The organism is Streptomyces sp. NPDC088553, assembly GCF_044752965.1.
Classification (GTDB): domain Bacteria; phylum Actinomycetota; class Actinomycetes; order Streptomycetales; family Streptomycetaceae; genus Streptomyces.
In genome coordinates this window covers 113,576-167,950 of sequence record NZ_JBIVMG010000007.1, presented here as the reverse complement: position 1 = coordinate 167,950, position 54,375 = coordinate 113,576, and the positions used below count along the sequence as shown (strand labels likewise).

Annotated in this window: 58 protein-coding genes, 1 tRNA gene and 1 pseudogene (2 of these 60 only partly in view); 28 read left to right on the top strand and 32 right to left on the bottom strand. The window is 72.6% G+C overall.

From position 1 onward, the window contains the following. The 4 genes from ACIP8Z_RS24625 to ACIP8Z_RS24610 all read right to left on the bottom strand — a co-directional run. Positions 1-655 carry the beginning of an ABC transporter substrate-binding protein gene (locus ACIP8Z_RS24625; RefSeq protein ID WP_402086875.1) on the bottom strand. The gene continues 1,076 nt to the left of window position 1, outside the view, so the window shows 655 of its 1,731 coding nt (coding positions 1-655); its start codon is at positions 653-655; its stop codon lies beyond the left edge, outside the window. Between the two features lie 199 nt (positions 656-854). Beyond that, the gene (locus ACIP8Z_RS24620) at positions 855-950 is read right to left on the bottom strand and encodes an Ms4533A family Cys-rich leader peptide (protein WP_319309988.1); all 96 of its coding nucleotides are present in this window, start codon (positions 948-950) and stop codon (positions 855-857) included. 101 nt (positions 951-1,051) lie between these two features. Next, positions 1,052-2,437 (bottom strand): DUF3152 domain-containing protein, encoded by a 1,386-nt coding sequence (locus ACIP8Z_RS24615; protein ID WP_402086872.1) that lies wholly within the window; start codon positions 2,435-2,437, stop codon positions 1,052-1,054. Between the two features lie 8 nt (positions 2,438-2,445). Then, on the bottom strand, positions 2,446-3,414 hold the full coding sequence (locus ACIP8Z_RS24610; protein WP_402086869.1) for an alpha/beta fold hydrolase: 969 nt from the start codon (positions 3,412-3,414) through the stop codon (positions 2,446-2,448). A gap of 141 nt (positions 3,415-3,555) precedes the next feature. On the opposite strand from ACIP8Z_RS24610, the gene ACIP8Z_RS24605 reads away from it, so the two are divergent. The 4 genes from ACIP8Z_RS24605 to ACIP8Z_RS24590 all read left to right on the top strand — a co-directional run bounded on the left by ACIP8Z_RS24605 (position 3,556) and on the right by ACIP8Z_RS24590 (position 5,438). After that, positions 3,556-3,771 carry a hypothetical protein gene (locus ACIP8Z_RS24605; protein WP_402086866.1) on the top strand — a complete coding sequence of 72 codons (216 nt, stop codon included), beginning with the start codon at positions 3,556-3,558 and terminating at the stop codon, positions 3,769-3,771. Between the two features lie 163 nt (positions 3,772-3,934). Beyond that, a complete protein-coding gene (locus ACIP8Z_RS24600) occupies positions 3,935-4,594 on the top strand; it encodes a TetR/AcrR family transcriptional regulator (protein WP_030320731.1) in 660 nt (219 codons plus the stop codon). Positions 4,595-4,720: 126 nt separating this feature from the next. Beyond that, complete coding sequence (locus ACIP8Z_RS24595; protein WP_030207540.1) at positions 4,721-4,948, top strand: DUF3107 domain-containing protein; 228 nt, start codon at positions 4,721-4,723, stop codon at positions 4,946-4,948. 217 nt (positions 4,949-5,165) lie between these two features. Next, a complete protein-coding gene (locus ACIP8Z_RS24590; RefSeq protein ID WP_402086863.1) occupies positions 5,166-5,438 on the top strand; it encodes a hypothetical protein in 273 nt (90 codons plus the stop codon). 86 nt (positions 5,439-5,524) lie between these two features. On the opposite strand, the gene ACIP8Z_RS24585 is transcribed toward ACIP8Z_RS24590, so the two are convergent. Next, positions 5,525-6,247: a ferritin-like fold-containing protein gene (locus ACIP8Z_RS24585; protein WP_055599553.1), complete on the bottom strand. Its 723-nt coding sequence runs from the start codon at positions 6,245-6,247 to the stop codon at positions 5,525-5,527. Between the two features lie 482 nt (positions 6,248-6,729). Here ACIP8Z_RS24585 and ACIP8Z_RS24580 point away from each other — a divergent pair, with 482 nt between their 5' ends. Together ACIP8Z_RS24580 and ACIP8Z_RS24575 are read left to right on the top strand one after the other, a co-directional pair. Next, on the top strand, positions 6,730-9,384 hold the full coding sequence (locus ACIP8Z_RS24580) for a DEAD/DEAH box helicase (RefSeq protein ID WP_402086861.1): 2,655 nt from the start codon (positions 6,730-6,732) through the stop codon (positions 9,382-9,384). Positions 9,385-9,524: 140 nt separating this feature from the next. Continuing rightward, the gene (locus ACIP8Z_RS24575; protein WP_402086858.1) at positions 9,525-10,415 is read left to right on the top strand and encodes an alpha/beta fold hydrolase; all 891 of its coding nucleotides are present in this window, start codon (positions 9,525-9,527) and stop codon (positions 10,413-10,415) included. 21 nt (positions 10,416-10,436) lie between these two features. On the opposite strand, the gene ACIP8Z_RS24570 is transcribed toward ACIP8Z_RS24575, so the two are convergent. Then, positions 10,437-11,366: an NYN domain-containing protein gene (locus ACIP8Z_RS24570; RefSeq protein ID WP_402086856.1), complete on the bottom strand. Its 930-nt coding sequence runs from the start codon at positions 11,364-11,366 to the stop codon at positions 10,437-10,439. A 175-nt stretch (positions 11,367-11,541) separates the two neighbouring features. On the opposite strand from ACIP8Z_RS24570, the gene ACIP8Z_RS24565 reads away from it, so the two are divergent. Beyond that, positions 11,542-11,694 (top strand): hypothetical protein, encoded by a 153-nt coding sequence (locus ACIP8Z_RS24565; RefSeq protein ID WP_086024648.1) that lies wholly within the window; start codon positions 11,542-11,544, stop codon positions 11,692-11,694. A 104-nt stretch (positions 11,695-11,798) separates the two neighbouring features. Here ACIP8Z_RS24565 and ACIP8Z_RS24560 read toward each other — a convergent pair whose 3' ends face one another. The 3 genes from ACIP8Z_RS24560 to ACIP8Z_RS24550 all read right to left on the bottom strand — a co-directional run bounded on the left by ACIP8Z_RS24560 (position 11,799) and on the right by ACIP8Z_RS24550 (position 14,292). Continuing rightward, a complete protein-coding gene (locus ACIP8Z_RS24560; protein ID WP_402086853.1) occupies positions 11,799-12,404 on the bottom strand; it encodes a MarC family protein in 606 nt (201 codons plus the stop codon). 280 nt (positions 12,405-12,684) lie between these two features. Next, the gene (locus tag ACIP8Z_RS24555) at positions 12,685-13,548 is read right to left on the bottom strand and encodes a PHP domain-containing protein (RefSeq protein WP_402086851.1); all 864 of its coding nucleotides are present in this window, start codon (positions 13,546-13,548) and stop codon (positions 12,685-12,687) included. Positions 13,549-13,653: 105 nt separating this feature from the next. Beyond that, the gene (locus ACIP8Z_RS24550; RefSeq protein ID WP_319309998.1) at positions 13,654-14,292 is read right to left on the bottom strand and encodes a DUF6758 family protein; all 639 of its coding nucleotides are present in this window, start codon (positions 14,290-14,292) and stop codon (positions 13,654-13,656) included. A gap of 179 nt (positions 14,293-14,471) precedes the next feature. Here ACIP8Z_RS24550 and ACIP8Z_RS24545 point away from each other — a divergent pair, with 179 nt between their 5' ends. After that, on the top strand, positions 14,472-15,701 hold the full coding sequence (locus tag ACIP8Z_RS24545) for an MFS transporter (protein ID WP_402086848.1): 1,230 nt from the start codon (positions 14,472-14,474) through the stop codon (positions 15,699-15,701). Positions 15,702-15,811: 110 nt separating this feature from the next. Further along, complete coding sequence (locus tag ACIP8Z_RS24540) at positions 15,812-16,054, top strand: hypothetical protein (protein WP_402086846.1); 243 nt, start codon at positions 15,812-15,814, stop codon at positions 16,052-16,054. A gap of 74 nt (positions 16,055-16,128) precedes the next feature. On the opposite strand, the gene ACIP8Z_RS24535 is transcribed toward ACIP8Z_RS24540, so the two are convergent. Next, complete coding sequence (locus tag ACIP8Z_RS24535) at positions 16,129-16,713, bottom strand: suppressor of fused domain protein (protein WP_402086843.1); 585 nt, start codon at positions 16,711-16,713, stop codon at positions 16,129-16,131. 427 nt (positions 16,714-17,140) lie between these two features. On the opposite strand from ACIP8Z_RS24535, the gene ACIP8Z_RS24530 reads away from it, so the two are divergent. Further along, the gene (locus ACIP8Z_RS24530) at positions 17,141-18,268 is read left to right on the top strand and encodes a magnesium and cobalt transport protein CorA (protein WP_319310001.1); all 1,128 of its coding nucleotides are present in this window, start codon (positions 17,141-17,143) and stop codon (positions 18,266-18,268) included. A gap of 25 nt (positions 18,269-18,293) precedes the next feature. After that, the gene (locus tag ACIP8Z_RS24525; protein WP_402086841.1) at positions 18,294-18,803 is read left to right on the top strand and encodes a hypothetical protein; all 510 of its coding nucleotides are present in this window, start codon (positions 18,294-18,296) and stop codon (positions 18,801-18,803) included. A 62-nt stretch (positions 18,804-18,865) separates the two neighbouring features. Here ACIP8Z_RS24525 and ACIP8Z_RS24520 read toward each other — a convergent pair whose 3' ends face one another. Further along, complete coding sequence (locus tag ACIP8Z_RS24520) at positions 18,866-19,624, bottom strand: hypothetical protein (protein ID WP_402086838.1); 759 nt, start codon at positions 19,622-19,624, stop codon at positions 18,866-18,868. Between the two features lie 271 nt (positions 19,625-19,895). On the opposite strand from ACIP8Z_RS24520, the gene ACIP8Z_RS24515 reads away from it, so the two are divergent. From ACIP8Z_RS24515 to ACIP8Z_RS24505, 3 genes are read left to right on the top strand one after another with little or no spacing between them, the layout of a single operon-like run. Beyond that, positions 19,896-21,179 (top strand): magnesium transporter MgtE N-terminal domain-containing protein, encoded by a 1,284-nt coding sequence (locus ACIP8Z_RS24515; RefSeq protein ID WP_319310004.1) that lies wholly within the window; start codon positions 19,896-19,898, stop codon positions 21,177-21,179. After that, positions 21,169-21,750 carry a DUF1003 domain-containing protein gene (locus ACIP8Z_RS24510; RefSeq protein ID WP_402086835.1) on the top strand — a complete coding sequence of 194 codons (582 nt, stop codon included), beginning with the start codon at positions 21,169-21,171 and terminating at the stop codon, positions 21,748-21,750. Before ACIP8Z_RS24515 ends, ACIP8Z_RS24510 begins: the two co-directional genes overlap by 11 nt. 44 nt (positions 21,751-21,794) lie before the next feature. After that, positions 21,795-22,928, top strand: coding sequence for an Mrp/NBP35 family ATP-binding protein (locus ACIP8Z_RS24505; RefSeq protein WP_402086833.1), 1,134 nt, complete (start codon positions 21,795-21,797; stop codon positions 22,926-22,928). Between the two features lie 55 nt (positions 22,929-22,983). On the opposite strand, the gene ACIP8Z_RS24500 is transcribed toward ACIP8Z_RS24505, so the two are convergent. From ACIP8Z_RS24500 to sigE, 5 genes are all read right to left on the bottom strand, one after another. After that, the gene (locus ACIP8Z_RS24500; RefSeq protein ID WP_402086830.1) at positions 22,984-23,610 is read right to left on the bottom strand and encodes a hypothetical protein; all 627 of its coding nucleotides are present in this window, start codon (positions 23,608-23,610) and stop codon (positions 22,984-22,986) included. 74 nt (positions 23,611-23,684) lie between these two features. Continuing rightward, the gene (locus ACIP8Z_RS24495; protein WP_319310008.1) at positions 23,685-24,161 is read right to left on the bottom strand and encodes a sec-independent translocase; all 477 of its coding nucleotides are present in this window, start codon (positions 24,159-24,161) and stop codon (positions 23,685-23,687) included. Positions 24,162-24,252: 91 nt separating this feature from the next. Continuing rightward, entirely contained in the window at positions 24,253-26,103 is a 1,851-nt protein-coding gene (locus ACIP8Z_RS24490) for a S1C family serine protease (RefSeq protein WP_402086827.1), read from the bottom strand. Between the two features lie 78 nt (positions 26,104-26,181). Further along, positions 26,182-27,132, bottom strand: coding sequence for a zf-HC2 domain-containing protein (locus ACIP8Z_RS24485; RefSeq protein WP_402086824.1), 951 nt, complete (start codon positions 27,130-27,132; stop codon positions 26,182-26,184). Further along, positions 27,129-27,887 (bottom strand): RNA polymerase sigma factor SigE, encoded by a 759-nt coding sequence (sigE, locus tag ACIP8Z_RS24480; protein WP_073912007.1) that lies wholly within the window; start codon positions 27,885-27,887, stop codon positions 27,129-27,131. The genes ACIP8Z_RS24485 and sigE overlap by 4 nt, the downstream gene beginning before the upstream one ends. 141 nt (positions 27,888-28,028) lie before the next feature. Between sigE and ACIP8Z_RS24475 the strand changes: the two genes are divergently transcribed. Continuing rightward, positions 28,029-28,694, top strand: coding sequence for an O-methyltransferase (locus ACIP8Z_RS24475; protein WP_079042285.1), 666 nt, complete (start codon positions 28,029-28,031; stop codon positions 28,692-28,694). Between the two features lie 147 nt (positions 28,695-28,841). Here the strand turns inward: ACIP8Z_RS24475 and ACIP8Z_RS24470 are convergent, their stop codons facing one another. Then, complete coding sequence (locus tag ACIP8Z_RS24470; protein WP_009997451.1) at positions 28,842-29,009, bottom strand: DUF3117 domain-containing protein; 168 nt, start codon at positions 29,007-29,009, stop codon at positions 28,842-28,844. Between the two features lie 312 nt (positions 29,010-29,321). Here ACIP8Z_RS24470 and ACIP8Z_RS24465 point away from each other — a divergent pair, with 312 nt between their 5' ends. The 3 genes from ACIP8Z_RS24465 (at position 29,322) to ACIP8Z_RS24455 (ending at position 32,723) form a co-directional block, all read left to right on the top strand. Further along, positions 29,322-30,125, top strand: coding sequence for an enoyl-CoA hydratase/isomerase family protein (locus ACIP8Z_RS24465; protein ID WP_389038687.1), 804 nt, complete (start codon positions 29,322-29,324; stop codon positions 30,123-30,125). Positions 30,126-30,208: 83 nt separating this feature from the next. Beyond that, the gene (locus tag ACIP8Z_RS24460) at positions 30,209-31,459 is read left to right on the top strand and encodes an FG-GAP-like repeat-containing protein (RefSeq protein ID WP_402086820.1); all 1,251 of its coding nucleotides are present in this window, start codon (positions 30,209-30,211) and stop codon (positions 31,457-31,459) included. A 31-nt stretch (positions 31,460-31,490) separates the two neighbouring features. Continuing rightward, positions 31,491-32,723 (top strand): FG-GAP-like repeat-containing protein, encoded by a 1,233-nt coding sequence (locus ACIP8Z_RS24455; RefSeq protein WP_402086817.1) that lies wholly within the window; start codon positions 31,491-31,493, stop codon positions 32,721-32,723. 23 nt (positions 32,724-32,746) lie between these two features. Here the strand turns inward: ACIP8Z_RS24455 and ACIP8Z_RS24450 are convergent, their stop codons facing one another. Next, the gene (locus ACIP8Z_RS24450; protein WP_402086814.1) at positions 32,747-33,334 is read right to left on the bottom strand and encodes a DNA-3-methyladenine glycosylase I; all 588 of its coding nucleotides are present in this window, start codon (positions 33,332-33,334) and stop codon (positions 32,747-32,749) included. A gap of 14 nt (positions 33,335-33,348) precedes the next feature. Beyond that, positions 33,349-33,657 (bottom strand): annotated as a pseudogene (locus ACIP8Z_RS24445) (hypothetical protein); the annotation flags it as partial. Positions 33,658-33,760: 103 nt separating this feature from the next. Between ACIP8Z_RS24445 and folP the strand changes: the two are divergent. Continuing rightward, positions 33,761-34,621, top strand: coding sequence for a dihydropteroate synthase (gene folP / locus ACIP8Z_RS24440; RefSeq protein WP_402086812.1), 861 nt, complete (start codon positions 33,761-33,763; stop codon positions 34,619-34,621). 136 nt (positions 34,622-34,757) lie between these two features. On the opposite strand, the gene ACIP8Z_RS24435 is transcribed toward folP, so the two are convergent. Beyond that, positions 34,758-35,507: a TIGR00730 family Rossman fold protein gene (locus ACIP8Z_RS24435; protein ID WP_402086809.1), complete on the bottom strand. Its 750-nt coding sequence runs from the start codon at positions 35,505-35,507 to the stop codon at positions 34,758-34,760. 107 nt (positions 35,508-35,614) lie between these two features. Continuing rightward, positions 35,615-36,709 (bottom strand): succinyl-diaminopimelate desuccinylase, encoded by a 1,095-nt coding sequence (gene dapE / locus ACIP8Z_RS24430; RefSeq protein WP_402086806.1) that lies wholly within the window; start codon positions 36,707-36,709, stop codon positions 35,615-35,617. Between the two features lie 29 nt (positions 36,710-36,738). Between dapE and ACIP8Z_RS24425 the strand changes: the two genes are divergently transcribed. Next, positions 36,739-37,752, top strand: coding sequence for a hypothetical protein (locus ACIP8Z_RS24425; protein ID WP_402086804.1), 1,014 nt, complete (start codon positions 36,739-36,741; stop codon positions 37,750-37,752). 312 nt (positions 37,753-38,064) lie between these two features. Continuing rightward, complete coding sequence (locus ACIP8Z_RS24420) at positions 38,065-38,526, top strand: ATP-binding protein (protein ID WP_402086802.1); 462 nt, start codon at positions 38,065-38,067, stop codon at positions 38,524-38,526. Positions 38,527-38,659: 133 nt separating this feature from the next. Here ACIP8Z_RS24420 and dapC read toward each other — a convergent pair whose 3' ends face one another. Together dapC and fdxA are read right to left on the bottom strand one after the other, a co-directional pair. After that, the gene (gene dapC / locus ACIP8Z_RS24415; RefSeq protein ID WP_402086799.1) at positions 38,660-39,778 is read right to left on the bottom strand and encodes a succinyldiaminopimelate transaminase; all 1,119 of its coding nucleotides are present in this window, start codon (positions 39,776-39,778) and stop codon (positions 38,660-38,662) included. Positions 39,779-39,886: 108 nt separating this feature from the next. Beyond that, positions 39,887-40,207 carry a ferredoxin gene (gene fdxA, locus ACIP8Z_RS24410; protein ID WP_015035968.1) on the bottom strand — a complete coding sequence of 107 codons (321 nt, stop codon included), beginning with the start codon at positions 40,205-40,207 and terminating at the stop codon, positions 39,887-39,889. Positions 40,208-40,319: 112 nt separating this feature from the next. On the opposite strand from fdxA, the gene ACIP8Z_RS24405 reads away from it, so the two are divergent. From ACIP8Z_RS24405 to ACIP8Z_RS24390, 4 genes are all read left to right on the top strand, one after another. After that, positions 40,320-41,321: a GNAT family N-acetyltransferase gene (locus tag ACIP8Z_RS24405; RefSeq protein ID WP_402086796.1), complete on the top strand. Its 1,002-nt coding sequence runs from the start codon at positions 40,320-40,322 to the stop codon at positions 41,319-41,321. Positions 41,322-41,328: 7 nt separating this feature from the next. Continuing rightward, positions 41,329-42,240, top strand: a complete 912-nt coding sequence (locus ACIP8Z_RS24400; RefSeq protein WP_402086794.1) for a tetratricopeptide repeat protein — start codon at positions 41,329-41,331, stop codon at positions 42,238-42,240. A 102-nt stretch (positions 42,241-42,342) separates the two neighbouring features. Beyond that, positions 42,343-43,986, top strand: coding sequence for a serine/threonine-protein kinase (locus ACIP8Z_RS24395; protein ID WP_402086791.1), 1,644 nt, complete (start codon positions 42,343-42,345; stop codon positions 43,984-43,986). After that, positions 43,986-45,572, top strand: coding sequence for a serine/threonine-protein kinase (locus ACIP8Z_RS24390; RefSeq protein ID WP_402086788.1), 1,587 nt, complete (start codon positions 43,986-43,988; stop codon positions 45,570-45,572). The genes ACIP8Z_RS24395 and ACIP8Z_RS24390 overlap by 1 nt, the downstream gene beginning before the upstream one ends. Before the next feature lie 116 nt (positions 45,573-45,688). Here the strand turns inward: ACIP8Z_RS24390 and ACIP8Z_RS24385 are convergent. From ACIP8Z_RS24385 to ACIP8Z_RS24375, 3 genes are all read right to left on the bottom strand, one after another. Then, positions 45,689-45,763: transfer RNA gene (locus ACIP8Z_RS24385), tRNA-Ala, on the bottom strand. Beyond that, positions 45,752-46,132, bottom strand: coding sequence for a hypothetical protein (locus tag ACIP8Z_RS24380; RefSeq protein ID WP_402086785.1), 381 nt, complete (start codon positions 46,130-46,132; stop codon positions 45,752-45,754). Before ACIP8Z_RS24380 ends, ACIP8Z_RS24385 begins: the two co-directional genes overlap by 12 nt. Before the next feature lie 139 nt (positions 46,133-46,271). Next, the gene (locus ACIP8Z_RS24375) at positions 46,272-46,727 is read right to left on the bottom strand and encodes a hypothetical protein (RefSeq protein WP_402086782.1); all 456 of its coding nucleotides are present in this window, start codon (positions 46,725-46,727) and stop codon (positions 46,272-46,274) included. Between the two features lie 296 nt (positions 46,728-47,023). Here ACIP8Z_RS24375 and ACIP8Z_RS24370 point away from each other — a divergent pair, with 296 nt between their 5' ends. Next, positions 47,024-47,389, top strand: coding sequence for a DUF1304 domain-containing protein (locus ACIP8Z_RS24370; RefSeq protein WP_402086779.1), 366 nt, complete (start codon positions 47,024-47,026; stop codon positions 47,387-47,389). Here ACIP8Z_RS24370 and ACIP8Z_RS24365 read toward each other — a convergent pair. Then, entirely contained in the window at positions 47,383-47,508 is a 126-nt protein-coding gene (locus ACIP8Z_RS24365) for a DUF397 domain-containing protein (protein ID WP_402086776.1), read from the bottom strand. The genes ACIP8Z_RS24370 and ACIP8Z_RS24365 overlap by 7 nt on opposite strands. A gap of 98 nt (positions 47,509-47,606) precedes the next feature. Between ACIP8Z_RS24365 and ACIP8Z_RS24360 the strand changes: the two genes are divergently transcribed. Further along, positions 47,607-47,831: a hypothetical protein gene (locus ACIP8Z_RS24360; protein WP_402086773.1), complete on the top strand. Its 225-nt coding sequence runs from the start codon at positions 47,607-47,609 to the stop codon at positions 47,829-47,831. A 218-nt stretch (positions 47,832-48,049) separates the two neighbouring features. Here ACIP8Z_RS24360 and ACIP8Z_RS24355 read toward each other — a convergent pair whose 3' ends face one another. The 4 genes from ACIP8Z_RS24355 to ACIP8Z_RS24340 form a co-directional block, all read right to left on the bottom strand. Next, positions 48,050-50,281, bottom strand: a complete 2,232-nt coding sequence (locus ACIP8Z_RS24355; protein ID WP_402086770.1) for a hypothetical protein — start codon at positions 50,279-50,281, stop codon at positions 48,050-48,052. Between the two features lie 175 nt (positions 50,282-50,456). Next, entirely contained in the window at positions 50,457-50,882 is a 426-nt protein-coding gene (locus ACIP8Z_RS24350) for a DUF6113 family protein (protein WP_402086767.1), read from the bottom strand. Beyond that, positions 50,879-51,769, bottom strand: coding sequence for an N-acetyl-1-D-myo-inositol-2-amino-2-deoxy-alpha-D-glucopyranoside deacetylase (gene mshB, locus ACIP8Z_RS24345; RefSeq protein ID WP_402086765.1), 891 nt, complete (start codon positions 51,767-51,769; stop codon positions 50,879-50,881). The genes ACIP8Z_RS24350 and mshB overlap by 4 nt, the downstream gene beginning before the upstream one ends. Before the next feature lie 36 nt (positions 51,770-51,805). Then, positions 51,806-52,000 (bottom strand): hypothetical protein, encoded by a 195-nt coding sequence (locus ACIP8Z_RS24340; protein ID WP_187622349.1) that lies wholly within the window; start codon positions 51,998-52,000, stop codon positions 51,806-51,808. Between the two features lie 181 nt (positions 52,001-52,181). Between ACIP8Z_RS24340 and ACIP8Z_RS24335 the strand changes: the two genes are divergently transcribed. Further along, positions 52,182-54,371, top strand: coding sequence for a prolyl oligopeptidase family serine peptidase (locus tag ACIP8Z_RS24335; protein WP_402086762.1), 2,190 nt, complete (start codon positions 52,182-52,184; stop codon positions 54,369-54,371). A gap of 1 nt (position 54,372) precedes the next feature. Here ACIP8Z_RS24335 and ACIP8Z_RS24330 read toward each other — a convergent pair whose 3' ends face one another. Further along, positions 54,373-54,375: the end of a hypothetical protein gene (locus tag ACIP8Z_RS24330; protein WP_402086759.1), read on the bottom strand. Its footprint extends 936 nt past the window's final position; 3 of the gene's 939 nt are visible here — the last part of the coding sequence; its start codon lies off the right edge, out of view — the gene reads right to left on this strand; its stop codon occupies positions 54,373-54,375.

Here is a 54,375-nt window from a genome sequence, read left to right as displayed (position 1 = left end):
CGCCGGTGTCCTTGGCCTTCGGGACGGGGGTGAACTGGGTCTGGGTGGCGACGAAGGGGAACTCGCCCTCGGGCTTCTTCAGCTTGAAGACGATGGTCCGGGCGTCGGGGGTGACGATGGACGCGAGACCGTTCTTGTCCTTGTACGGACCCTGGTACGTGTCGCCGCCGACCAGCCAGTCGCGCAGGTACGGGGCGCCGCCGGAGAGTTCGGCGGCGAAGGAGCGCTCGATGCCGTACTTGATGTCGGCGCTGGTGATGGGCGTGCCGTCCTCGAACTTCAGGCCCTCCTTCAGCGTGTACGTCCACTCCGTGGCGTCCTTGTTGGGGCGACCGGTGTCGGTGGCGAGGTCGGGGACGACCTGGGTGCCGGCGGCGCCCGCCTCGCGGTTGCGGGTGGTGAGCGTACGGAAGACGAGGGAGGGGACGTTGCCGCCGCCGGAGGTGTAGAGGCGGGCGGGGTCGAAGTCGGTCTGGGCCTCGGCGTTGAGGACGGTGAGCGTGCCGCCCTTCTGCGGGGCCCCCGCGGCCTTGCCGGAGGTGCCGCCCTTGGCGCCGGTGTCCTCGGGTCCCGCGCAGGCGGCGACGCCCAGGGTCAGGACGAGACTGACGGCGGTCGCTGCCACGCGGCGCGAAACGACGGACGATTGACGCATCGGAGAAAACCTCTCGGAGAACTGCGGGTACGGGAAGGGGAATTCCACGCAGGCAGCGGCGAGCGGCGGCATCCGGAGGGAATGGCCGAGCACAGGAAATCAGAAGAGAAAAGCCGCGCCTGCGGGGGTGGAACACCCGGGCGCGGAAAGCCGTCGGTAATGCGGGAATGGCAAGGCCGACGGAGCGCTCGGGCTGGCGTCAGCTACAGAGAATGTCGGCGACGGAATGTCCGGCCACGCCGATGAGCGCCAGCTCGAAGGCGGCGCGATCGGAGACGACGTGACGGGGCGACATGCCGAGAAATATGAACGAACGCGCGAACGATGTCAACGCGGTTCGCACGATTCCTGAGACTCGCGTCTCAGGATGTGATCGCCGGAGGATCAGGGAGGATCTCAACTCCCGGGGTGCACCCAGGGGTTGGGACGGCACTTGATTCCGTCGATGTTCAGGGACTTCGTCTGCTGCTGCATCACGGGCGCGAGCGCGCCGGGAGTGGCGCAGTTCACATGGCCGTGCCCGAGCCGGTGCCCGACCTCGTGATTGATGAGCATCTGGCGATACGCGAACATCGCCTTCGGTCCGAAGGTCTCCGAGCCCTGCGCCCAGCGGTAGGCGTTGATCATCACGCGGTCCGTCTGCGCCGAGTCGCAGGACACGTTCTCGGCCAGGGTGTCGAGCCCGGACTTCTCGCACCAGACGCCGGTGGTGCCGGGGCTGGCGAGCGTGATGACGAACTGCGGCTCCCCGCTGGAAATGCGCTCGAAGGTCATCTCGCCGTTGCCGGCCCAACTGCGGCGGTCGTTGAGCGTCTTGAACACGGCTGTGGCGAAGAGGTTCTGGTCGAGGCCCAGGCCCTCCTCGACGTCGATCCGGTAGCGGATCAGATTCCCCTTGCCGGGGGCCTTCTGGAAGCCGGGCACGGCCGCGAACTTGCCGGAGCCCTTGAGCTTCGGGTCGATCGGGTACTGGAGGGCGATCAGCTGCTCGTACGTCGGCGGCAGCGCGGCGGTCGGGGCGGGCGCGGCCGGGCTCGACGGGGTGGCCCGCTCGTCGGAGCGGGAGGCGGAGGTGTCGTCCGAGGCCCGCTCGTCCGGCTGTCCGGCGGCGCGGGCGGCGCCCAGGGCCTCGTCCTTGTCGGCGACCTGTCCGGTGACGACGACGGCGAGGACGGTGGCGACGGCGGCGGCCGCGACCCCGGTGAGGGTGCGGCCGAGGCCGCCCCTGCCGGTCGGCTCGTCGGCCTCGGGGAGGGTCTCGCGGCGGGGGCCGGGGATGAACGGCGCCTGGGGAGCGGCCTGTTCGGCCTCCTCGATGCGGGGGGCGCCGTGCCGTGGGGCGTACGGCCGGGACGCGGAGCCCTCCTCGTGCTGCGGATGTCCGCCGCGTACGGAGCTCCCGTAGACGGGGACGCCGTGCGCGGGCGTCCCGAGGGCCGCGTGCGCGCCGGTGTCGTAGGCCGCGCCACCGTACCCGGGACCGCCGTACGCGGGAGTGCCGTGCGCCGGGGTCCCGTACATCGGGGTGCCGTGCGCCGGAGTTCCGCACATGGGGGTGCCGTGCGCCGGGGTCCCGTACATCGGGGTCCCGTGCGCCGGGGTCCCGGCCGGGTCCTGGCCCGCGCCGCCCGCGGTCCTGCGGCGGCGTCCCGTGCCGCCCTGCGGCGGGCGCGCCGCCTGCGGGCCCGGTGCTGCGGCCGCCGGCTGCGCCTGGGGGGCCGCCGCCTGTTGTCCGGTGTCGGCCACCGAGGGCGCGGAGCCCTTGCGACTGTGTCGTCCCACGCCCCGGATCAGCTCCCGCCGTGATCGGCGATCAGGTCCCGGGCGGCCTGCGCGACCGTCTCGGGGTACTCCATCATCGCCACGTGCCCCGCCTCGGGAAGGGTCAGCAGACGCGAGCCGCGGAACGCCGCGGCCGCCTTCCGGGCCATCCGGTACGAGACGAGCTGGTCGCGCCCACCGTAGACGAGGAGCGTCGGTGCGAGAACCCGTTCGGCCTGCCGCCAGAGTCCGTGCTGGCCGCCGAGCGTGTACGCGTCGACGATGCCGCGCGAGGAGCGGGCCATGGCGTCCCAGAAGTAGGGGAGCTCCAGGCGGCGCTCCATCTCCTCCACCGCGTGCCGCAGGCCCTCGTCCGTGACCCGGCCGGGGTCGCCGTAACAGAGCGAGAGGACACCGCGGACGCGCTGCTCGGCCGTCCAGTCCTTGGTGAGCTTCGCGAAGGCCGAGGCGACGCCGGGCACCGCGAGCAGCACCGTGGGCCAGGCCGTGCGCTGGGCGCGCAGCTCGGGCAGCGCCGGCGAGACGAGGGTGAGGGTGCGGACCAGGTCGGGGCGCGCCGCGGCGACGCGGGTGGCGACGGCGCCGCCCAGCGAGTTGCCGAAGAGGTGGACCGGTCCGCGGCCCCTGGAGTCGAGGAGCCGGATGACGGCGCGCGCGTGCCCGGTGACCGAGTAGTTGCCGTCGTCGGGCGGCGGAGAGTCGCCGAAGCCGGGCAGGTCGACCGCCTCGCCGTCGACGAGGTCCGCGAGCAGCGGCATCAGGGTGGACCAGTTCTGCGAGGAACCACCGAGGCCGTGGACGTACAGCGCGGGCGGCAGACCGGGCTCGACGCCCGGCCGGGCACGCACGGTGAGGGTGAGTCCGGGCAGCGAGACGGAGCGGAGCTCCTCGCCGTCGGCGACCCGTACGGCGCGCGCGGGGCGCGACGCGGAGGGCGCGGCGGCGGTCCGGGTTTCCGGCAGCTCGGTCGACGACATGGCCGCAATATTACGAGACGATCACGCACGAAGACGTGTGGGTGCCGTCACAGGTGCGTGTGCGGCGAGCCGCGTGTGCTCCTACGCTCGGAGAGAGGGCCATCGGAGACGACCGCGACCCGCAGCTCCGGAAGGAACCTCATGACTGTCGATCCGACCGAACCGGACACATTCACCGAGGAAGAGGACGAAGTGCTGGACGAGGAAGTCCCGGAGGCCGACGCTGCCGAGCAGCACACCGAACTGCAGCAACGCGAAGACGAACCGCTCACCCATGTCGAGCGCGACTCGGCGAACGAGGCGGACTCGTCCGAACAGGCACGGGTCGTCACTCTGGACGAGGACGACTACCGCTGAGCGGACGACTACCGCCGATTTGTTCGGTTTAATTTTGAATCGACTGTCGACCCGGACGTCCGGTCCGTGAAATTCTGCGTCCGCACCGCGCACAGCCGGGTTACCCAAAAGTACGATGGCGGCGCGCGCGACAGCGTGCATGGATCGATTTTTGGGAGGCCGCGTGAGCGCCATCGAGCAGACAGAGGCAGCACGCCCTCGGGGCACGCGCCTGCCGCGACGTGCCCGACGGAACCAGCTCCTCGGCGCCGCCCAGGAGGTCTTCGTCGCCCAGGGGTACCACTCGGCCGCGATGGACGACATCGCCGAGCGCGCCGGCGTCAGCAAGCCGGTGCTCTACCAGCACTTCCCCGGGAAGCTGGAGCTCTACCTGGCCCTGCTCGACCAGCACTGCGAGTCCCTCCTCCTGGCGGTGCGCACGGCCCTCGCCTCCACCACCGACAACAAGCTGCGCGTCGCGGCCACGATGGACGCCTACTTCGCGTACGTCGAGGACGAGGGCGGCGCCTTCCGGCTCGTCTTCGAGTCCGACCTGACCAACGAGCCCGCCGTACGCGAGCGCGTGGACCGGGTGAGCCTGCAGTGCGCCGAGGCGATCTCCGACGTCATCGCCGAGGACACCGGTCTCTCCAAGGACGAGTCGATGCTGCTCGCCGTGGGGCTCGGCGGCGTCTCCCAGGTCGTCGCCCGCTACTGGCTGTCGAGCGGGTCCGCCATCCCGCGCGACAAGGCGGTCGGACTGCTGACCTCGCTCGCCTGGCGCGGCATCGCCGGCTTCCCGCTGCACGCGGTGGACGGCCAGCTGAGCGCCGAGGGTCACTGAGCATTCCCGCGGGCTGTTCGCTCCTGGCGTGCGGCGGCTGAGCCGTACGCGTCCCCTCACCGGGCTAATGTGTGCAGCGTACGGCGCGGTATTCGCGCAACGCTGACCGTTCGGAGGGACATAGCCGTGGAGGTCAAGATCGGCGTGCAGCACGCACCCCGGGAGATCGTTCTGGAGAGCGGGCAGTCCGCCGAGGAGGTGGAGCGCGCCGTGGCCGACGCGCTGGCCGGCAAGGCGCAGCTGCTCAGCCTCTCGGACGAGAAGGGCCGCAAGATCCTCATCCCGGCCGAGAAGATCGCGTACGTGGAACTCGGCGAGCCCGCCGTGCGCCGCGTGGGCTTCGGCGCGCTCTGAGCCCAGGATCTACGGGAAGGGCCCGGTGGACCGTCACGGTCCACCGGGCCCTTCGTCGTGCGGGCGGGTCGTCATGCGGGCGGGCGTTCTCCCGCCGTGCCCTCGGATGTCCGAATGGCCACGTCAGGGCGTAGGGGAGGATTGCGTTCCGGAGCCCTGGGGTAGGAGGGATCTCGACCGCACCACCCGCCCCGCACCCCTCGCGAGGTGATTCGTAGTGTTCCTGGAAGCCCTCGGTTCCGCCCTGCTCGGCTTCGCCCTGGCCTGGGCCGCCGTGCACCGGCTGCCCGACCGCCTCCCCGTCCGGGTGATCGTCCTCGCCACCGGAGCGCTGGGCGGCGTCTTCGGCGCGCTCGTCACCCACGGCGCCCTCGGCCCCGGTCACTTCCTCGCCACCCTGATCGGCGCGGTGGCGGTGGCGGCGGTGCTGCTCTCGCTGCTGATCCGGCCGGCCTCGCGCAGGCGGCTGCGACGATCAGCGGCGGCGTGAACAGCGCCGCGCGCCCCCTTCCCGTACGACGGGAACGCCTTCGTACGGGAACTCCTCCTACGGGACCGTCTTCGTACGGGTGACGCTCAGGCGGCCAGACCGAGCGCGGCCATGCGCTTGGTGTGGGCCTCGGTGATCCGGGAGAACATCCGGCCGACCTCCGCGAGGTCGAAGCCGTCCGCGACACCTCCGACCAGCATGGTCGACAGCGCGTCGCGCTCGGCGACCACGCGCTGCGCCTGCGAGAGCGCCTCGCCCATCAGACGGCGCGCCCAGAGCGCGAGCCGGCCGCCGACGCGCGGGTCGGCGTCGATCGCGGCGCGGACCTTCTCCACGGCGAAGTTGCCGTGGCCGGTGTCGTCGAGCACGGAGACGACGAGCCCGCGCGTGTCGGAGTCGAGGCGGGCCGCGACCTCCCGGTAGAAGTCACTGGCGATCGAGTCGCCGACGTAGGCCTTGACCAGACCTTCCAGCCAGTCCGACGGCGCGGTCTGGCGGTGGAAGTCGTCGAGCGCCTTGGCGAAGGGCTCCATGGCCGCGGTCGGCTCGGCGTCGACGGCGGCGAGGCGGTCGCGCAGCCGCTCGAAGTGGTGGAACTCGGCGGAGGCCATCTTCGCCAGCTCCGCCTTGTCCGCGAGGGTCGGCGCCAGCTTGGCGTCCTCGGCGAGCCGTTCGAAGGCCGCGAGCTCTCCGTAGGCGAGGGCGCCGAGGAGGTCGATCACGGCGGCGCGGTACTGCGGCTCGGCGGAAGCCGTCGCCCAGTCCTTGGCTGCGATCCCGGTGGGTGTGGCGTTGTCAGGCGTCTCCATGGAGCGCACAATAGCCCGCTCGGGCACCGGGGGAAGGCGCTGGTCAGTCAGTGTGACCGTGCCCTCATCACCATTTCTCCCAACACACATGCGCGATTCCGGGGTACAGTGGTAAGGCGCCTGCTGAGTATGCGGACATGCTTTCGCACGTTCGGACGTATCCGGTGGGCCGACTCATGAATGAGGATGCCCGGTCGGTGGCCCGATCGGCTCCGGCCCGACAGCCCTTCCGGCGGACCCGCGGAAGGGTCACCTCAGCGGTTCGACGCTCGAGCGATGGCAGTGGTCCCGTGCCACCCGGCAGCGATCCCCCGATCGCGGCGGAAGTTCCCGGCACGGTACGACCCCCTTCGTTCGCCTCGCACCGCGTCCACAGAAGAGGCAGCACCCTGACTACGACTTTCCGAGACCTCGGAATCCTTCCCGAGACGGCCGAAGCCCTTGAGGCGGTCGGCATCGTCAACCCCTTCCCCATCCAGGAGATGACACTCCCGGTCGCCCTGACCGGCACCGATGTCATCGGCCAGGCCAAGACCGGCACCGGCAAGACCCTCGGTTTCGGTCTGCCGATCCTGGAGCGCGTCACCGTCCCCATGGACGTCGAGGCCGGCCGGGCCAAGCCCGAGCAGCTGACCGACGCCCCGCAGGCGCTCGTCGTCGTCCCCACCCGCGAGCTGTGCCAGCAGGTCACCAACGACCTGCTCACCGCCGGCAAGGTGCGCAACGTCCGCGTGCTCGCCATCTACGGCGGACGCGCGTACGAGCCCCAGGTCGAGGCCCTGAAGAAGGGCGTCGACGTCATCGTCGGCACCCCGGGCCGTCTGCTCGACCTGGCCGGCCAGCGCAAGCTCGACCTGTCCCACGTCAAGGTCCTCGTCCTGGACGAGGCCGACGAGATGCTCGACCTGGGCTTCCTGCCCGACGTCGAGAAGATCATCAACATGCTTCCGGCGAAGCGCCAGACCATGCTGTTCTCGGCGACCATGCCGGGCGCGGTCATCGGCCTGGCCCGCCGCTACATGTCGCAGCCGACGCACATCCGCGCCACCTCGCCCGACGGCGAGGGCGCGACCGTCGCCAACATCAAGCAGCACGTCTACCGCGCGCACAACATGGACAAGCCGGAGATGGTCTCCCGCATCCTGCAGGCCAACGGCCGCGGGCTCGCGATGATCTTCTGCCGCACCAAGCGCACGGCGGCCGACATCGCCGAGCAGCTGGAGCGTCGCGGCTTCGCCTCCGGCGCGGTCCACGGCGACCTCGGCCAGGGTGCCCGCGAGCAGGCGCTGCGCGCCTTCCGCAACGGCAAGGTCGACGTGCTCGTCTGCACCGACGTCGCCGCCCGAGGCATCGACGTCGAGGGCGTCACCCACGTCATCAACTACCAGTCGCCGGAAGACGAGAAGACGTTCCTCCACCGCGTCGGCCGCACCGGCCGCGCGGGCAACAAGGGCACCGCCGTGACCCTGGTCGACTGGGACGACATCCCGCGCTGGCAGCTCATCAACAAGGCGCTCGAGCTGGACTTCCACGAGCCGGTCGAGACGTACTCCTCGTCCCCGCACCTGTTCGAGGAGCTGGACATCCCGGCGGGCACCAAGGGCATCCTGCCCCGCGCCGAGCGGACCCGCGCGGGTCTGGGCGCGGAGGAGCTCGAGGACCTGGGCGAGCCCGGCGGACGCCGTGCGCGGGGCCCGAAGAACGAGCGGACCGAGGAGCGCCCCGAGCGGACGCGGACCCCGCGTCAGCGCCGGCGTACCCGTGGCGGTGAGCTCGACGCCGCGGCGCCGGCGCCCTCCGCGGCCCCGGCCGTCGAGACCGCGCCGGTGACGGACGAGGCCAAGGCCGAGTCCGGCCCGCGCACCCCGCGCCGCCGCCGTCGCACCCGCGTCGGCGCCCCGGGCTCCGCGCCGGTGGCCCAGGCCGTCCAGACGGCTCCGGCCGCGCAGGCCGCGCCCGCGACGGTCGCCCAGGCCGAGCGGAAGGCTCCGGCCGCCCGGACCGTGGTCGAGGACGCCGCTCCGGCGCCCGTGACCGAGGCTCCCGTGGTCAAGGCTCCCGTCGTCGAGACCGCCGTGGTCGAGGCCCCGGCCGCCGAGCCGAAGGCCCCGCGCCGCCGCAGCCGTACGGCCGCCCGTCCGGAGGCCGTGCGCACCGCTCCGGCCCCCGTGGCCCAGGAGCCGGCCCCGGCCCCGCGCCGTCGTCGTCCGCGGGTGGCCCGCCCGGTCGAGGACACCGTGTCGTTCCAGACGGTCGAGACGGCCGCAGCCGCCCTGCGCGCCGCGAAGGCCGCGTCGGTCGTCGAGGCGCCCGTCGCCGTGGCGCCCGTCGCCGTGGCACCGGTCGTCGAGGCCCCGGTCGCCGAGGCCCCGGTCGCCGAGGAGCCGAAGAAGGCCCCCCGTCGCCGTACCGCCAAGAAGGCCGTCACGGAGCCGGTCGCCGAGACCGTCGCCGCCGCTCCGGTGGCGGCCGAGCCGGTCGCGGCCGCTGTCGCGCCCGTCGTCGAGGCCGCCGAGGCGGTCACGGCCGAGGTTCCCGCGCCGCGTCGTCGCCGTGTGGTGCGGAAGGCCGCCGGTTCGCCGGTGACCTCCACCCCGGTCGTCGAGCCCGTCGTCGAGCCGGCGCCCGCGCCGGTCGTCGAGGAGGAGCCGAAGAAGCCCGCGCGTCGCCGGGTGGTCCGCAAGGCCGCCGGTTCGCCGACCACGTCGACCGAGGCCGCGACCGTGATCGTCACGACCCCGGTCGTCCAGGCGCCCGTCGCCGAGGCACCGGCCGTCGAGGCCGCTCCGGTCGTCGAGGCGCCCGTCGCCGTGGCACCGGCCGTCGAGGCCCCGGCCGCCGAGGAGCCGAAGAAGGCCCCCCGTCGCCGTACCGCCAAGAAGGCCGTCACGGAGCCGGTCGCCGAGGCCGCCGCCGAGGCTCCGGCCGTCGAGGAGGCCCCGAAGGCTCCCCGTCGTCGCGCGGCCAAGAAGGCCGTCGTCGCCGAGGCGCCCGACGCCTCGGAGCCGAAGACGCCGGCCCGTCGCCGTACGACGAAGAAGGCCGCCGCGGAGCCGGTCGCCGAGACCGCCGAGGCTCCGAAGGCCCCGCGCCGTCGCACCACCAAGAAGGCGGCGGCCGTTCAGCCCGAGAGCTGATCCCGCCCGCCCTCATGACCGCGGCCCGGCCCCTCCCCAGGGGCCGGGCCGCGGTCGTGTGCCCGGAGGACGGTCGTCGACGGTCGTCGTACGGGCAGGTGCCCCGGGCCGTCCCCGGTGCGCGCGGTTACAGTCCAGATATGAGCAAGCCCCGGTCCCTCGTCCTGCCGCCCGGCACCCGTGCCCACCACCTCGTGACCGCGCGGGGCGACTTCGCCGTGCTCGACACGGAGCCCCGGGGCGAGCGGCGCGGGACGGTGCTGCTGCTGCCGGGGTACACGGGCAGCAAGGAGGACTTCCTGGCCCTGCTCGGTCCGCTGAGCGAGGCCGGGTACCGGGCCGTGGCGGTGGACGGGCGCGGCCAGTACCAGTCCCCCGGCCCCCGCGGCCGGGCCGGCTACCGCCGCAGGGCGCTCGCGCTCGACGCGGTGGCGCAGGCCTCGGCGCTCGGCGACGGACCGGTCCATCTGCTCGGCCACTCGTTCGGCGGTCTGGTGGCCCGCGCGGCCGCCTCGCTCGCCCCCGCCGCCTTCCGCTCCCTCACCCTGCTCTCCTCGGGCCCCGGCCGGGTGGCCAGGCCGCAGCGCGTCCGGGTGCGGGTGCTGCGCGTCGCCCTCGCCTTCCTGCCGAAGGAGCGGGTGTGGCAGGCGATGTGCTGGCTCGACAGCCGTGGCGAGGAGCCGGACACGGACGACGCTCCGGAGCTCGCGGGCTTCCTGCGGCGGCGCTGGATGCGGACCCGGATCGCGCAACTGGCGGGCGCGGGGCGGCTGCTGCTCAGCCGTCAGGACGGTACGGCGGACCTCGCCGCGCTGCGGATGCCGCTGCACATCGCGTACGGAGCGGACGAGATGGTCTGGCCCACGGCCGCGCTCGCGGCGACGGCCGCCCGGACGGGCGCGCACCACACGGTGGTCGCGGGGGCCGGCCACTCCCCCAATGTGTCGCACCCTCGGGAGCTGACGGACCGCCTCACCGGCTTCTGGGAGCGGACGGCGGCCCCGGCCGGGGTCGGCAGCGCCACCCGCTGATCCCGGCCCCGCGGGCAGCCGTCAGAACTGGCCCTTGAGGTGCTGCCAGAAGCCGTCGCGCAGGGCGCGCCGGAGGGCGGCGTGGCCGCGCAGGGAACGGCTGAGGAGGCGCTCCGCCTCGACGAGCAGGTCCTGGTCGACGGGCCCCGGCAGAAAGGGCGCGCCCGGCAGGAGTTCGGCGAGCCGGTCCCGGCCGCGTTCGCCGAGCCAGGTCGCCGCGATCTGGGCGCCGACGAACCGCACCTCCTCGCGGGACGGCGGCGGCTCGCCCTCGTTCTCGTACGTGGTGACGGGGCGGCGGGTGACGTACGGGCGGCAGAAGTCGAGCTCGAAGGTGCGCTGGCTGTCGACCTCCCAGAGGAGCGCCTCGGCCTGGTTGCGGCCCTCGGCGGCCTCGATGCCCCAGAGGTGGACGCGGGCGCCGTAGCCCTGGGCGGCCTCGACGGCCGAGACGAGGTCCTCGTCGCCGCCGACGAGGGCGGCGTCGCTGATGGCGCGGTGGCGGGCGAGGGACTCCAGATCGGTGCGGATCAGGGAGTCGACGCCCTTCTGCTGGTTGTTGGCGTTGAGGTTGCCGAGGCGCACCTTGACGTCGGGCAGCTCGGCGATGGCCTGCTGCTCGGGGGTGTGGATGCGGCGCCTGGCCCCGTCGTACCAGTAGACGCGGAGCAGTCGGCTGTCGGCGAAGATCGTGCGGGCCTTGTCGATGAAGGCCTCGATGAGGCCCTCGGCGTCGAGGTCGAAGGAGCGCCGGTCCTCGGTTCCCGTCACCAGCAACCCGGCCGCAGCATGGACGTAACCCGCGTCGACGAAGATGGCGTGGGTGGAGGGGGTCTTGGCGACCTCGGCCAGCATCCGCTGGAGGAGCTCGTTGGTGCGCTCCAGGCGCGCGTCGAGTGCGCGAAGGCGGGCGTCGGTCTCGGTCACCTGAGTGGTGTCTGCGTCGTTCATACGGGGCTCATTGTCCGCCGCTCCGGGCCCGGCCGCCACACCCTCCTACCCGCCGGTAGTTAGACATCCAAAACTTTTCCTTAGCGTAAGGAATGTTTGCAGGATGCATGTCGTTGGACCCATACGTAACGCAGTTCTCCATCAGGAGGATCAACTCAGACGAAGGGAGAAGCCTGTGCGCTTCGAAATCCTGCGACTCGACGACATCGACGGCACGCCCGTCGACCGGACCGTCGTGGACGCCGCCTCCGTCAACCGGATCGTGCAGCAGGCCGCCTCGATCGGCCAGCGCATCTGGATCCGCCCCGCCGAGACCTCGGCCTCGTAACAGGCAAGGTCCACACCACGCACCGCGCCCCCGCACGGACTTCGCAAGAGCGGAATCCGTACGGGGGCGCAGTGGTGTCCGGGGTCGGGCGCGCTCCGGGCGCGTCAGGCGTTCTGGATCACCTGAGTGACGCCGTTGATGATCTGCTGCACCGCGATGGCGGAGAGCATCATGCCGGCGAGCCGGGTGACCAGGACGACGCCGCCGTCCTTGATGACGCGGATGATCAGCAGCGAGTACCGCATGGTCAGCCAGAGCACGACGTGCATGGCGACGATGGCGGCCCAGACGGACACCTGCGCGGCCGCGCCGTCGGCGTTCTGGACGGCCAGGATGACCGAGACGATCGCGCCGGGGCCGGCGAGCAGCGGCATGCCGAGCGGCACCAGGGCGACGTTGACGTCCTTGGTCTGCTTGGGCTCGTCGGTCTTGCCGGTGAGCAGGTCGAGCGCGATGAGCAGCAGCAGGAGACCGCCCGCGATCATCAGCGCGGGGACGGAGACGTGCAGGTAGTCCAGGATCTGCTGGCCGAGCAGACCGAAGACGGTGATGACGCCGAAGGCCACGGCGACGGCCTGCCAGGCCATCCGGCGCTGCACCTTGGCGGCGCGGCCGGAGGTGAGGGCGAGGAAGATCGGGGTGATCCCGGGGGGATCCATGATCACGAAGAGGGTCAGGAACAGCGAGCCGAAGACGGCGACGTCGAACACGGTGGGGTGCCTTGCGGGAGAGGTCGAACGGTGGGGTGTGGCCCAGCAGGGCGGAATGTGGGATTCCGTAGGCAGGGCAGGAAGAGCGCCACCCCGCGTCACGGCGCGGAGCCGTGAGGGGGCGGACCAGGAGGAGGGAAGCCGTCGGGCAGGCCGGGGACGGGCCGCACGGCCCGCACCCGGACACGGGGCAGGCCGCGGAGCGCGCCGGACCTCCCGGCCGGCGGGCCGGGAGGTCCGGCGCGAGGGTCCGGACCCCGTGGAGCCCGGCGGCCGGAGGCTAGGCGGCGGGTCCCCCCGCGCCGGGGACCGGGAAGGCCCCCGCGGCACGGCGGGTGATCTCGCCGTAGATCTCGGGGTCGGTCGTGTACTCGCCGAGGCGGCAGGTCTTGCGGCTGCCGTGGTAGTCGCTGGAGCCGGTGGCCAGCAGACCCAGCTCCTTCGCGAGCCCGCGCAGCCGTGCCCGCGTCGCCTCGTCGTGGTCCATGTGGTCGACCTCGATGCCGTCGAGTCCGGCCTCGGCGAGCCGGGCTATCGAGGCCTCGGGCAGCACCTGGCCGCGCTTGACGGCGAGCGGGTGCGCGAAGACGGTGACGCCGCCGGCCGCCTTGACCAGGCGGATGGCGTCGATCGGGTCGAGTTCGTGCTTCCCGACGTACGCCCGGCCGCCGTCGGCGAGCCACTCGGGCGTGAACGCCCCGGACACGTCCGGTACGACCCCGAGCTCGACGAGCGCCTCGGCGACGTGCGGACGGCCCACGGAGCCGTCGCCCGCGATCCGGGCGACCTGCTCCCAGGTGACGGGAACGCCGAGCTCCTGGAGCTTGCCGACCATGGCACGCGCGCGCGGGACCCGGTCGTCGCGGACGAGTTCGCGCTCGGCCAGGAGCGCGGGCTCCTCGGGGTCGAAGAGGTACGCGAGCATGTGCAGGCCGATGCCGTCGACCCGGCAGGACAACTCGGCCCCGGTGACGAGGGTCAGCCCCTCGGGCAGTGCCGCGATCGCCTCGGCGTGGCCCCGGGTGGTGTCGTGGTCCGTCAGCGCGACGACGTCGAGCCCGGCGGCGGCCGCGTTGCGGACGAGCTCGGCCGGGGAGTCCGTACCGTCGGAGGCCGTGGAGTGGGTGTGCAGGTCGATGCGCACGACGCGGTACTCCAGGACTTCGGCACGGACGAGGGACGCTCCAGCATAACGGGCGAATCGAACACGCCCGTACGGAAGAAGCCCGCCGGACCGGCCGGGCGGGCGTCAGCTCAGCAGCCTCGGTGTCAGTGCTCCGCACGGCAGGAGTTCGACCTCGGCGCCCGCGTCGCGGAGGTCCGTCAGGACCAGCTCGTCGTACATCAGGAGGCCGGACTGCTCGGGCCAGACGATCGCCCACAGCCAGAGGCCGCGCGCCTCCCCCGCGAAGACCGCGCGGTCCTGCGGGGCGCCGTTGACGTGCCAGAGCGGGGTCGGACGTCCGGCGGCGAGGACCTTCGTCTGCGGGGGTCTGTCGATGGCCATGCCCGCGCCGGGGTCGGGGCCGTCGATGCCGGCGTACCGGGCACCGAGGCCGACGCCGAGTTCCTCGGCGATCAGGAGCAGCTCACCGATGCCACCGAGGGGCCCGGGTCCCGAGCAGGCGACGGCGGTCGCGCGTCCGCCGCTGCGGTCGTCACCGGCGTACGCGACTCCGGTGAAGAGCCAGCCGACGGGCAGGGGCCACGGCATCCACACCGGCACGTGGGACCGGTGCACCACGACGCCGAGGGCCTCGACGCTGGGCGGGATCACGGGCTGGAGCGGGTGCACCGAGCCGTGCACGTCGCACTGCCAGGAGTCGGCGAACAGCCCGGGCGCCCTGACCCGGCCACCACACTTCGGACAACTGGGTTCGCCCCTCATAGGGCTCAACGGTCCTACCACCGGGGCCCCGCGTCAAGGACGATCAACCGACGATCACCCGTCCGGCCCGTGGCGTTCACCCCCTGCCGTCCGCAGATATAGATGTAACTTGCACTCATTAGTCCCTCTAACTTATTCTGTGTATATCGCAGCCATCTCGACACGGAGGAGCGCTACCCATGGAGAGAGCAGAAGAGAACACCGGCGGAGGCAGCATCCTGCGCCAGCCACCGGCCGTCTGGGCCACCGCCGGCGCGTCCGTCGTCGCCTTCATGGGCATCGGCCTCGTCGACCCGATCCTGCCGTCGATCGCCCAGGGCCTGGACGCGACGCCCAGCCAGGTGTCGCTGCTCTTCACCTCGTACTTCCTCATCACCGCCGTCGCGATGCTGGTGACCGGCTTCGTCTCCAGCCGCGTCGGGGGACGCCGGACCCTGCTCGCCGGACTCGCGCTGGTCGTCGTCTTCGCGGCCCTCGCCGGCACCTCGGACTCCGTCGGCGAACTCGTCGGCTTCCGGGCCGGCTGGGGACTGGGCAACGCGCTCTTCGTCTCGACCTCGCTGGCCGTGATCGTCGGCGCCGCGGCCGGCGGCAGCGCGGCCGCGATCCTGCTCTACGAGTCGGCGCTCGGCCTCGGCATGGCCTGCGGGCCCCTGCTCGGCGCCGTGCTCGGCGACGCCAGCTGGCGCTACCCCTTCTTCGGCACGGCCGCGCTGATGGCGATCGGCTTCCTGTGCATCGCGGTCTTCCTCAAGGAGCAGCCGAAGCCGGCCCGCAGGACCTCGCTGCTCGACCCGATCCGGGCGCTGGGCCACGGCGGACTCGCCTCGGCCGCGGCGGCCGCGTTCTTCTACAACTACGCCTTCTTCACGGTGCTCGCCTTCACCCCGTTCGTGCTGGACATGACGCCGTACAAGTCCGGCGCGGTGTTCTTCGCCTGGGGTGTGCTGCTCGCCGTCTTCTCGGTCCTGGTCGCACCCCGCCTCCAGCGGCGCTTCGGCTCGCTCACCGTCCTCGGCGGCTCACTGCTGCTGCTCGCGGCCGACGTGGTGGTGCTCGGATACGGCGACCACACGACCGCGATCGTCTGCACGGTCCTGTCGGGCGCGTTCATCGGCGTCAACAACACCGTCTTCACCGAGCTCGCCCTCGGCGTCTCCGACGCGCCGCGCCCGGTGGCCAGCGCGGGCTACAACTTCGTCCGCTGGTTCGCCGCGGCGGCCGCCCCGTACCTCGCCCCGAAGATCGAGGAGTGGAGCGACGTCCACATGCCGTTCGTGGTGGCGGGCGTGGCCGCGGCGCTGGGCGCGGTGATCGTCCGGGTCCGCCGCACCGCCCTGACCCTCGAAGCCCGGGAACTGGCGCCGAAGCACGCCACGGAGGACGGCGTCGGGGTCTTCGCCGGCTGAGCGCACCGCGGACCGGCCGCCGGACGGGACGGACCCGCCGCGGCCGGTTTGCGCCGGGGGGCTCGGGCAAGACGGAGTCCATGAGAGGCATCGACTCCGTCATAAGAACCGTGGCCCACGTCCTCGTGGGCATCCTGGTCGTGTGGATCGCCCTGGACCTGCTCGACGCCAACCGCGCGAACACCGTCGTCGGCTGGTTCCACAGCGCCGCCGACTGGCTCGCGGGCTGGTCGATCGGGCTGTTCGACGTCTCCAACCACACCGTTCAGGTGCTGCTCGACTACGGCATCCCCGCGGTGGTCTACGTGGCGATCGCCAATCTCGTCGCCAGCAGGACCGTCGCCCGGACCTGAACCGGAGTGCCCGGTGGACGGAAGGCCCGCCCGGCGTCCGCCGCACCGTCCGCGCCGACGAGCCCGGGCTTTTGTCAGTCCAGATTCACGGACCTGCGCAGTGGATCGCGCAGGTCCGTGCCCTGCGTCAGCCAGCGCTCCTCCAGGGCCTGCGCCCCGTGGACCCGCTTCCACGCCGCCTCGTTCGAGGTCATCGGGAGCAGCGGCAGGAACCGCACCGGGTCCATCGGCTCATCGAGCGCCAGGTCCTCGACCAGCCCGCCGGACTCCGCGACCAGGACCGAGCTGAAGGCGGCGCCCGGCCAGAGCGGGTCGCCGACGTCGAGCGAGGCGCCCGGGGCCACGACGACGCCCTCGACCTGCGGGGTCGCGGCGAGGACCGCGAGCGGGCGCAGCACCTTGTCGGTGTCGGCGAGGCCGGCCCGTACGGTCAGGACGAGCTCGGCGCGCGGACCCTTGACCGGGTCGGCGAGCGCGGCGGTCGGGTCGGCCATCGGCTGTGCGGACATGCCGAGGGTCGCGTACCGCACGAGATCGCCGTCGACGAAGCGGAGCACCTCGATCCGGTCCGTGCCGAGGAACGTCACCGCGGCCCGCGCGTCCGGTTCTCCGAGCGCCGTCCGCAACCGGGCCTCGACCAGAGCAAGAACTTCTCCCATGTCTTGAGCATAAAGCGCGCATGGAACGGGCAAAGGAAGGGATTGACCCTCAGTCGGCTGATAGTCTTGGCCGCTGGTCGGGAGTCCCGAACTCCCGACTACTCGTCACACGTCATCCCTCACGAGGGACCGGCCGGAGGAGGTGGGGCTGCGATGGACCGAAGTCGATCGGGCAGTACCAGCCGCTCTTCCGCCCCGCACCCGAGCCCGGTGCGTACGTACTTCCGGTGATTCCCGGCCCGTATCCGTACGGACCCGCCTCTCCGGCATCTCGCACGACGGAAGAGCATCTCGCCTTTGCCTGTCTGTAGCGAACGCCGTCACCGCGACCTCTCGGTGCCGCCCGCTTTGTGGACGACGTAGCTCCACGTCCCCATTCCGGGCTGTTCCACGCTCGCCGACGGCTTCTCCGTGAAGGAGCATGCCCATGTCGATGATCCGTGACCTGCGCGCCGCCGTCCGTCCCAGCCTGCGGCACCCCCTGCGCAAGACCCCCACCACGTACACCTCGTACGACCCCACCCGCGACCACACGGCCTCCAGCGCCGTGGTCGACTGCGCCGTCTACCGCGACGGACGCCGCGTCGACGACCGCGACTGCCTCACCCCGCGCGGCGCCATGAGCCAGGTGCGGGAGAGCGGCGGCTTCGCCTGGATCGGCCTGCACGAGCCGACCGAGGCCGAATTCGCCGGTATCGCCGCCGAGTTCGGGCTGCACCCGCTCGCCGTCGAGGACGCCGTGCACGCCCACCAGCGGCCCAAGCTGGAGCGGTACGACGACACCCTCTTCACCGTGTTCAAGACGATCCACTACGTCGAGCACGCCGCACTCACCGCGACCAGCGAGGTCGTCGAGACCGGCGAGGTCATGTGCTTCACCGGCCCCGACTTCGTCATCACCGTCCGGCACGGCGGCCAGGGGTCCCTGCGCAACCTCCGCCACCGTCTCCAGGGCGAGCCCGAGCTGCTCGCCAAAGGGCCCTCGGCGGTGCTGCACGCCCTCTCCGACCATGTCGTCGACGGCTACATCGCGGTCGCCGACGCCGTCGAACTCGACATCGACCAGCTGGAGATCGACGTCTTCTCGCCGGCCGCGAAGGGCTCGACGCGCGGTACGGACACCGGCCGGATCTACCAGCTGAAGCGTGAGGTACTGGAGTTCAAGCGGGCCGTCACGCCGCTGCTCCGCCCGATGCAGCTGCTCTCCGAGCGGCCGATGCGGCTGGTCGACCCCGACATCCAGAAGTACTTCCGTGACGTCGCCGACCACCTCGCGCGCGTGCAGGAGCAGGTCGTCGGCTTCGACGAACTGCTCAACTCGATCCTCCAGGCCAACCTGGCGCAGGCGACCGTCGCGCAGAACGAGGACATGCGCAAGATCACCTCGTGGGCGGCGATCGTCGCGGTCCCCACGGCGGTCTGCGGCGTGTACGGCATGAACTTCGACCACATGCCCGAGCTGCACTGGAAGTACGGCTACCCGATGGTGCTGACCGGCATCGTCGCGATCTGTTTCACCATCCACCGCACGCTGAAGCGCAACGGCTGGCTGTGACCGCCCGGCCGCTAGGCTTCGGGCCATGACTGAAGAGCTGCTCGGGTCCGCCCTCGTCGAGGAGGCCACCAAGAAGTCCGGCCTGGTGTGGGTCCGCGGCACCGGCCCGGCCCGCGCGCTCTGGCACGTCTGGTTCGACGGCGCCGCGTTCGTCGTCGGTGACGGCCCCGGCGAGCAGCCGCTGCCGGGCCTGGTGGACGGCGGGACGGCCGAGGTCACGGTCCGCAGCAAGGACAAGGGCGGCCGTCTCGTCGCCTGGACGGCCGCGGTGCGCGAGATCCCGCACGGCACCGAGGAGTGGGACGCGGCGGTCGCCGAGCTGAAGGGCAAGCGGCTCAACGCACCCGACGGCGAGGCCATGACGGGCCGCTGGGGGCGCGAGTGCCGGGTCCTGCGGCTCGACCCCCGGTCCTCGACCACGGAGCTGCCGGACGGCTCCCTGGCGGCCGTACCGCTGCCCTCGGCGGCCACGACCCGCGACCCGGTGCCGTCCGGTCTCCCGAAGCTGCTGTTCAAGCGCCGCAAGCGCGGCTGAGCCGGTCTCGGGCCCCCGGGCACGGGAACCCGGGATCAGCGCCGGGCGGAAGCCGGCCCGGCTCAGGTCTTCGGCAGCTGCTTGCCGTAGTCGAGCGTCTCTTCCTTCGACGGCTCGGTGAGCGGGAAGTCCTTGTTCCACTCGGAGAGGACCACCAGGCCCGCTCCCCCGCCCCGCGCGAACTGCAGCGGGTACGGGTCGCCCTGCAGCGCCACGTCCAGCGTGCCGCCCTCGCCGTCCGCGCCGCCCTTGACCTTGACCGTGCGGACCCCGCCGATCTGGTCCCGGTCGCCCTTGACCTTCTCCCCGTGCAGCCCGGTCAGCCCGGCGAGCAGCAGATCCATGTCGGTGAAGCCGCGCAGCTGCTTGTACGCCGGGTCGCCCTGCGGCACCTTCACGTACTTGTCGTCGAGCTTGTCCGCGGCCTCGGCGTCCGCCTCCGTCGGCTTGTCGCCGCCCTGGGCCTCGTGGGACCAGAAGTCCGCGTCCGCCTTCAGATAGAGCGCCTCGCCGACCCGCAGCAGCTCGAAGGTGCTGTTCTTCGTCGTCACCGAGCCGCTGGCGCCGTCCTGCTTGAGGCGCATGTTCAGCTTGAAGGTGTCGCCCTTGCTGACCAGGGTGCCGGAGAGCCGTACCGCCTTCGCGGTGTCCGCGGCGGTCCGCGCCTTGCCCTCGATCTCGGCCGCGGAGAGCTTCCCGACCCCGTTGGTCCCCTCGTCCGGATCGGCCGCGCAGGCCGTCAGCCCCACGGTCAGACCGGCGCAGAGCGCGAGCGGCGCGACGGCCCGGTGGATACGCGACGACGCGGCACGAACGGCCATCAGCGCTGCCTCTCATGTCGTGGGGGACACGGACCGCGGCCCGTACGGGGGGGGACCCGGGGCGACGGCCTTCTGTTCTGCCAGTTCTGCCGGGCGGGAGGGCCGGCGTGCCGGTGGGGACGGCAGACCGCAGCGTACCCGGGCCGGGTGACGCACCCGGCGGCAGCCGTACGGAGGCACTACCGGGGCGGGGCGGAACGGCACGGGCTAGCCTGAACCCGGCAAAGCTCGGCAAAGACTCGAATCGTGCGGCACCGAGGAGGCGCGTGGCATGGCGGCAGGCGCCCCCCGGATCTTCGTCTCCCACCTCGCCGGAGTCCCGGTCTTCGACCCCGTCGGCGACCAGGTCGGCCGGGTCAGCGACCTGGTGGCCATGCTGCGGGTCGGCCGCAGGCCGCCGCGGCTGCTCGGCATGGTCGTGGAGGTCCTCAGCCGCCGCCGGGTGTTCGTGCCCATGACCCGGATCACCGGCGTGGAGTCCGGCCAGGTCATCACGACCGGTGTCGTGAACATGCGCCGCTTCGAACCGCGCCCCACCGAGCGCCTCGTCCTCGGCGAACTCCTCGACCGGCGCGTCCGGCTCGTGGGGCCCGGCGGGCAGGAGGGCGAGGAGGTCACCGTCCTCGACGTCGCCATCCAGCAGCTGCCCGCCCGCCGCGACTGGGAGATCGACAAGGTCTTCGTCCGCAAGGGGAAGGGCGGGGTGCTGAGCCGCAAGGGCGAGACGCTGACCGTCGAGTGGTCGGGCGTCACCGGCTTCTCCCTGGAGGAGCACGGACAGGGCGCCGAGAGCCTGGTCGCCACCTTCGAGAAGCTGCGCCCCGCCGACCTCGCCAACGCGCTGCACCACCTCCCGTCCAAGCGGCGTGTCGAGGTCGCCGCCGCGCTCGACGACGACCGGCTCGCCGACGTCCTCGAAGAGCTGCCGGAGGACGACCAGATCGAGATCCTCGGCAAGCTGAAGGAGGAGCGCGCTGCCGACGTCCTGGAGGCGATGGACCCGGACGACGCGGCCGACCTGCTGTCCGAGCTGCCGGAGGAGGACAAGGAGCGGCTGCTGACGCTGATGCAGCCGGACGACGCGGCCGACGTGCGCCGGCTCCTGGCGTACGAGGAGCGCACGGCGGGTGGTCTGATGACGACCGAGCCGATCGTGCTGCGGCCGGACGCCACGGTCGCGGACGCGCTGGCCCGGGTCCGGCAGCAGGACCTGTCGCCGGCGCTGGCGGCGCAGGTGTACGTGTGCCGGCCGCCGGACGAGACGCCGACGGGCAAGTACCTGGGCACGGTGCACTTCCAGCGGCTCCTCCGCGATCCGCCGTTCACGCTGGTCAGCTCGCTCGTGGACAGCGATCTGCCGCCGCTCGGCCCGGACACCCCGCTGCCGGCCGTGACCAGCTATCTCGCCGCGTACAACATGGTCGCGGCGCCCGTGGTCGACGAGAGCGGCTCGCTGCTCGGCGCGGTCACCGTCGACGACGTGCTCGACCACCTGCTGCCGGAGGACTGGCGCGAGACCGACTTCCACGAGGAGGGGGCCGGGCATGGCGGCTGAGCGCACACAGGACCGCGAGCGGGACCGTGACCGGGACCGGGAGCGCGACCGGCCGGGGCCCCGCATCCGGCTCGACCTGCCGCGCGAGCGGCGGGCCAAGCTCCTTCCGGAGTACGACCCCGAGGCGTTCGGACGGCTCTCGGAGCGGATCGCCCGCTTCCTGGGGACGGGCCGGTTCCTCGTCTGGATGACGCTGACGATCATCGTCTGGGTCGTCTGGAACATCTTCGCGCCGGGCTCGCTCAAGTTCGACGAGTACCCCTTCATCTTCCTGACGCTCGCGCTGTCCCTCCAGGCCTCGTACGCGGCCCCGCTGATCCTGCTCGCGCAGAACCGGCAGGACGACCGGGACCGGGTCAACCTCGAACAGGACCGGAAGCAGAACGAGCGGTCGATCGCGGACACCGAGTACCTCACCCGGGAGATCGCGGCGCTGCGGATGGGCCTCGGCGAGGTGGCCACCCGCGACTGGATCCGCTCGGAGCTCCAGGACCTGATCAAGGAGCTGGAGGAGCGCCGGGATCTATTCCCGTCGGCCGACACCCGGGGAAGTGACGTACCCGACCGTTGACAGGCCTTTCATGGGCCGGTGGTCGGCGCCGTACCATCGTCGGTATGGCTATGGAAGACGCGGTGCTCGAAGCACTGGCGACGGTGAACGACCCCGAGATCAACAAACCGATCACTGAGCTCGGCATGGTCAAGTCGGTGGAGATCGAACCGGACGGCAAGGTCGCCGTCACGGTCTACCTGACCGTCTCCGGCTGCCCGATGCGCGAGACCATCACCCAGCGGGTGACCGAGGCGGTCTCCGGCGTCGAGGGCGTCACGGGCGTCGACGTCACGCTGGACGTGATGAGCGACGAGCAGCGCAAGGAGCTGGCGGCGGCGCTGCGTGGCACGAGCGCCGAGCGCGAGGTGCCGTTCGCGAAGCCGGGCTCGCTGACCCGGGTGTACGCGGTCGCCTCCGGCAAGGGTGGCGTCGGCAAGTCGTCCGTCACCGTGAACCTGGCCGCGGCGATGGCCGCCGACGGCCTGAAGGTCGGCGTCGTCGACGCCGACATCTACGGCCACAGCGTGCCGCGGATGCTGGGCGCGGACGGCCGTCCGACCCAGGTCGAGAACATGATCATGCCGCCGTCGGCGAACGGCGTGAAGGTCATCTCCATCGGCATGTTCACCCCGGGCAACGCGCCGGTGGTGTGGCGCGGCCCGATGCTGCACCGCGCGCTCCAGCAGTTCCTCGCGGACGTGTACTGGGGCGACCTGGACGTCCTCCTGCTCGACCTGCCCCCGGGCACCGGCGACATCGCGATCTCGGTCGCGCAGCTCGTGCCGAACGCGGAGATCCTGGTCGTCACCACCCCGCAGCAGGCGGCGGCCGAGGTCGCCGAGCGGGCCGGCTCCATCGCCGTCCAGACCCACCAGAAGATCGTCGGCGTCGTCGAGAACATGGCGGGCCTGCCGTGCCCGCACTGCGACGAGATGGTCGACGTGTTCGGCACGGGCGGCGGCCAGCGCGTCGCCGACGGCCTGACGCAGACCACGGGCGCGACCGTCCCGGTCCTCGGCTCGATCCCGATCGACGTACGGCTCCGCGAGGGCGGCGACGAGGGCAGGCCGGTCGTCCTCTCCGACCCGGACTCCCCCGCGGGCGCGGCCCTCCGCGCGATCGCCGGCAAGCTCGGCGGCCGCCAGCGAGGCCTCTCGGGCATGAGCCTGGGCATCACGCCGCGCAACAAGTTCTGAGCTCGTGACGAAGGGCGCCCCCTCGGGGGCGCCCTTCGTCATGCCGTCAGGGCCGTCAGGCGTACGCGTCCAGGTCCTTGATCTGGGCGAACCCCAGACCGTACGCGCTCATCCCCCGCCCGTACGCCCCGATGTGCACCCCGGCCGCGGACCCCGCGAGGACCCACCCGAACTCCGACTCGCGGTAGTGGAACGGCATCGGCACCCCGTCCACCGGCAGCGAGAGCGTCGACCACTCCGCCCCGTCGAGGTCGTCGGCCAGCTCGAACGCCGTCTCGGTCTGCTGGTCCAGCCAGTTGTCCCGCGTCGCGTGGTCCAGCGAGGCGGGCCAGGTGTGGACGAGCAGCCCCGAGCCGGCCAGCCAGGCCGCCGAGGACACGGTGGTGGCGTCGAGGACGCCCGTGCCGTCACCGGTCCGCCGGACGGGGCTCGCGGCCACCGTCACGACGACCGTGAACCGCTCCTTCTCCGCGCCGCTCGCGTCCGTCTTTATCGACGGCGTCTCACCGTGGCCGGTCGATCCGTGCTGCACACTGCCGTCCGCCGCCGTGCCCACCTGCATCAGCCAGCGCGGCCCGGTGAACGCCTCGTCCAGGCCGTACCAGGCGAAGGGTGCCCGCAGATAGCCCTCGGCGGTCCGCCGGGCCAGGGGTACGCCCTCCACCCGACTCGTGGTCTCCATCTCGGCCGCCTCCTCGTTCCGTCAACAGAGGGAGGATAGCCACCAGGACGCGTCGGGTCGGTGACAGCCCGTCGTCAGGTCGCGTCGGAGTCGTACGGAGGACGCTCGCCGGTGTCCGGCTTGTCCTGCTTCTTCAGCAGGTCCGGGGTGCCGTTGGCGGAGGTGACGGCGCCGGAGGAACCACCGGCCGACGGGGAGCCGTTGACGGCCGAGGGCTGCGGCTCACGGCCGTGGACCGCGTCGGCGACGTCGTTCATCTCCTTCTTGAGGTCGAAGCTGCCCCGCAGCTCCTTGAGCTCCCGGAGGTCCTCGTTCTGCTCCATCTGCTTGCGGAGGAACGTCTTCGGGTTGAGGTCCTCGAACTCGAAGTCCTTGAACTCCGGCCCCAGCTCGCTGCGGATGTCCTCCTTCGCGCTGTCCGAGAACTCACGGATCTTCCTGATGAAGCGCGAGACGTCCTGGATGACCTTCGGGAGCTTGTCCGGCCCGAAGACGAGCACGGCGAGGACGACGAGCGTCACCAGCTCGAGTGCGCCTATGTCGCTGAACACCTAGTAGCTCCTTCATGCCGGTCAAGGGCCCGGTCCACGGTACCCGCCGAAACTGCCGGACGGGTACCTCCCGGTGTCCGCCACATGGCGCTCAGGTGCCCTGGGACGAGCCCAGCGTCAACGTCTTTGTCAGCTCTTTGCCGTCCCGGGTCAGGGTGAGCTCCAGCCGGTCGCCGGGGCGGTGGGCGCGGATCTTCACGATCAGCTCCTCGCCGTTGTGCACGCGCTGGCCGTCGACCTTGGTGATGACGTCGCCCGGGCGGAGCCCCGCCGTCGCGGCCGGGCCGCCGGGCGTGACGGAGGCGGAGCCGTCCTTGCCCTTCTCGCCGACCCGGGCGCCGTCGCCGTTGAACTGCATGTCGAGGCTCACACCGATGACGGGGTGGGTGGCCTTGCCGGTGTTGATGAGCTCCTCGGCGACGCGCTTGCCCTGGTTGATCGGTATGGCGAAGCCGAGGCCGATGGAGCCGGGCTGGGAGGCGCTGCCGCCCTCTCCCTCGCCCGAGCCGCCGCCGGCCGCGCGGATGGCGCTGTTGATGCCGATGACCCGGCCCTTGGAGTCGAGGAGCGGGCCGCCGGAGTTGCCGGGGTTGATCGGGGCGTCGGTCTGGAGGGCGTCGACGTAGCTGATGTCGGTGCCGTCGCCCTTCTCGCCGCCCGCGGTGATCGGGCGCTCCTTGGCGCTGATGATGCCGGAGGTGACCGTGTTGGAGAGGTCGAAGGGGGCGCCGATGGCGACGACGGGGTCGCCGACGCGGACGTTGTCGGAGTTGCCGAGCGGCAGCGGCTTGAGGCCGGAGACGCCGGTGACCTGGACGACGGCGAGGTCGTAGCCGGTGTCCTTGCCGACGACCTTGGCGCGGGCGGTCTCCCCGCTGGCGAAGGTCACCGAGATGTCGCGGGAGGACTGGGCCCCGTCCACGACGTGGTTGTTGGTGAGGATGTGGCCCTTGGTGTCGAGGACGAAGCCGGTGCCGGTGCCGGACGAACCGCCGCCCTTGACGTGCAGGGTGACGACGCCGGGCAGGGCGCTGGCCGCGATCCCGGCCACGCTCTCCGGGGCCCGGTCGGTGTCGCCGGCGTCCGCCTGCGGCAGCTCGACGGTGGTGATCCCGCCGTTCCGCTCGACGTACGCGCCGATGCCGCCGCCGATGACTCCGGTGACGAGCGCGAACGCGAGCGCCCCGGCGATGGCGAGCCCCTTGCGGGACTTCCTCGCCGGCAGGGGCGGGAGCCCGGCCCCGCCGGCCCCCCAGGGGTCGTACTGCACCCAGGGCGCACCGGCCTGCGGCGGCACGGCGCCACCCTGCGCGTGCAGCGGGGGGTGCGGCTGGGACTGCGGCGGTACGGGGGCCACATGGGCCTGCTGCGGCGGTACGGGCGCCGGGGGGCGCTGTACGGGCGGCGCGGGCGCCCACGGGCCGGGCCCGCCGTAGGGCGGCGTCCGGTACTCGTCGGGCGCGTGCAGGGGCGTCGGCGCGGGCGCGGCGGCCGGGGCCGGAGGCACGTCGGCCACGGAGGCCTCGGTCACCGGAAGCGTCTCGGTCGCCTGAGCCCCGGTCACCGGGAGGGTCTCGGTCGGGGCCGCGTCCGCCGGGGCGGGGGCCTCGCTCTTGGTCAGCAGCACGGCGGGCGCGTCGGCGGACGCGGGCGCGCCGGCTGCCTCAGGCGCCACCCCGGTGTCCCCCGCGTCAGCGGCATCGGCGGCAGACGCCCCATCCGTCACGTCGGTCACGTCGGCCGCTGCGGTGCCGGTGTCCGGCGCCCCGGCCGCTTCGGGCGACGGCTGCGGCGCGGGCAGCGGGAAGTCGCCGTCGGCGTCATGCGCGGCGACGGCGGTGACGCCCTCCGTGAGGTCGTCGGCCGGAGACGGCGAGGGTATCCGTGCCGCCTCCGGTGCGCTCGACGGCCGGCTCCACCAGTTCGGCTTCCCGTTGTTCATGCTCTCCCCGCAACCCGCTGACCCGTCCGCGCCCCCTTGGGCGGGCGCCCCTGTCCCTGGATTCAACCAGGTCGCGGGTCAGCGGGGGGAGCCGAGCGGCGTGGTGGCCGGGCTGGGCGCCGGAGTGGGTCCGGGACCGAAGGCCAGTCGGAGGGCCGGCCCCGTCGGTCGTACGAACGGCGAGAGGGCGAGGAGCGACTGCGTGGCCGGGTCCCGGAGCCGTACCGCCACCAGCGGCATGGCCGGGGAGCGCACCGCGTCCGGCGGGACGGCGCCCGCCGGGACCGTGCCCGGACCGACCGGTGACACCGGCCCGTGCGGCAGCGCCGCCGGGACCCCGGGAGTCAGCGGAGCCCCCGGCGTCACCTGCGAGCCGTCGACGGACTGGGCGCCGCGCTCGCCGGAGCGCGTACCCCGGGAGACGGCCGTGCCGCCGCCGGGGCCCGCGGCGGTGGCTCGCAGCGGTGTGACCGCCGTGCCGGTGCCCTGGCCGCCGCGCGCGCTGGCGTTCACCGAGGATTCCAGCGGCAGGGTGCCGCCGAGGGCGATGGCCGCGAACGAGACGGCGCTGGCCGCGGCGAAGGCGAAGCGCCGGCCGCGCCAGGACGTTCCGGACGCGCGGTCGCCGACCTCGTGGATACGGAAGCCGGTCTGCGGGGCGGAGTGTCCGGGGTGCGGGGTGACGACGGCCGCCGTGGCGAAGCCGTCGGACCGCACGCCGCCCGCGCCGAGGAGTTCTTCGAGGGGGCCTCGCGGTCCGCCGGGGCCTCCCGGCTCACCGGGGCCCCCGGGTAGCCCCTGCAGCCGGGCGAGGAATCCCTCCGAGGGCGGCGGAGGAGCCGCCGAGGCGAAGACGCTCTTGAGGGTGCGCTGCGCGTCGGCCTCCGCCTTGCAGCGGGCGCAGGTCGCGAGGTGGGCGAGGACCCGCTCGCGGGAGTCATGGCCGAGTTCGCCGTCGACGAGCGCGGCCAGCCGGTCCCCGAGGTGGTGCTCCGCGGGGGTCGGCGACGAGGGACGTGTGCCGCTCACGCTGTCCCTGCCTCCCATCCGACGGAGGCCAGGGCACGCTCCGCCCGTGCCTCGGGCGAACGGTGCTTGAGGGCCTTGCGCAGGTGGGAGCGCCCGCGGTGGATGCGGCTGCGGACGGTGCCGAGCTTCACTCCGAGGGTCGCGGCGATCTCCTCGTACGACAGTCCTTCGATGTCGCAGAGGACGACCGCGGCACGGAACTCGGGCGCGAGGGTGTCGAGGGCCTGCTGCACGTCGGCGTCGAAGTGGGTGTCGTTGAACACCTGCTGCGGCGAGGGCTCACGGCTGGGCAGCCGCTCGGCGGCGTCGTCGGCGAGCGCGTCGAAACGGATGCGCTGCTTGCGGCGGACCATGTCGAGGAAGAGATTGGTGGTGATGCGGTGGAGCCAGCCCTCGAAAGTGCCCGGCGTGTACGTCGACAGCGAGCGGAAGACGCGGACGAAGACCTCCTGGGTCAGGTCCTCGGCGTCGTGCTGGTTGCCGGTCAGCCGGTAGGCGAGGCGGTACACGCGGCCGCTGTGCGTGCTGACGATCTCCTCCCACGTGGGCGGAGTCCACGCCTGCGATTCCGCATCCGATGCGAAGGTCGCGGTGGTGGGAGCGGAGTCGGCGGTGCGGATTCGGTCAGCGGTGTCGGTCACGGATTTCGGCTCACCCGCCGACCTGAGAAGACGCCGAAGCACTCCTCCCCGATCCACAGGCGCAGCCGCACCTCCCCTGTCGGCTCTGGTGGTGTCCAGTGGAGCCCCTACCATAGCCACCTCGCCCGTTAGCTCCGGATAAGAATCTTTACGCGAATTTGGAACCGGTCCCCCGGCTTCCTCCTGCCGCGTCCTTCCCCTGGTGAACGCCCGGTCCCATCTGCGGGTTCCCGCTGACAGCGGATACAGTCACCGTTGCGTCAACTACGGGGACAGGAGAGGGCCATTACCGCCAACCGGCAGACGAGCTGGTCGTTCGCCGACGCCTTTGTCGCCGAGGACGAAGCTCTGCGCTGGGCCCGTGAGCGGGCCCGGGAGGCAGGGCTGCCCTCGGTGTCGCCGGGCACCGGTGGGGCGCTGCGCCTGCTCGCGGCCACGGCGGACGCGAAGGCGGTGGCGGAGATCGGCACGGGTACCGGCGTGTCGGGCATCTACCTGCTGCTCGGGATGCGGCCGGACGGCGTCCTGACGACGGTGGACCTCCAGCCGGAGCGGCAGCAGCTCGCCAAGACGGCGTTCCGCGCGGCGGGCTTCGCGGGCAACCGGGCGCGGTTCATCCCCGGCCGGGCCCTGGACGTACTGCCGCGGCTCGCGGACGGCGGGTACGACCTCGTGTTCTGCGACGGCGACCGGCTCGAGTACCTGGACTACCTCGCTGAATCGTTGCGCCTGCTGCGACCTGGCGGGCTCGTCTGCTTCGAGGGCGTCTTCGCGGACGGCCGCACGGTCGACTCGGCGGCCCAGCCGGCCGAGGTCCAGCGGGTCCGCGAGCTGCTGCGCACGGTGCGGGAGAGCCAGGAGCTCATCCCCTCCCTGCTGCCGGTGGGCGACGGCCTGCTGTGCGCGGTCCGCCGCGGCTGAGAGCCCCGGCCCTGGTCGCACCACCCCTACGCCCCGCCGCACCCCGCCCCGACGGCTTCCGCCGCTCCCCCTCCCCCGTCCCCGGACACACCACTGCCCCGGCACGGACGGACCGTGCCGGGGCAGTGTTCAGGATGCGAGGGAAGGTCAGCCGACGACCTTCTTCAGGGCGTCGCCCAGCGCCTCGGCCTCGTCGGGGGTCAGCTCGACGACAAGCCGACCGCCGCCTTCGAGCGGAACGCGCATGACGATGCCCCGCCCCTCCTTGGTCACCTCGAGCGGGCCGTCACCCGTCCGCGGCTTCATGGCCGCCATGCTTGTTCCCCTTCCTGAAACCAGCTCATTGTCAGCCGGGCAGCTCCATGACCTGGAGCACGCGTCACCGGCTTCGAACACATTGCTTCCAGGTCATTATCCCGCATGGCAGGACCCGATGACCAACATCGAATGGCATCGCTTGCGCAACGCGCTCTCTCAAAACCCCACATTTCGGCGATCGGCCTGCGATACTTCGCCGCTCGGCGTCCGGCCGAGCCCTTCAAATCTTTGACGCAGCTCACATGGGCGGGGCGAGTGATGTCCGCCATGCTGTGCAGGTCAACCACGCAAAGAGGCGAAGGGAACCCCATGGCCGACACGGTGCTGTACGAGGTGAGCGACGGGCTCGCCACCATCACGCTCAACCGCCCCGAGGCCATGAACGCGATGAACGTGGCGGCGAAAGTCGCCCTCCGTGACGCGGCCGAGACGGCCGCGGCGGACCCCGCCGTACGGGCGGTGCTGCTCACCGCGGCCGGCGAGCGGGCGTTCTGCGTCGGCCAGGACCTGAAGGAACACGTGGGTCTGCTCATGGCGGACCACGAGAACGGCACCCAGGAGACCATGAACACGGTCCGGGACCACTACAACCCGATCACCAAGGCGCTCGCGGGCATGCGGAAGCCCGTCGTGGCCGGCGTGAACGGTGTCGCGGCCGGGGCCGGCTTCGGCTTCGCGCTCGCGGCGGACTACCGGGTGGTCGCGGACACCGCGTCGTTCAACACCTCCTTCGCGGGGGTCGCTCTGACCGCCGACTCGGGCATGTCCTGGACCCTCCCCCGGGTGATCGGCCCGAGCCGCGCCGCCGACCTGCTGCTCTTCCCGCGCTCGATCACCGCCCAGGAGGCGTACGAGCTGGGCATCGCGAACCGCGTGGTCCCGGCCGCCGACCTCGCCGCCGAGGCCGAGAAGGTGGCCCGCAAGCTGGCCGAGGGCCCGACGGTGGCGTACGCGGCCCTGAAGGAGTCCCTCGCCTACGGCGCCGACCACTCGCTGTCCGAGGCGCTGGACAAGGAGGAGGAACTCCAGAACCGTGCGGGCGCCTCCGAGGACCACACGATCGCGGTCCGCGCCTTCATCGCCAAGGAGAAGCCGAAGTACCTGGGCCGCTGACGGACCCGGAACCGGTTCGTACGGGTGGTGGGCGCGTCTATAGGATCCGCTCACCATTCGTACGCACTTACCTGGGGGGTTCCGTGCGTCCTTCTCCTTCGGCGCGCCTTCTTCGCGGCGCGCTGACGGCGGGTCTGGCCCTGGGCCTGTCCGCTGTCGCCCTGCCCTCGACCGCGCAGGCGGCCGGCGGCGCCGACCGCTGTCCGCAGGGCTCCCTCTGCGTCTTCAGCCAGCCGCTGTACCAGGGCGACATGCTCGTCATCAGGACGCCGATGCTGTCCCTGGGCGCCTGGGACAACCGCATCCGGTCCTTCGTCAACAACCACGACGGCGTCTACGCCGTGTGCTTCTACCCGGAGCCCGGTCTCGACCCCAAGGGCTCCGTCTGGCTCTACAACTCGGCGTCCTTCGACGAGAGCCAGAACCCCGAGCTCGACAAGGCGGTGAGCTCCATCGACATCGGCGCCGAGGCGGACGACTTCTGCGGCTGGGAGAGCCGCTACCCGACCCTCTCCGAAGCCCTGGAGTCCCGGCCTTCGTCGCTGCCCGCGACGGGCGCCTTCGGCGACATCGACCGCGACGGATACGCCGACGTCCTCAGTCGCGACTTTTTCGGCCGGCTGTGGTCCGTACACGGCTCGGTCCCGCACAGCCCCAGTACCGGCCGGCTCGTGGGCGGCGGCTGGGACACCATGACGATGCTGACCCGGCACGGCGACCAGGACGCCGACGGCAACGAGGACGTCTACGCCCGCGACCGGGCCGGCGTGCTGTGGCTCTACCCGGGCAACGGCAAGGGCTCGTTCACGCCCCGCCTCAAGGTCGGCGGCGGCTGGAACTCCCTGCGGGACCTGACCGCGGTGGGCGACCTGACGGGCGACGGCAAGGGCGACCTGCTCGCCGTCGACACCACCGGAGTCCTGTGGACGTACCCGGGCAACGGCAAGGGCTGGTTCGGCGCCCGCAAGAAGGTCGGCGGCGGCTGGAAGGCGATCAACGAGCTCGTCGGCGCCGGGGACATGAACTCCGACGAGAAGGCCGACCTGATCGCCCGCGACACGGCGGGCAAGCTCTGGCTCTACCCCGGCAACGGCCACGGTTGGTTCGGCACCCGCAAGCTCATCGGCAGCGGCGGCTGGAACGGCCACAAGGAACTCGCGGGCCTCGGCGACATCACCGGCGACGGCCGGCCCGACCTGGTCGCACACGCCTCGGGCGCCCCGTTCGGCTGGGAAGGCCACACCTACCTGCTGGTCTACCCAGGCACCGGCGACGGGCGTCTCCGCGCCCCGCTGCCCTTCGGCCAGCTCCGCAGCAGCAGCTTCGTCTTCTGACCTTCCTCCGACCAGGAACGGATTTCGTGCCATGACGCGCACCCCTGGAATCCGGCGCACCGTCGCCGCCGCCGTGACCACTGCGGCCACCCTCGCGACGATGCTGGCCTCCGCGCCCGCCGCGTCGGCCGACGAGTACCGCTGCCCCGCGGGCAGCTTCTGCGTCTTCCAGTACCCCCGCTTCGGCGGCCAGATGAAGATCGTCTCGGCCAGTCAGCCCACCCTGGGCACCTGGAACAACACGATCTCGTCCTACATCAACCGCAGCAACAGGTGGGCGGTCGCCCACCAGGACGCCCACTACGGCGGCAACAACAGCCTGGTCATCGGCCCCCGTCAGCCCGTCGGCTCCGACCTCAGCTGGGAGTCCTGGTCCGAGCTGGACAACTCGATCAGCTCGATCCGGATGGCGGACACCCAGTGGGAGGCCGAGACCGGTCAGGCATGGATCGACTGGGACACGAGCACCACTCCCCGACCGGCCGGACTCCCGGCCCAGTCCAGGTTCGGCGACCTCGACAACGACGGCGTCGCCGATCTGCTCGAACGCGACGGAGCCGGTCGGCTCTGGTTCCTCGACGGCGTACGCGGCGCCGACGGAAGGACCAAGGGCGTCCTGGTCGGCGGCGGCTGGGGCGCCATGAACGCGCTCGTCCGCCACGGAGACCACGACGGCGACGGCAACGAGGACGTCTACGCCCGCGACCGGGCCGGCGTGCTGTGGCTCTACCCCGGCAACGGCAAGGGCTGGTTCAAGCCCCGCCTCAAGGTCGGCGGCGGCTGGAACACGATGAAGGAGATCGAGGCCGTCGGGGACATCACCGGCGACGGCCGCCGTGACCTGGTCGCCCGGGACACCGCCGGTGTCCTCTGGACGTACCCGGGCAACGGTCGCGGCTGGTTCGGCGCCCGCACGAAGGTCGGCGGCGGCTGGGGTGCCATGAACGGGCTCGCGGCGCCCGGCGACATGAACCGGGACGGCAGGTCCGACCTGGTCGCCCGCGACGGCTCCCGCGCCCTCTGGCTCTACCCGGGGAACGGCCGGGGGTCCTTCGGCGCCCGCGTCAGGCTGCCGTACGCCTGGCCGTCGGACACCCTGCTCATCGCCACCGGCGATGTGACCGGCGACGGCCTCGGCGACATCATCAGGACGATCGAGAACTCTTCGCTGTACGTGTACGCGAACAACGGCTCCGGTGGCCTGCGCACCCCGGAGTACGAGACGGGGTACGACACCACCTCGGACTCCGTCCACGTCCTCTGACCCGACGGGACAACGGCCCGGGGCTACTCCCCGCCCCGGGCCACGCAGCCCTTCACATGGTCGTCGACCAGCCCGCACGCCTGCATCAGGGCGTAGGCCGTCGTCGGGCCGATGAAGCGGAGGCCCCGCTTCTTGAGGGCCTTCGAGAGGGCCGTGGACTCGTCCGTGACCGCCGGGACGTCCGCGACCGTACGCGGGACGGGGCGGGTCCTCGGATCGGGGGCGTACGACCAGATCAGCTCGTCCAGTTCGCCCGGGGCCCAGTCGGCCAGCAGCCTCGCGTTGGCCAGGGTCGCGTCGATCTTGGCCCGGTTGCGGATGATGCCCTCGTCGACAAGGAGCCGCTCCCGGTCCGCGTCGCCGAACTCGGCGACCGAGGCGATCCGGAAACCGGCGAACGCCGCCCGGAATCCCTCGCGGCGGCGCAGGATCGTGATCCACGACAGGCCCGACTGGAACGCTTCGAGGCAGAGCCGCTCGAACAGCGCGTCGTCGCCGTGGACCGCGCGGCCCCACTCCTCGTCGTGGTACGCCACGTAGTCCTCGGTCGACAGGCCCCAGGGGCAGCGCAGCCGCCCGTCCGGGCCCGGCACCGCCCCGCCGGCCGTCACGCCCGCCCGTCCTCTCCGTCACCGGCGGCGGTCGCTCCCGCGAGCGCCTCCTCCAACTCGGAGATCCGGGCGTCGCGCTCGGCCAGCTCGGCGCCGAGGCGGACCAGCACGTCGTCCACGTCCGCCATCCGGTAGCCGCGGACCGCGACGGGGAGACGGAGCGCCTCGACGTCCGCGCGGTCGACCGGGCGGGCGGCCGGGAGCGGGTCGACGAGCTCCTCGGGCGCCACGTCGGGCAGCACCTCGCTGTCGCCGCCGCCGACCACGGCCAGGGTCACCGCGGCCACGACCACGACCATCGTGATGAGCAGAAACCAGAACACCTGCGTGCCTCTCCCCGGAGTGGAAAACGTCCCGTGCCGATCGTGCCATGCGCCACCGACAGCTAGGGTCGCAGGCGAACGGACACGAGGGAGGACAAAAGGGATGCTGCGCTTGGGACGGCGTGAATTCGGGCCGCACGAGCCGGTGATCATGGCGATCGTGAACCGGACCCCGGACTCCTTCTACGACCAGGGCGCCACCTTCCGGGACGAGCCGGCGCTCGCCCGCGTCGAGCAGGCCGTGGCCGAGGGGGCGGCGATCATCGACATCGGCGGAGTGAAGGCGGGCCCCGGCGAGGAGGTCACGGCCGAGGAGGAGGCGCGGCGCACGGTCGGTTTCGTCGCCGAGGTCCGCCGCCGCCATCCCGATGTCGTCATCAGCGTGGACACCTGGCGGGCGGACGTCGGCGCGGCGGTCTGCGAGGCCGGCGCGGACGTCCTGAACGACGCGTGGGGCGGGGTCGACCCCGGACTCGCCGAGGTCGCCGCGAAGTACGGCGCGGGGCTCGTGTGCACGCACGCGGGTGGCGCGGAGCCGCGGACGCGGCCGCACCGCGTGGAGTACGAAGACGTGATGGCCGACATCCTGCGGGTCACCGTGGGGCTCGCCGAGCGGGCGGTCGCGCTCGGGGTGCGGCGGGACGCGATCATGATCGACCCGGGCCACGACTTCGGGAAGAACACCCGGCACAGCCTGGAGGCGACGCGGCGGCTCGGGGAGATGGCGGAGACGGGCTGGCCGGTGCTCGTGTCCCTGTCCAACAAGGACTTCGTCGGCGAGACGCTCGACCGGCCGGTGAAGGAGCGGGTCCTCGGGACCCTGGCGACGACCGCCGTGTCCGCCTGGCTGGGGGCGCGGGTGTACCGGGTGCACGAGGTCGCCGAGACGCGGCAGGTGCTCGACATGGTGGCGTCCATCGCCGGGCACCGGGCGCCGGCCGTGGCGCGGCGCGGGCTGGCGTAGCCCGGCGCGGGACGCACCCGGAAGGACCGACCCCGCGAGGGCGGAACCCCCTGAGGGCGGACCCGGCGGGGCGGAACGAGGCGGGAGGGAACGGGGCGGGGGCGACGGGAGACCGTCGCCCCCGCCCCGTGGACCGCTACTTGCCCGTCTCCTTCGTCACCAGCGCCACCGCCTCGTCCACGTCGTCCGTGACGTGGAAGAGGAGCAGGTCCCGCTCCGAGGCCTTGCCGCCCGCGACGACCGAGTCGCGGAGCCAGTCCACGAGGCCCTTCCAGTACTCCGTGCCGAAGAGGACGATCGGGAAGCGGGTGACCTTGCGGGTCTGGACCAGCGTCAGCGCCTCGAAGAGCTCGTCGAGGGTGCCGAGGCCGCCGGGCAGGACCACGAAGCCCTGCGCGTACTTCACGAACATCGTCTTGCGGACGAAGAAGTAGCGGAAGTTCACGCCGATGTCGACGTGCGGGTTGAGCCCCTGCTCGAAGGGGAGCTCGATGCCGAGGCCCACCGAGACGCCCTTGGCCTCCCGGGCCCCCTTGTTGGCCGCCTCCATGGCGCCGGGGCCGCCGCCCGTGATGACCGCGAAGCCGGCCTCCACGAGCGCCTTGCCGATCCGTACGCCCGCCTCGTACTCCGACGAGTCCGGCTTGGTGCGGGCCGAGCCGAAGACGCTGATCGCGCTCGGCAGTTCGGCGAGGGCGCCGAAGCCCTCGACGAACTCGGACTGGATGCGCATGACCCGCCAGGGGTCGGTGTGCACCCATTCCGAGTCGCCCTCGGTGTCGAGCAGCCGCTGGTCCGTGGTGCCCGGCTGGACCTGGTCCCGGCGCCTGAGCACCGGCCCGAGCCGCTGCTCCTCCGGCTTCGTCTCCCCTTCAGGGATACCCATGGCCTGCTCCCTCCGTCGATCCAACGATCTTCTGGTCCGGTCAGCGTAGGACCACAGAGGTGACGAAATGCGAAATTACGGGAGTCGGGACGAGGGAAGTCGGGCGGTCAGGCGGTCAGCCAGTCGCGCAGCCGTGCCTCGCAGTGGTGGATCCGGTCGACGGGCACGTGCTCGTCCCGCTTGTGCGCGTAGATGGGGTCGCCGGGGCCGTAGTTGACCGCGGGCACCCCGAGGGCGCTGAAGCGGGCCACGTCGGTCCAGCCGAACTTGGGCTGGGCGCTGCCGCCGACGGCCTTCATGAAGGCCTCCGCGGCCGGGTGGGAGAGGCCGGGCAGGGCGCCGGGGCTCTCGTCGTCGACCACGAGGTCGGCGATGTCGCAGTCGGCGAAGAACTCGCGGACGTACGCCAGCGCCTCGGCCGGCGAGCGGTCGGGGGCGTAGCGGTAGTTGACCGTGACCGTGCACGCGTCGGGGATGACGTTGGTGGCGACGCCGCCCTGGATCGCGACGGCGTTGAGGCCCTCGTGGTACTCCAGGCCGTCGATGACCGGCTTGCGCGGCTCGTACGCGGCGAGGCGGGCCAGGATCGGGGCGGCGGAGTGGATGGCGTTGGAGCCCATCCAGGAGCGCGCGGAGTGGGCCCGCTCGCCCGCGGTGTGCAGGATCACGCGGAGCGTGCCCTGGCAGCCGCCCTCGACCTGGGCGTCGGAGGGCTCCAGGAGGACGGCGAAGTCGCCCTCCAGCCAGTCGGGGTGCGCCTCGGCGATCTTCCCGAGGCCGTTGAGGTGGGCGGCCACCTCCTCGTTGTCGTAGAAGACGAACGTGAGGTCGCGGTTGGGCTCGGGGACGGTGGCGGCGATCCGCAGCTGGACGGCGACGCCGGACTTCATGTCCGAGGTGCCGCAGCCCCACAGGATGCCGTCCTCGTCGAGCCGCGAGGGCACGTTGTCGGCGATCGGCACGGTGTCGATGTGGCCGGCGAGCACGACCCGCTCGCCGCGGCCGAGGCTCGTACGGGCCACGACGTTGTTCCCGTACCGGTCGACCGTGAGGTGCGGCAGGGCGCGCAGTGCCTGCTCGATGGCGTCCGCGAGCGGCTGCTCGGTCCCGCTGACGGACGGGAAGTCGACGAGGGCGGCGGTGAGCGCGGCCCCGTCCTGGGACAGGTCGAGGGGCGTGTCGAGCGGGGTGATGTCAGCCATGTGCCGACCCTAACGCGGCCTCCAGTACGGTGGGCCCCGTGTCCGAGCCCATCCGCCCCCGCCGTCGCGGCCGCCTCGCCCGTTCCGCGGCCGCCTTCGCAGCGCTCCTCGGCCTCGCCTCGTACGTGGCCTTCCACCAGATGACGGGGAGTGCCGGCACGCCCCGGTGCAGTGTCGGCACCGGGGACAACCGGTACGAGTTCACTCCGGAGCAGGCGTCGAACGCCGCGATGATCTCCGCCGTGGGCACCACCCGGGGCCTGCCGGAGCGGGCGGTGACCATCGCCCTCGCGACGGCGCTCCAGGAGTCGGCGCTGCGGAACATCGAGCACGGCGACCGGGACTCCCTCGGCCTCTTCCAGCAGCGGCCGTCGATGGGCTGGGGAACGCCGGCGCAGATCATGGACCCGGTGTACGCGTCGGGGAAGTTCTACGACGGTCTGGAGAAGGTCCCGGGGTATTCGCGGCTGCCGCTGACGGTGGCGGCGCAGAAGGTGCAGAAGAGCGGTTTCCCGCAGGCGTACGCGAAGCACGAGCCGGACGCCACCCTGCTCTCGGCCGCGCTGACGGGCCGGGCGCCGGCCGCCCTGTCCTGTACGGCGAGCGAGGCCGAGGGCCGTCCGGGTGATCCCGAGAAGGTGCGCGCGGAGCTGGTGCGCGCCTTCGGCGAGAAGGCGGCTCCGACGGCCGTGACGGGCGGCCCGAGCGCGGGCCGGTCGGCGGCCGAGCCGCCGGTGCTCGTGGTGCCGGTCCGGTCGACGGCCGGGTCCCGGGAGGCGGCCGCGGACGCGCGGCGCGGCTGGGCGCTGGCGCAGTGGGCCGTGGCGCGGGCGGAGACGCTGCGCATCGCGGAGGTCGTGTACGGGGACCGGGTGTGGCGCGCGGGTGAGGCGCGGGGAGGCTGGTCGAAGGTCTCGGGGTCTTCGAAGTCGTCCTCGAAGTCGTCTTCGGAGGGGTCCTCGGAGGGGTCCGAGGGGTCCGCCGACACCCCGGGCACGCCTGCCTCCGGCGGGGAGTACGTCCGCGTGCGCCTCGCCCAGTAGTCGATCGGGAGCCGATCACCCGTGCGGTGATTCACTCGCCCGTGGCATGCCACCGGTGCGCGTCCGGAGAAATTCACGACCCTTCCGCGCCGCCTTTCGCGCACCGCGCCCCGCCCTCCCAATTCCCTTACGGGGCAAGGGAAGTGACGGTTCGGCAGACGGCTACACAATGACGTGTTCGTCCGTTTTCCTCCCCACCCGACAATACGACGCATTACCAATCCTTTACCTTCGACGGCCGCAACCCAACCCGCCCCAGGGCCGGTTGTCACTGTGTCCGAACAACACCTCGCACCTCGTCGAAGGAGCACCATGTCCCTCCCCCTGACCCGTCGGATCGCCCGCGCCGCCCTCCTCATCGCGGCCGGAGCAGCCCCCGTGGTCGGTGCGGCCGGCTCCGCGAGCGCCCTGGACCACAACCTCGCGCCGACCGGCGCCCTCGGCGGCGTCTCCGCCCTGGACGCCGCCGGTGCGGGCACCGCCGTCGACAGCGCCTCGCAGACCGCCACCGGCGTCGTCGGCGCCACCGGCAGCCAGGCCGTCGGCACGGCCGTCCCCGCCGCCGGCAAGACGATCGGCGCGGCGGGCAAGACCGCCACCCCGGCCGCCCAGCAGGTCGCCGGTGACACCGCGGGCAGCGCGGGCGAGGTCGTCGGCAAGACCGCCGGCGCCGCCACCGAGAGCGCGGAGGGCCCGACCGGCGGCGCCCTGGGCGGCGGCCTCGGCGGCCTGCCGACCGGCCAGACGCTCGGCGGCCTGCCCGTCGGCCGCTGACCCGGCCGGGAACCGTCGCGCGGAAGGGCCCGGGGAGCGGATGCTCCCCGGGCCCTTCCGTATGCCGTCTGCACGGCCGTGCCCGTGGCCGTCCGTATGGCCGTCCGTATGGCCGTCCGTAAGCCCTGGACGGTCAGCCGAGCCGCTTGACCGCCGCCGCGACCCGCTCGTCCGTCGCCGTGAACGCGACCCGCACGAACCGCTCCCCCGCCTCGCCGTAGAAGTCGCCCGGCGCCACGAGAATGCCCTTCTCCGCCAGGTACGCCACGGTCTCCCAGCACGGCTCGTCCCGGGTCGCCCACAGGTACAGGCTCGCCTCGCTGTGCTCGATCCGGAAGCCGTGCGCCTCCAGGGCCGCCCGCAGCGCCGCCCGGCGGGCCGCGTACCGCTCCCGCTGCTCGGCCACGTGCGCGTCGTCGCCGAGCGCCGCGACCGTCGCCGCCTGCACCGGCGCCGCCGTCATCATGCCGCCGTGCTTGCGGATCTGCAGCAGCTCGCCGAGCACGGCCGCGTCGCCCGCGATGAACGCGGCCCGGTAGCCGGCCAGGTTGGAGCGCTTGGACAGCGAGTGGACGGCGACGATGCCCTCGTACGAACCGCCGCAGACGTCCGGGTGCAGCACGGAGACCGGGTCGGCCTCCCAGCCCAGCTCCAGGTAGCACTCGTCGGAGAAGACGAGGACACCGTGCTCGCGCGCCCAGGCCACGATCCGGGTCAGCTCGTCCTTGGAGAGGACCTTGCCGGTCGGGTTGGACGGGGAGTTGAGCCAGAGCAGCCTGAGCCCGGCCGGGTCCAGCGCGCCCCCCGCGGGATCAGCCGCGAACGCCTCGGTGTCGTAGACGACGGCCTCCGCGCCACAGAGCCGCGCGCCCACCTCGTACGTCGGGTACGCGAGCCGGGGGTACGCCACCCGGTCGCCCGCGCCGAGACCCAGCTGCGTCGGCAGCCAGGCCACCAGCTCCTTGGAACCCACCACCGGCAGCACGTTCTCGTGGGCGAGGTCCACCGCGCCCAGCCGCCGCCCGCACCAGCCGGTCAGCGCGTCCCGCAGCTCCTTCGTCCCCCACACCGTCGGATAGCCCGGTGAGTCCGCCGCCGCGACCAGGGCCTCGCGGATCAGCGCGGGGACCGGGTCGACGGGCGTGCCGACCGAGAGGTCCACGATTCCGTCGGGGTGCGCCACGGCCGTCTTCTTGTACGGCTCCAGCTTGTCCCAGGGGAAGACGGGCAGGCGCGAAGAGACTGCGCTCACGGGTTGGCTCTCACTTCCTGTACGTGCGCGGGTGAGGCGTCGGGAAACGCCTCGGTCCCGTACGGCGGCCGACGCCGTACGGGACCGGATGCGACCTGAAGCGGTCGATCAGCCGTTCTGCGGCGGCAGGGCGGCGATGAAGGGGTGGTCGCGCTCGATCTCGCCGAGCTTGGAGGCACCACCGGGCGAGCCGAGCTCGTCGAAGAACTCGACGTTCGCCTTGTAGTAGTCCTTCCACTCCTCCGGGGTGTCGTCCTCGTAGAAGATCGCCTCGACCGGGCAGACCGGCTCACAGGCCCCGCAGTCGACGCATTCGTCCGGGTGGATGTACAAGGACCGCTTGCCCTCGTAGATGCAGTCGACGGGGCACTCCTCGATGCACGCCTTGTCCTTCACGTCGACACAAGGCTGCGCGATGACGTAGGTCACGCTGTCGTTCCTCCTCGATAGGGCTGGTCTGCGCGGGAGCGCGGCGTCGTCGATGCCCGCACCTAGTATCTCCGTTCTTGGGGGCGATCCGAACAGGAGGGGCGGAGAAGCTGTGGAATTCACCGGCGGAGGACGCCTGAAGGTCCGAATCACCAGCGCTGACGTGGGAAAACGTGTCTCCGTTCGGTACGTGACGGACTCAGCGGCCGCGGGTGAGAAGTTCACCGACGCGGTCGGCGTTCTCACATCATGGGACAACTCTGTGCTGCTGATCACACGAAAGAGCGGCGAGAGCGTCCGGATCGCGGAATCCACCCTGGTCGCGGGGAAGATCGTCCCGCCCGCCCCGGCCCGCCGGCGCGGCCCCTCCGCCACCTTCCCCGAGCTGGCCCGCGCCACCGCGCGCGCGTGGCGGCCGGTCGAGAGCGAGGCGCTCGGCGAGTGGACCCTGCGGGCCTCCGACGGCTTCACACGGCGGGCCAACTCGGTCCTCCCGCTCGGCGAGCCCGGTCTGCCGATCGCCGACGCCCTGACACACGTACGCGCGTGGTACGAGGCCAGGAGCCTCCCCGCGTACATCCAGACCGCCACCGGCGCCGAGGGCACCCAGGAGCTGCTCTGCGCGGCCCTCGACCGGCACGGCTGGCGGCGCGAGGTCTCCGCCGAGGTACGGATCGCGGCGCTGGCCCCGATCGGCGACCTGGACGCCGACGTCTCCGCCGTACGCCTGGCCCGCACCGTCGACGACGCGTGGCTCCGCCGCTATCAGCGCTTCGCCGAACCGGGCCCGGCTGTACGGTCGGTGCTGACGTCCGGCCCGAGTGTGTGGTTCGCATCCGTGGCGGGCACGGGAGAGGTACCGGCGGCGATCGGACGGTGCGTGGTCGACGGACGCTGGGCCGGCTTCATGGCCGTCGAGGTGGACCCCGAGCAGCGGCGCCGGGGCCTGGCGACGTCCGTCATGACGGCGCTCGCCCGGCAGGCCCTCGACGAGGGCGCGTCGGCGGCCTGGCTCCAGGTGGAGGCGGACAACGACGGCGCGCGGGCGCTGTACGACGGGATGGGCTTCGCGCCGCACCACCACTACCACCACTACCGATGGGCGGAGGCGTGACAGAGGCGTGACGGAGGACGTACCACCACCGGAGGACGGGCCGGAGGACGGGCCACCACGGCGGGGCGGGGCAGCGGGGGACGCCTTCGAGAGCCCGGACCCGCCCGACTGGCGGCGGGAGTTCGCGGAGGAGGCGCGGTCGGAGCGGCCCGACCTCGCCCGGCTCTGCCTGCTGATCGGAGCGGTGGCCGACCCCACCGTCACCCGGCACGTCCTGAACGAGGCCGAGATCGAACTCGACCGCCTCGCCGGGCTCGTCCCGTACGCCACCCGGATCGTCGGCGACTGGGCCACCGCCCTCGCCGACCTCCTCGGCAGTCGGGAGGGCTTCGAGGGCGTGCCCGCCGACTACCAGCGTCTGGAGTCCTCGCTCCTGCACGAGGTGCTCAGACGCCGCCGCGGCCTGCCGATCCTGCTCTCCGTCGTCTGGATGGAGGTCGCACGGCGGGCCGGCGCCCCCGTGTACGGGCTCGGGCTGCCCGGCCACTTCGTCGTGGGCTTCGGCGACCCCGCCGACCTGAACCTCGCCGACCCCTTCGCGGGCGGCCGCGCCATGACGGGCCCGGACGCGGAGCTCCTGGTGACGAGCGCGACGGGCGAGGCCCTCGACCGCTCGATGCTCCGGCCCGCCGAACCCGGCGCGATCGTGCTGCGGGTCCTCAACAACATCCGCGCCTGGGCGGCCCCCCGCCCGGAACGCTCCGACGTGGCCCTGTGGGCGGTCGAGCTCTCCCTGCTCCTCCCCTCCCACCCGGCGAGACTCCGCTACGAGCGCGCCGAGCTGCTCGTCCAGCGCGGGGACTTCCTCACGGGGGCCGCGGAGATGGAGGCGTACGCGCAGGTCATGGACGCGGTGGACCCGGAGTCGGCGACGACGATCCGGCGCCGGGCGCAGGCGGCGCGGGCACGGCTCAACTAGGACGTGACCGGAGGGCCGCACCCTGCGGGAGGGGCGCCCAACTCGCGGCGCCCGCACAGCCCTTAGACTCCCCTGGCGTTCTCGGGGGAGGGTGACGACAGCATGCAGCCATGCGGGCCGAACGATCCGTCGCAGGTGGGGCCGTTCCGTACGGTCGCGGTGCTCGGGCAGGGCGGGATGGGCCGGGTCCTGCTCGGGACGGCGGCGAACGGACAGCTCGTCGCCGTCAAGCAGGTGCACGCCGATCTGGCCGACGACGCCGGGTTCCGATCACGGTTCCGGCGGGAGGTCGACGCCTCGCGCCGGGTGTCCGGCGCCTACACGGCACCGGTGGTCGAGGCCGACCCGGACGCGGAGACACCGTGGCTGGCGTCGCTGTTCCTGCCGGGGCCTTCGCTGAGCGAGGCGGTGGCCGCGTCGGAGGCGAGGGCGCCGGCGGCGGTACCGGGGCCCGCGGGGGCGTCCGCACCCGTCGGGCTGCCCGAGGAGGCCGTACGGCGGCTCACCGCAGGTCTCGCGCAGGCCCTCGCCGACATCCACCGGGCCGGGCTCGTCCACCGCGACCTCAAGCCGTCGAACGTGCTGCTCACCGACGACGGCGTCCGCGTCATCGACTTCGGCATCGCGCGCGCCGCCGACCAGATGACCAAGCTGACCCACACGGGCGCGCTCATCGGCTCCCCCGCGTTCATGGCACCCGAGCAGGTCCGTGGCGAGGCCCCGACGCCCGCCACGGACGTGTTCGCGCTCGGGGCCACGCTGGTGGTGGCCTGCACGGGGACCACGCCGTTCAGCGGCACCTCGGTCCCCGCCCTCATGCACTCCATCGCCCACGCCGAACCCGTCCTCGACGGCGTACCGCCGGGCCTGCGCGGGATCGTCGCGGCCTGCCTGGCCAAGGACCCGGCCCTGCGGCCCTCGCCGCAGGACGTCCTCGCCATGATCGGCCCGGTGGCCCCGCTGCGGCGGCCGTGGCCGGAGGACGTGCAGCGGCGGATCGCGGAGCAGGCGGCGGAGATCGAGCGGCTGGTGAGCACGGTCCCGGCACAGGCGGGACCGGCCGCGACCGTACCCGTGCCCGTACGGCGTTCCCGACGGCAGCGCCGGTGGATCGCCGCAGCCGTGACCGCCGGGGCCCTCGCCGTCACCGGGGCCGTGTTCGTCGCGACGGGCTGGGCGGCGGAGATGTACTACATGGTCGTGCCGGAACCCGTACCGACACCGGGGAACGTACCGCTGAACCAGGTGACCGACACGTACACGGGCACGATCCCGAGCTGCGCTGAGGCCGGGACGGCTCTGACACGACCCCCCGGCTTCACCCCGTTCCCGGTCAAGGACGGCGGGCCGCCGACCACCTCGGCGGACGGACAGCAGAACCAGTGCACCTGGAACACCCGCTCGGGCGACGAGATCGTCGTCATCTGGAGCGTCTACCGGTCGAAGAACGGCGGGCTCACCGGAGCCGAGCAGTCGAAGTCCCACTACGAGGGGATGTACATACGCGGCAAGACCCTGCGCGTCTCCACGCTCGACTTCGTGCAGGAGGCCCTCTGGTACAAGCCGGACGGCAAGTACTGCGTGCTGTACGGCCGGGACGTGAACGCCGAGCTGTTCGTCCTGGTGAAGGGCACGAACTACCCCGTGGGGACGTGCGAGGCCGTGACCGAGGAAACCGGGAAGCAGGCCATGGCGGCGCTGAAGGCGAAGGCCCAGGGGAAGACCCAGGCGCAGGGCGCCCGGTGATGCGGCCCCTGGGACCCACCGACCCGCGCACCGCCGGTCCGTACCGGCTGCTCTCCGAGCTCGGACGCGGCGGCATGGGACGCGTGTTCCTGGGCGCCGCGCCGGACGGGCGGCTCGCCGCCGTGAAGCAGGTGCACGCGCGCCTCGCCGCCGACGAGGACTTCCGCGCCCGGTTCCGGCGCGAGGTCGTGGCCTCGCGGAGGGTGTCCGGCGCGTGCACGGCGGCCGTGATGGACGCCGACACCGAGGCCGCCACTCCCTGGCTCGCCTCGGTCTTCGTCGCCGGGCCGTCGCTCGGCGCGGCGGTCGAGCGGTCCGGGACACTGCCCGTGGAGACGGTACGGCGGCTCGCCGTGCAGCTGGCGACGGCGCTGGACGAGATCCACCGGGCGGGGCTCGTGCACCGCGACCTGAAGCCCGAGAACGTCCTGCTCGCGGAGGACGGTGCCCGGGTCATCGACTTCGGGATCGCGCGGGCGGCGGAGGCGGGAGCCGGGCACGTCACCGAGCTGACGGGGACGGGGCTGGTGGTCGGGTCACCCGCGTTCATGTCACCCGAGCAGGCCGAGGGGAAGGAACTCGGCCCGGCGAGCGACGTGTTCTCGCTCGGCTCGGTCCTGGCGCTCGCGTCGACCGGGGCGAGCCCGTTCGCCGGACCCTCGACCTTCCAGGCCCTGTACAACGTCGTCCACACGGAGCCGGACCTCACCGCCGTACCGGCCGAACTGCGCCCGCTCGTGACCTGGTGCCTGGCGAAGGACCCGGGGGCCCGCCCGACGCCCGCGCAGCTCCTCGCGGCGCTGGGGCCGACGGCGCCGGTGGCACGACAGTGGCCGCCGGCGGTGCACGCGGCGATCGCGGAACAGCGGCGGGACATCGACCGGCTGCTGGCCGGCGGGGACGACGACCATGGCGGGGAGCGGACCGTGGTCCTGCCGCCGGGCGGCGGCGCGGCCACGCCGACCGCCGTGGCCACGCGGGTGGACGCGGCACCGGCCCGCCGCCCCCGCCGGACCGGAAGGTTCGCCGCCACCGTGGTGGTTCTGGCCGTGCTGGGCGGCGGGGCCTGGTGGTACCTGAAGGACGATGTCCTCGGAGCCGGACCGCCGGACCGCTTCGTCGCGATGCCGGTCTGCGCGGAGGTGGCCGCGAAACTGCCGGTGCCGGGGGATCGACGCCCCGACCAGGACCAGTACACCGACTACTCGGACAGCGCGCAGACCAGCTGTTCCTGGAACGACAAGGACGAGCCGCAGCCGGACGGCTGGAACTACTACGCGCACGCGGTGGTCCGCTGGGAGCTGCGCCGCAGCGCGGGCACGAACGAGAACGGCACGCGGCGCCAGGAGCAGGAGTTCGCCGACGACGCGGAGGGCGAACGCCGGGAAAGGGGCCTCACGTTCGCGGACGAGGCCTTCTGGAGCGCTCCGAGCAACGGTGAGACGACGTGCACGCTGTACGTCCGCAAGGGGAACCTGGTGGTGTACGTGTCGCTGGGCGGCGAGCGGCACCCGGCGGAGACCTGCGAGGACGAGGCCAGGAAGATCTCGGCGGCGGCGGTGTCGGCGATGCCGAGCACGTCCTGAGGGGGCTGGGGGCAGGATCGGGGCCGGCCGGCCACGGACGAGGAGCGGCGCGGTGGAGCAGAGCCAGGGCTTGGGCCGTCCGTACGCGCGCGAACGCCGCCTCCGAGTTGTAAGGGGGCGGGGCGACCGGATTCGAACCGGCGTCCTCCGAGATGCCATCGCGGCGCATTACCTCTGTGCTACGACCCCGCCCTTGGGATGATCTTAACGGGGGAAGGGGCGGGGGACGAGGGGATTTCGGAGAGACCCTCGCCCGCGATCACACGCACCTGGGCGGTCCAGGACGCGTGGCCGTGGGCGTGGGCAGGCTCCCAGACGACGTCGACCTCGGTCTGGTGGAGGGTGCGGGCCAGGTCCTGGACGTCGAGGACGGCTGCGGCCCGTGCGTCGCGGGGGTCGGCGTCGGCGGGGACGCCGGGGAGGCAGCCTCCGCAGATGATGCCGCCGTTGGCGACGATCAGACTGCGCCGCCACCCGTCCGGCGTCGAAGACAGGATGAGGCCCTCGGGCAGGGGGAAGGGAGGCTTCGGCTTCTTCGGGCGCCGGTGCTGACGGGCCATGGAACGACCTAGGTCCAGGGTGGGGGTCTGGGGGTTTCTGGGGCGAGTGCGCTTGTGGGCTTCTGGTGCGCCCACCCCAAGAGCCCAAGAGACCCGCACCACCCACCGGGCGTCCCCGGCAGGTGGCCGTGGCCGTGGGTCAGACCTGCCAGTACTTGCGGATGTACCCCGTCAGCGTCGCGCTCGCGTGCGCGTGGTCCAGCAGGTTGACCTTGGCGTTCATCGTGCCGCCACCCGTCGAGTCCTCGAAGTTGCCCTCACCCCGAAGGATCTTGAACGTGCCGGACGGGTACACCATCGTGTCCGACGACAGCGGCGCGGAGAGCTCGTAGCTGATGAAGAGCTTGTCCCCGTCGCTCTCCGTCATCGTCGCCGTCCCCTTGATGTCGTACTTGCCAGGGACGGTCGCGGTACACGCCACCTCGTCCTGCGCCCAGGTCGCAGCGTTGACCGGCGCCCCGCCGGCGGTCCCCGTCCCGACCACCTTGTAGCCGTTACAGCCCACGGTGTCCGGGTGCGTGGTCGCGACCACGCCGAAGTTCACGCTGATGGTGACCGTGGGCGGGTTCTCGATCGCGAACGACGTTCCGGCCATCCCGCCGAAAATCATCGCCGATGCGGCTCCCACGCCCGATATGCGCGCAGCCCAACGACGAGCAGTTCCTGCCATGTCATCCCCCGGATATGATGCGGACTTTGTCCAACGAGGCCTGTGTGCAGGCCCGTTGCAGACAGTTTCCCGGTCCGGGGGCTCCCCCGTCGAGCTTTTAAGACTATTTTCTGCTTTTTAGTTTGGGATCCGGAATTAACCGTTCATTCGCGCGAACAGCCCTACGCGAGCCATTGCGCGCCTTCCCCCGACGCCCGCCCGCCCGGCGGCACAATGCGGCCATGCCGCTGACCGCAGACATCCTCGTCGCCCTCGTCGCCCTGCTGCACGCCTACATCCTCGTGATGGAGATGTTCCTGTGGGAGAAGGAGACCGGCCGTCGCTTCTCCGGCTTCGACGCGAAGATGGCGCGCGACACCGCCGCCATGGCCGCCAACCAAGGGCTCTACAACGGCTTCCTCGCCGCCGGGCTCGTCTGGGGCCTCATCGCCGACGACCCGATCGCCTTCCGCGTCCGGGTCTTCTTCCTGTCCTGCGTCGTCATCGCCGGCCTCTACGGCGCCGCCACGGCCAACCGCCGCATCCTGTTCGCCCAGGCCCTACCCGGCGCGCTCGCCCTCTCCGCCGTCCTGGTCGCCCACTACTGAGACGTCCACTTCAGACCGTCCACGAACGGCGCCCGGGCGACGGCGCCGAACAGCAACGCCGGGCCATCCGGAACCTTGGAGTCCGGTACCGGGACAGAGCAGCTGCAGGCGTCGTTCACTGCGTGCCGGTCGCGTTGTCACGCGTGCACCCCTGTCGAGGCTAACGTGAGCCACGCCGCCGTGTGACCGGAACAACACACAGAGCGAAAGGCTCGCGATGCACTCCCCTCACGGCCCGGGCGCCTTCGTCGCCCATACGGGCACCGACGTCTACGGTCCCGGCAAGGTCATCGCCGTGGACGGCGCCCATCGACGGGTGCGGTTCACGCGCTTCGTGGCGACGATCCACGCCTCCGACCTTCGGGCCGCCTCCCCCGCCGAGACCCGGGAGATCCGGGCCTGGCTGCGGGCCAAGCAGCAGCGGTACGGCGGTGAGTGGTGATCACCCCGCGCGTCTCCCGCGACGGCGGGCGCATCTGGTCGCCCCACCGTGCCTTCCGGCCGCGCCCCGGTCCCGTACCGGTGCAGTCCGCCCCGCGCCATCCGCCCTGTGCCTGTCCGGGGTGTGTCGCCAGGCGCGGTCCGGACACCTGACGCCCCCACGCGCCGAGCCCCCGGCCGGATTTTCGGGCGGGGGCTCGGAACGTGTCGCTCGGGCTGTCAGGCCTTCGGGTTCAGGTCGATCGTCTTGGTGCGTTCGGCCTTGGTCTTGCCGAGGAGCGCCTCGCGCATCACGGAGGCCACGTCGTCGGGCGAGACCTCCCGCTTGGTGCCGTCGGCCTTGTTGATCATGATGCCCTTGAAGGCGCCGTCGAGGAGCCGCTCGATCGCCTTCGTGTCGTAGACCGCCTCCAGGCGGCCGCCGGCGGCCTTCATGGAGATGATCTGCGGCAGCGAGCGCGCCGGGCCGAACTGGATCTCCCTGCCGCCCGCCTTGATGGTGATGCGGTCGGACATCGCGGGCGTCGCGAACTCCTTCATCGCCCGGTCCAGTTCGGTCTTGCTGATGCTCGGCTGCCGGGTGGTGACCGGCAGCTCGACCAGCCTGGTCTGGCCCGTCTCCACCTGGGCGCGGAAGGCGTCCCGTACGGAGATCATCGAGCGCTGGACGTCGAGGCCCTTGCCGGGCTTGCCCTCGACGGGCGTCACCTTGTTCGGGGCGAACAGGATCGTGCCCTCGGTCGCCGAGGCGGACGTGCCGGCCAGATCGGCGAGGGTGACGGCGAGCTTCTCCTCGTCGACCGGGAAGACCGGCTTGGCGACCCGCTCGCCGCCGAAGAGGGATCCGATGACCGAGACGGGGTTGTAGTCGCTGCCCGCGGCGGCGCGGACGGTCTCCACGCTGTCGAGCGCCAGGCCCGCCTTGTCGGGGGCGAGCTGGACCTTCTTGCCGCCGATGCCGAGCTGGAGCGGGGTCCCGGCGCGCTTGCCGAGGGCCGCGTCCAGCTTGTTGACGGCCTCCTCCTTCGTGCCGCCGCCGATGTCCACGCCGAGGACGGTGGTCCCCTTCGGGACGTCGGAGTGGTTGAGGAGCAGCCCGGCGCCGTAGGCGACGCCGGCGAGGCCGAGGACTCCGGCGGCGACGAGGACGAGCTTGGAACGGCCCTTCTTCGCCGGCGCGGTGCGGTTGGGGGCGGGCGCGGGGGCCGGGGTGGCCTGCTCCTCGATGCGGGTGGGCTTCGGGCGGGCCGCGCTCGGCGGGACGACCGGGATGCCGCTGGTGAGGGTGTCGCCGGAGACGTGGCCGTTGGCACCGCCGTCGGCCGGTCGTCCGGGTCCGCCCTTTCCGCCAGGACCGCCCGGACCGCCCCTGCCGGGGGTGGTCGGCGCGGGTGCCTGCGGGGTGAGGATCGCGGTGTCGTCGGTCATGCGGGGGGCGCCGCCGGGGAACGGGGAGCCCGCGCCCTGGCCCGGTCCCGAGGGTCCGGCCAGGCCGGCGAGTCCGCCCTGGGTGCCCGGTCCGCCCAGCGACGCGGTGCCCGTGACCGGGCCGGTCGTGGGGCCGGTCGGCGCGGCGGGGCCGCGGTACGCGGGCGTGCCGCCGGGCGGCGTGCCCGGGTACATCGGGGTGCCGGCGGCGGGGGTGCCGTCGTAGAGCGGGTTTCCGGCGCCCGGGTGCGCGGCGCCGGGGTTGCCGTCGTACCTCGGTGAGCCGCCGGCGGGGGTCCCGTCGTACATCGGGGTTCCGCCGGCCGGCGTGCCGGTGTACATGGGGGTACCGCCCGCGGGCGTGCCCGTGTACATCGGTGTGCCGCCCGCGGGCGTGCCGCCGTCGTACAGGGGGTTGCCTCCGGTGGGCCTGCCCTGGGTGACCGGGCGGCTCGACGGGGCGGTGCCGACGGTCGGGACGCCGGAGGTCGCGGAGCCGGCGAAGCCGGTGCCCCGGTCGTCCGGTCCGGTGGTGGCCGGAGCGGGCTTCGGGGTCGGGGCGGGTGCCGGGGGCAGCGCGGGCTCGGGGGCCGGGCTCGGGGGCGCCGTCTTGCGGGGCGCGAACCAGTCGCTCGTCTCCTTCGCCTTCGGCGTCTCCTCGGCCTGCGGCGGCTCGGGGGCCGCCGTCGGCTCGGGCTCCGGCTCCGGGGCGGGAGCGGGCTCCGGCGCGGTGGCCGGTGGCGCCGTGGGCGACTCGTTGACGGTGGTGCGGACCACGACCGGCGGGATCGGACGCGAACCCGGGATGTTGATCCGGATCCGGGTCGTCAGCGTCGTCTCGGTCTTGGGCTCCTCCGGCGGTGCGGGCGCGGCGGCGGTCTCCTCCGGCGCGTCCTGCGAGGGGTGGAGCGACGGATACTGGCGGGATCCGTACGGCGGTGTACCCGAGGGGTACGCGGCTCCACCGCGCCCCTGGGCGCCGGAGGACGAACTGTCAGTCTCTCGACCAGTTTCACGACTCAAAGCAGGATCTCCCGGTTGGCTCCACCGCCCGCTCTTGCTGATGCTCGTATGTCCCGGGCGGTTCGGCGGCGCGCACCACCATACTGGGCGCCGCCGTCACATAGCTGACCCCTGGGTGACTGACGACGGTCAATCCGGCCGAAGTCAGGGCGTCCGCGGACTCAAGTCGTCCTGTTCACGGGATCGGTCGGGGCAGCCGGGCGAGCGTGGTGCACATCACAGCGATCGCCATGCCACCGAAGAGGTAGAGCAGCTCGCCGACGCCTCCGCCGAACACCCCGTCGCCCTCCGGGCGTCCGAGGCTGAGCAGGATGACGGCGACGAGCCAGCCGACGCCGCCCGCGACGACGCCGGTCTGGGTCTCGGTGGCCCGCAGCCCGCCGTAGAAGAGGGCGGCGGTGGCCAGGAGGGCGAGGATCAAGCCGACGGGGAGCCAGGCGGCTTGGACGAGGGCGCCGGCGGTTCCGACGAGGACGCCGAGGACGACCAGGCCCGCGTACCAGGCGAATCGGGCGTTACGGGAGACGGTGGACGCGGTGCGCGCGGCCGGTCCGTGGGGCGGGGTGGGCTTCGCGGGGGTCGCGGGCGGCTTGGGGCTCATGCGCTCACTCCGGCGAAGAGGTCCGTCTCGCGGGTGCCCGCGGGGGCGCCGGGGACGCCTCGCACCAACTCGTAGTACTCGGTGGTGAAGATCGGCTGGCCGAGGTCGTTCGAGAGGGCGAAGAACGGGCCGTCGACCGCGACTTGGGTGGCGTGCGCGGCCATCGCCGCGCTCTTGCGGGCGGTGTGCTCGGGTCCCGCGTCGATCTCGGCGGTGATCCGGTCCTCGTCGACGACGCCGGGGACGTCGTCGATCGCGGCGGCGGCCGGGAAGGCGGAGCCCTCGGCGCGCAGCCGGGCGAAGCCGGCCTCGGCGACCGGGCGCGGGACCCGGTTCCAGTAGATCTTGGCGATCGTGTGGGCGGGTCCGAGGTCGGGGCGGTAGGCCGGTTCGGCGGCGAGTTCCGCGGCGCGCATGGCGACCCGGTGGGCCTGGATGTGGTCCGGGTGTCCGTAGCCGCCGTCGGGGTCGTAGGTGACGAGGACCTGCGGGCGGGTCTCCCTGATGACCTCGACGAGGTACGGGGCGGCGGTGTCGACGTCCGTGTTCCAGAAGGCGTTGGCGCGCTTGTTCTGTTCGACGCCCATCATTCCGGAGTCGCGGAAGCGCCCGGGGCCGCCGAGGAACCGGTGGTCGGTGACGCCGAGCTCGGCCATCGCGGCGGCGAGTTCGCCGACGCGGTACGGGCCGAGCCGGTCCTCCCGGTCGGGGGCAAGATGGGCGAGCTCGGGCGGGATGACCTCGCCCTCCTCGCCGAGCGTGCAGGTGACCAGGGTGACGAGGGCGCCCTCGGCCGCGTACCTGGCCATGGTGGCGCCGTTGTTGATCGACTCGTCGTCCGGGTGCGCGTGCACGAGCAGCAGACGGCGGGCGGGGAGATCGGACATGTCCCCACCCTACGAGGTCGTCGCGCGGGGGCGCGCTCAGAACTTGAGGCCGCCGACCATGTTCGCCACGTTCGTGGTGAGGGTGCTGATGGACGGGGCGATGGACGAGCTCGCCAGGTAGAAGCCCAGGAGCGCGCTGACCGCCGCGTGACCAGCCTTCAATCCGGATTTCCGGATCAGAAGGAAGACGACGATCGCCAGCAGCACCACCACGGAGATCGAGAGTGCCACGGCGGTTCACCTCCACACTTCTTCGGTCGGATATTCGATTGGTTCGGTCGATCAGCATGTGCCAGGGGGCAGGCCCGTCGGATGCATACCCACCTAGCGCTACGGATCATAACTATCCGTGCGGCCGCATCGATCGGCGGACGGAGGCACGAGGGGGGCGCACAGCGCTAGTTTCAGCCGCATGACCTCGTCTCGACAGCAGCCGGCCACACCCCCTGCCGGGCTCTCCTTCCCCCGCCGTCACGCCCGTACCCAGCGGTTCACCCTGGGGGTTCCGCGGGCCTTCTCGGTCTCCCCCGACGGGGAGCGCGTCGTGTTCGTCAGGGCCGCGTCCGGTGTGGACCGTACGCACCGGCTCTGGGTCCTCGACCTGCCTCGCGACGGCGGCGCGCCCGTGGAGCGGGTGGCGGCCGACCCGGAGGTGCTGCTCGCGGGCGGCGAGGAGGAGTTGTCGCCGCAGGAGCGGGCGCGCCGGGAGCGGAGCCGGGAGGGCTCGGCCGGTGTGGTGGCGTACGCGGTGGACGGGGCCGTGGAGTTGGCGGCCTTCGCCCTGTCGGGGCGGCTGTTCGCGGCGGAGCTGCGGGCGGGGACGGCGCGGGAGCTGCCGGTGCCGGGGCCGGTGATCGACCCCCGGCCCTCGCCGGACGGGCGCCTGGTCGCGTACGTGACGGAGGGCGCGCTGCGGGTGGTGGGCGCGGACGGTTCGGGCGACCGGGAGCTGGCCGTTCCGGAGGATGCGCATGTGTCCTACGGATTGGCCGAATTCATCGCCTCGGAGGAGATGACCCGGGACCGGGGTTTCTGGTGGTCCCCCGACTCGGACCGGCTGCTCGTGGCCCGTGCCGACGACCGGGCGGTACGGCGCTGGTGGATCGCCGACCCGGCGCATCCGGACCGGGAGCCGCAGCCGGTGGCGTACCCGGCGGCGGGTACGGCCAACGCGGAGGTGCGGCTGTTCGTCGTGGACCTCGCCGGGGGCCGCACGGAGGTGGTGTGGGACCGGGAGCGGTATCCGTACCTCGCGCGCGTGCACTGGTCTGCGGCCGGGGCGCCGCTGCTGCTCGTCCAGGAGCGGGACCAGCGGGAGCAGCTGTTCCTCGCGGTGGACCCGGAGTCCGGGGAGACGAGGACGGTACGGGCGGAGCGGGACCCGGTGTGGCTGGAGGTGCTGCCGGGGGTGCCGACGTGGGCTCCCCCGGGGCTCGGCCCGGGTGGTGACGACGGGCGGCTCGTGCGACTCACGGACGAGACCGGGGCACGGGCCCTGGCCGTGGGCGACGAGGTGCTGACGGGTGCCGCGCTGCATGTCCGGGCGGTGCTCGACGTCGGGGAGGACGACGTCCTCGTGTCGGCGTCGGCGGGCGCGGAGGCGACGCTCCCGGAGACCGGCGAGGTCCATGTGTACCGGGTGACCGGTGAGGGCGCGGAGCGCCTGTCCGAGGGCGTCGGCGTGCACGGCGCGGTGCGTTCCGGGGCGGTGACCGTGCTGGTGTCGGCGCGGCCGGAGACGCCGGGGAGCGTGGCGCGGGTGCTGCGGGGCGGCGAGCAGGTCGCGGTGGTGGCCTCGTACGCCCAGGATCCGGTGCTCCGCGCGCGCGTGCGGCTCACGGAGGCCGGCGCGCGGCGGATCCCGTGCGCGGTGCTGCTTCCGTCGGGGTACGCCGAGGGCGACGGGCCGCTGCCGGTCCTGATGGATCCGTACGGCGGTCCGCACGGGCCGCGGGTGCTCGCCGCGCACAACGCGCATCTGACGTCCCAGTGGTTCGCCGACCAGGGCTTCGCGGTGGTCGTGGCGGACGGGCGGGGCACGCCGGGCCGCTCCCCCGCCTGGGAGAAGGCGATCGCGCGGGACTTCGGGCCGACCCTCGACGACCAGGTGGACGCGCTCCAGGGCCTCGCCGGGCGTTTCCCGCTGGACCTGGAGCGGGTGGCGATCCGGGGCTGGTCGTACGGCGGCTATCTGGCGGCGCGGGCGGTGCTGCGGCGCCCCGACGTGTTCCACGCGGCGGTGGTGGGGGCGCCGGTGACGGACTGGCGGCTGTACGACACCCACTACACCGAGCGGTACCTCGGCACTCCGCAGGACGATCCCGAGGTGTACGCGGCGCAGTCACTGGTCACCGACGACGGGCTCTCCGCTCCGGAGGTGCCCGCGCGGCCGATGATGATCGTCCACGGACTCGCGGACGACAACGTGGTCGTCGCGCACGCGCTGCGGCTCTCCTCGGCGCTCCTCGCGGCGGGCCGGCCGCACGAGGTGCTGCCGCTGTCGGGGGTCACTCACATGACGCCGCAGGAGCAGGTCGCGGAGAACCTGCTGCTGCTCCAGGTGGACTTCCTGAAGCGGTCCCTCGGCGGGACGCGGGACTGAGTCA

Coding starts and splice junctions, on each gene's coding strand:
- ACIP8Z_RS24510 (WP_402086835.1), top strand. CDS start 21,169: ATGGCGGCTGAGCGCACACAGGACCGCGAGCGGGACCGTGACCGGGAC.
- ACIP8Z_RS24335 (WP_402086762.1), top strand. CDS start 52,182: ATGACCTCGTCTCGACAGCAGCCGGCCACACCCCCTGCCGGGCTCTCC.
- ACIP8Z_RS24515 (WP_319310004.1), top strand. CDS start 19,896: ATGGCGGCAGGCGCCCCCCGGATCTTCGTCTCCCACCTCGCCGGAGTC.
- ACIP8Z_RS24470 (WP_009997451.1), bottom strand. CDS start 29,009: ATGGCGGCCATGAAGCCGCGGACGGGTGACGGCCCGCTCGAGGTGACC.
- ACIP8Z_RS24505 (WP_402086833.1), top strand. CDS start 21,795: ATGGCTATGGAAGACGCGGTGCTCGAAGCACTGGCGACGGTGAACGAC.
- ACIP8Z_RS24380 (WP_402086785.1), bottom strand. CDS start 46,132: ATGGCCCGTCAGCACCGGCGCCCGAAGAAGCCGAAGCCTCCCTTCCCC.
- ACIP8Z_RS24490 (WP_402086827.1), bottom strand. CDS start 26,103: ATGAACAACGGGAAGCCGAACTGGTGGAGCCGGCCGTCGAGCGCACCG.
- sigE (WP_073912007.1), bottom strand. CDS start 27,887: ATGGTAGGGGCTCCACTGGACACCACCAGAGCCGACAGGGGAGGTGCG.
- mshB (WP_402086765.1), bottom strand. CDS start 51,769: ATGTCCGATCTCCCCGCCCGCCGTCTGCTGCTCGTGCACGCGCACCCG.
- ACIP8Z_RS24550 (WP_319309998.1), bottom strand. CDS start 14,292: ATGAGGGGCGAACCCAGTTGTCCGAAGTGTGGTGGCCGGGTCAGGGCG.
- ACIP8Z_RS24500 (WP_402086830.1), bottom strand. CDS start 23,610: ATGGAGACCACGAGTCGGGTGGAGGGCGTACCCCTGGCCCGGCGGACC.
- ACIP8Z_RS24525 (WP_402086841.1), top strand. CDS start 18,294: ATGACTGAAGAGCTGCTCGGGTCCGCCCTCGTCGAGGAGGCCACCAAG.
- ACIP8Z_RS24610 (WP_402086869.1), bottom strand. CDS start 3,414: ATGTCGTCGACCGAGCTGCCGGAAACCCGGACCGCCGCCGCGCCCTCC.
- ACIP8Z_RS24395 (WP_402086791.1), top strand. CDS start 42,343: ATGCAGCCATGCGGGCCGAACGATCCGTCGCAGGTGGGGCCGTTCCGT.
- ACIP8Z_RS24350 (WP_402086767.1), bottom strand. CDS start 50,882: ATGAGCCCCAAGCCGCCCGCGACCCCCGCGAAGCCCACCCCGCCCCAC.
- ACIP8Z_RS24420 (WP_402086802.1), top strand. CDS start 38,065: ATGTCCCTCCCCCTGACCCGTCGGATCGCCCGCGCCGCCCTCCTCATC.
- ACIP8Z_RS24455 (WP_402086817.1), top strand. CDS start 31,491: ATGACGCGCACCCCTGGAATCCGGCGCACCGTCGCCGCCGCCGTGACC.
- ACIP8Z_RS24570 (WP_402086856.1), bottom strand. CDS start 11,366: ATGAACGACGCAGACACCACTCAGGTGACCGAGACCGACGCCCGCCTT.
- ACIP8Z_RS24435 (WP_402086809.1), bottom strand. CDS start 35,507: ATGGGTATCCCTGAAGGGGAGACGAAGCCGGAGGAGCAGCGGCTCGGG.
- ACIP8Z_RS24585 (WP_055599553.1), bottom strand. CDS start 6,247: ATGGAGACGCCTGACAACGCCACACCCACCGGGATCGCAGCCAAGGAC.
- ACIP8Z_RS24580 (WP_402086861.1), top strand. CDS start 6,730: ATGACACTCCCGGTCGCCCTGACCGGCACCGATGTCATCGGCCAGGCC.
- ACIP8Z_RS24465 (WP_389038687.1), top strand. CDS start 29,322: ATGGCCGACACGGTGCTGTACGAGGTGAGCGACGGGCTCGCCACCATC.
- folP (WP_402086812.1), top strand. CDS start 33,761: ATGCTGCGCTTGGGACGGCGTGAATTCGGGCCGCACGAGCCGGTGATC.
- ACIP8Z_RS24360 (WP_402086773.1), top strand. CDS start 47,607: ATGCACTCCCCTCACGGCCCGGGCGCCTTCGTCGCCCATACGGGCACC.
- ACIP8Z_RS24370 (WP_402086779.1), top strand. CDS start 47,024: ATGCCGCTGACCGCAGACATCCTCGTCGCCCTCGTCGCCCTGCTGCAC.
- ACIP8Z_RS24545 (WP_402086848.1), top strand. CDS start 14,472: ATGGAGAGAGCAGAAGAGAACACCGGCGGAGGCAGCATCCTGCGCCAG.
- ACIP8Z_RS24390 (WP_402086788.1), top strand. CDS start 43,986: ATGCGGCCCCTGGGACCCACCGACCCGCGCACCGCCGGTCCGTACCGG.
- ACIP8Z_RS24520 (WP_402086838.1), bottom strand. CDS start 19,624: ATGGCCGTTCGTGCCGCGTCGTCGCGTATCCACCGGGCCGTCGCGCCG.
- ACIP8Z_RS24620 (WP_319309988.1), bottom strand. CDS start 950: ATGTCGCCCCGTCACGTCGTCTCCGATCGCGCCGCCTTCGAGCTGGCG.
- dapE (WP_402086806.1), bottom strand. CDS start 36,709: ATGGCTGACATCACCCCGCTCGACACGCCCCTCGACCTGTCCCAGGAC.
- ACIP8Z_RS24375 (WP_402086782.1), bottom strand. CDS start 46,727: ATGGCCGGAACGTCGTTCGCGATCGAGAACCCGCCCACGGTCACCATC.
- ACIP8Z_RS24575 (WP_402086858.1), top strand. CDS start 9,525: ATGAGCAAGCCCCGGTCCCTCGTCCTGCCGCCCGGCACCCGTGCCCAC.
- ACIP8Z_RS24530 (WP_319310001.1), top strand. CDS start 17,141: ATGTCGATGATCCGTGACCTGCGCGCCGCCGTCCGTCCCAGCCTGCGG.
- ACIP8Z_RS24605 (WP_402086866.1), top strand. CDS start 3,556: ATGACTGTCGATCCGACCGAACCGGACACATTCACCGAGGAAGAGGAC.
- ACIP8Z_RS24535 (WP_402086843.1), bottom strand. CDS start 16,713: ATGGGAGAAGTTCTTGCTCTGGTCGAGGCCCGGTTGCGGACGGCGCTC.